This window comes from Rhodococcus sp. NPDC059179, from assembly GCF_042754885.1.
In the GTDB taxonomy this organism is placed as follows: domain Bacteria; phylum Actinomycetota; class Actinomycetes; order Mycobacteriales; family Mycobacteriaceae; genus Rhodococcus_G.
The window spans coordinates 52,094-108,796 of sequence record NZ_JBHZBV010000006.1 but is presented as its reverse complement, the minus strand read 5'-3'; the positions used below and the strand labels follow the sequence as shown (position 1 = coordinate 108,796).

Here is a 56,703-nt window from a genome sequence, read left to right as displayed (position 1 = left end):
GTCCCGGTCCGCCGGCCCGGGCGACACCCTGGCCGCCTCCACCCCGATCACGGACGGCAGCGAGCGCCACGCCGCGCGCGAGAGCCGCACCCGGCACGGGTAGCGCAGCAGCGACCGGTCGAATTCGGCGGCCGACTCGGCCCACCACGCGGCCAGGTCGAAGTCGTCGGGCCGCTCGGCCGGGTCGCGCAGCTCCTCGACGGCGACGATCCGCGACACCCGGAAGGACAGCGTCGCCCCGCGGTGCCGGGCGACCAGATACCAGACCCCGGCCTTGGCTACCAGGCCGAGCGGATCCACCGTGCGCGCCGCCTCTCGGCCGCCCCTGCGGTAGCGAAACCACAGCCGTCGGCCGTCAAGCACGGCCCGCGCCACGGTCGCCAGATGCGGGGTCTCCGTCTCCGCCCCGAACCACCCCGGCGCGTCCACATGCAGACGCCGACGCCAGAGCTCGGCACCCGCTCGCAGCGGAAGCGGCATGGCACCAAGGAGTTTGGCCTCCGCGGCGGCGGTCTGCTCGCCCAATCCCAGATCGTCGGCGAGCCCGGGGATTCCGAGCAGCATCAGCGCGGACGTCTCGATCTCCGTCATGCCGCTGAGCTTGGACTGCCAGCCGTCGAGCAGCCGGATGCCGCCGCCGGGCCCGCTCTCGGTGTACAGCGGCACCCCGGCCGCCTGCAGCGCCGCGACGTCCCGATACACGGTGCGGACCGACACGCCGAGCTGCTCGGCCAGCCGGTCCGCGGTGCTGCCTGGACCGCCCTGCAGGCGCAGCATGAGGTCGAGCAGTCGACTGGAACGCACGGGACGAGTCTACGAACAATTCCTGACAGGAGATGTCAGGAATGGGGGCGCACACTGGTCGACATGACGACCTGGCAGCAGTTCACCGACGAGGCCCCGACCCTGGCAGCGGCAGTCGAGGCCCGACTGACCGCGCACAAGCACCACATTCTCGCGACCCTCCGCGCGGACGGCTCACCGCGGGTCAGCGGCACCGAGGTGGAGATCTACGAGGGCCTGCTGCTCCTCGGCTCGATGCCCGGCGCGCGCAAGGTCCGTGACCTGCAACGCGATCCGCGCTTCGCACTGCACTCCAACCCCGGCCACCACACGATGGACGGCGGCGACGCCAAGCTCACCGGCCGAGTCCGACAACTGACCGGAGACGAACTGGCGCGGGTGATCGCGCACTATCCCGAGCAGGTCCGCGACGCGGAGGTGTTCGAACTCGACCTCGAGGAGGCGGTGCTGACGACGGTGGCCGACGACAAGTTGCACGTCGACCTGTGGCGACCAGGAGCGGAGGTCACCCGCGTCACCAGGTGATGTTCTCCTGGCAGTGACTGCCCTCGGCGCCGGACTCGACCTGCACGGTCGCGTGGCCGAGCCCGTACGCGTCGAGCACCGTCTTCGCGGCGCCGAGCACCTGCCTCGAATCCGCCTCGGTGGTCAGGTGCACGGTCGCGACGTCCATGCCCGTGGTCAGCGTCCACACATGCAGATCGTGCACGTCGGAAACCCCGGGCAGCGCAAGCAGATCCGCCTCGACTGCGTCGATGTCGATGTGCGCGGGCGAGGCCTGGGTGAGAATGCGCAGCGCGGCGCCCGCGAGCTTGACGGCGCGGGGTACCACCCACAGCGAGATCAGGACGCCCACCACGATGTCGGCGTACGGCCAGTTGAAGACCAGCACGACGGCACCGGCGATCAGGACGCCGACGCTGCCGACGGCGTCCGCGAGCACCTCGAGGTAGGCGCCGCGGACCGCGATGGAACCCTTGGCGTCGGCGCGCAGCATCAGCATGACCACGATGTTGGCGGCGAGCCCGGCGGCCGCGGTCAGCATCAGCGGCAGGCCGGGGACCTCGGGGGCGTCTCCGATCCGCCCGATCGCCTCGTACATCACCCAGATCGCGACGGCGAGCAGCAGCACCGCGTTCGCCATCGCGGTCAGCACCTCGGCGCGGTGCCAGCCGAAGGTGCGCGCGGCCGCCTTGGAGCCCTGCCTGGCGAGCAGCAGCGCCACCAGCCCCATCGACATGCCGACCACGTCGGTGAGCATGTGTCCGGCGTCCGCGAGCAGGGCGAGCGAGTTGATCGCCAGGCCGACCGCGACCTCGAGCCCGAGGAACGCGAGCAGGATGACGAGCGCGATCACCATCCTGCGGATGCGCCCCGACGACGGCCCTGCTGCGGTCGGCTCAGCTCCGTGGCTGTGCCCGTGCCCAACTCCCATGACGCTCCCCTTCGTGCGGTTCGCGTCCATCATATGCATATATACGCATATGTGGCTACGCCGCCTGTGCGCGCTTTTGGTAGCGCCAACTACCAAAAGGGCGCACGGGCGCGCAGCGCCTACTGCTCCGGCGGGTAGAAGGGACGTTCGACGGTCGGCGGCAGCGTGGCGATGGCCGAAATCCTCTTCAACCCCGCCACCTGCAGCAGGTCGACGGTCAGCGAGCGGATCTGCGCGAAGACCACGGTCGCGGACAGCCCCGCGTTCTCCACCAGTTCGGCCTTCGCCCCGTACGCCACCGAGCGCAGGACCCGCGCCGCGTCCGCCCGATCGGGCTTCTGCCCTGGATCGGCGAGCATCATCCGGCGCAGCACATCCAGCGCCTGAGCGAGCTTCTCCACCTCGTCCACGAGCCGCGGATCGAGGATCTCGTCGTCGCGGACCAGTGTCAGCGAGCGCCGCGCGAGCACCCGGATGTTTCGCATCGCGTTGTCGATCGGATCCGCGGTGGCGCTCAGCCGCTCGAGCCGCTCGCGAGAGTTCCAATACAGCGGCGACACCCGGCTGATCTCCCGGCCACCGACCAGGCTGGACCGGAGCCCGTCGATCGCGGACTGGGTGTCGCGGGCCTTGTGGAGCGCCTTGAGGATCGGTTCCGGGTCGTTCGCGATCAGCCCGTCCGCCACCAGCTGCAGCACCTCCCCCGCGGTGCCGAGGATCGCGGCGGCGTTCTGTCGGGCCCGCAACACCGGGTGGGTCGGCACGAACGCGACGACGAGGATCCCGACCATTCCGCCGATGAGGGCGTCGATCATCCGGTCGGGCCCGCCGCCGCGTTCGGGCGGGATGAGCGTGGCGACGAGGACCGCGGAGGTGGCTGCCTGCATGGAGATGATCGGCCCGCCGTCGAGGAAGATCGCCGTCGACATCGCCAGCATCACCACGAGGACGATCTGCCATGCCCCGGTGCCGATCTGCGAGATCAACAGGTCGCCGATCCCGATGCCGACCGTGACGCCCGCGAGCAGCTCGATCGACCGGCGCAGCCGCGCCCCGAGGGAGAGCCCCAACGAGACGACGGCCGCGATGGGCGCGAAGAACGGATCCGGGTGGTGGATCAGGTCATTGGCGATCCACCAGGCGAGTCCGGCCGCCAGCGCACACTGCAGGACGGGAAGGGCGGACCCGCGCAGCCGTGTGACCGAGGCCTTCAGTCGCGCGCGGCCTCGGTCGGCGGTGAAGAGATGAGTGCTAGCCGAGGCCAAGTGCTTCGGCGGCCCTGGGGTCGCAATCCTCGAGCAGGTCCAGGCAGCGGGCGTGCTCGTCGGATTCGCCGATGGCCTTGGCGGCCTTGGCCAGTACCGCGACGCAGCGCAGGAACCCGCGGTTCGGCTCGTGGCTGAACGGCACCGGGCCGAAGCCCTTCCAGCCGTTGCGGCGCAGCTGATCGAGGCCTCGGTGGTAGCCGGTGCGCGCGTACGCGTAGGCGGTGATCGTCTGGTCGTCGGCCAGTGCGGCCTCGGCCAGGTAGGCCCACGCGATGGACGCCGTCGGATGGTCGGCCGCAACCTTCTTGGGGTCCGCCTTGTTCAGGAGTTCGGACTCCGCGTCCTCGTCTCCTGGCAGCAGGGTGGGCTGGGGGCCGAGCAGGTCACCGAAAGAGGTCATGGCGACCATTGTGCCCCGACCCCCGGTCGGTCGATAGGCTGCCCACAGTCACGATCAGGAATGACGAACGAGAGGGCGGACGTGTCGGACCCCAAGAACCCGGACCCCAAGGACTCTGCCGCCCAGAGCGCGGATCCCGACAGCGACCGATCAACGACCGGGACGGACGCGACGGACGACGGAAAAGCGGCGGCGACGACCGAGGATGCGGCGAAGGCCGCGGCACCGGAGTCCGCCGAGCCCGAGGCGTCCGCCACCGAGCCCGACACCGATGTCGAGCAGGACGAGGAGCGCGAGGCCGGCGAGGACACCGCCGTCGACGCGTCCGACACCGCGACGCCGGACACCGTCGCAGCCGAGTCGGCAGACGATGCCGCTGAGACCGACGAGACCGACGAGGCCGAGGAGACCGGCGAGGCCGAGGAGACGACTGCGGAGGCGGAGACGCCGACAGAGGCCGAGGCCCTAGTCGAGGCGGAGGCGGAGGCGGAGGCAGAGGTCGAGGCCGACACCGAGACCGACACCGACCCCGTCGACCCCGACGCGGCCACCGTCGCGCTGGTCAGGGACGAGCCCGATGCGGCCACCGTCGCCTTGGTCAGGGAGGAACCCCACGCGGCCACGGTCCCGGCGAACGGCTCGGGCACGGGGTGGAAGCCGCAGGCTCCGACGGCCGCGCCGCGAAAGGTGGTGCCCGCAGGCGCCGCACCCGCGACTCCGGACGACGCCACGGTCGCCTTCCCGAAGGTCACGCCCAACCCGCCCCAGCAGACGGCCGAGGACGCGACCGTCGCCCTCCCGAGGGTCACGCCGCCACCCGCGCGGCCCGCAGCCGTGGTGCCGCCGACCCAGGTCTCGCGACCGAAGGCCGCGCCCGCCAAGGTCGGTCCCGGCCGGCCCGCGCCGACCGCTCGGCCCGCGGGAACTGCGCACGCTCCCGCGTCGCCGCGACCGGCCCCTCCGGTCGCGGCTCCCGCGAAGATCCCCGCCTCCGATGCCGCCGCAACGGGCAAGAAGCGGTGGCCGATCGTCGTCGCCGTTGGCGCCGTGCTCGCCGTCGCGGCGGGCGGGGCCTACCTGTTCACCTCGAAGGTCAGCGGGAACTCGTCGGAAGATCAGGTGAAGTCCGCGATCAACACCTTCGTCGACGCGATCGAAAGCGGCGACCTGCCGACCCTGCGCACCATCTCGTGCGGCGAGCTGGCGGCCTACTACGCGCAGATCCCCGATGCCGAGTTCGCCGATGTGTACCGCGTGGCCGTCGACCAGAGGTCGATCCCGGTCGTCGAGAGCATCGACACGGTCTCCATCACCGACGACGCGGCGATCGCCCAGGCGACCGTCCACACCGGAGCGAACCCGAACGAGAGCTCGGCCCGCTCGTTCAACCTGCAGCGCGACGGCGACTCCTGGAAGGTCTGCTGACACAGGAACCCCCGAAACCAGAAGACACCCCGCCGCGGCGAACCCGTGGCGGGGTGTTTCTGTTGCTGACTGGGGTCAGCCGATTGCGGCAATCAACCGATCCGGCAATCCATTTCAGCCCAGGTTGGCGCGCAGCTTCGCACCGAGTTCGGCATCCACGTTGGCCCAATACGCGATGGCGCGTTCCTTGATCCCGGCGTTCGTGACGCCGCCAACCGCGCCGGTGATGGTGTCCAGCAGCCGCGCCTTGGCGTCGTCGTCATACACGTCGCGGTACAGCGAGCCGGCCTGGACGAAGTCGCCGTCCTCGGAGTGCAGCGAGTGGGCGGCGAGCGTCAGCTCACCGTCGTTCTCCCAGCCGCCTCCGGCGACTGCCGGCAGGGCCGCAGCCGGGCCGCCGAAGGAGTTGGGCGCGTACACCGGCACCGACGGATCGTTGAAGCGGAGCCGTCCCGCGCCGTCCTGGCTGTAGTTGTCGACCCGGTTCCTGGGCAGGTTCACCGGGAGCTGAGCATGGTTGGTGCCCACGCGGTAACGGTGCGCGTCCGCATAGGAGAAGATGCGGGCCTGCAGCATCTTGTCCGGGGAGGCGGCGATGCCAGGCACGAAGTTCGACGGCGCAAAGGTCGCCTGTTCGATCTGCGCGAAATAGTTCTCCGGGTTCTTGTTCAGCTCCATCGTGCCCACCTTGATCAGCGGGTAGTCGGCATGGGGCCACACCTTGGTCAGGTCGAACGGATTGAAGCGGTAGGTCTTGGCGTCCTCATAGGGCATCACCTGGACGTGCAGGTCCCAGGATGGGAAGTTGCCTGCGGCGATGTTCTCCTGCAGGTCGCGGATGTAGAAGTCCGCATCCGAACCGGCCAGTTCCTCGGCCTGGTCCCCGGACATGTTCTTGACGCCCTGGTTCGAGCGGAAGTGGTACTTGACCCAGAAGCGCTCGCCCTCGGCATTGATCCACTGGTACGTGTGCGAGCCGTAGCCCTGCATTTCCCGCCAGGAAGCGGGCAGGCCGCGGTCGCCCATGAGCCAGGTGACCTGGTGCGCGGACTCCGGGGACAGGGTCCAGAAGTCCCACTGCATGTCGGCATCACGCAGGTGGGTGCCCGGGAGACGCTTCTGCGAGTGGATGAAGTCCGGGAACTTGATGCCGTCGCGGATGAAGAACACCGGCGTGTTGTTGCCCACGAGGTCGTAGTTGCCCTCGGAGGTGTAGAACTTCACGGCGAAGCCGCGGGGATCGCGCCACGTGTCCGGGGACCCGTTCTCGCCTGCCACCGAGGAGAAACGGATGAGCAGGTCCGTCTCGGTTCCCGGCTGGAACAGGGCCGCCTTGGTGTACCCGGAGACGTCCTCGGAGGTGGTGAAGGTGCCGAAGGCGCCGCCGCCCTTGGCGTGCACGACCCGCTCCGGGACACGCTCGCGGTTGAACTGGGCGAGCTTTTCCACCAGGTAGTGGTCCGTGAGGACGATGGCGCCGTCGGCACCGACGGCCTGCGAGTGTGCGTCGGATGCGACGGGGGCACCCGACTGCGTGGTCGAGATCGGCACGGAACTGTTCACGGTCATCTTTCTCCTCATTCGTTGACTACTCGGTCAGTCGCGTTCGGTCGGAAGGTCTCGGACCCGCTGACACTCCTGGCAGATGCCCTGGTACATCACCTCGGCGATCACGATCGCCATGGGCCGGGAGTTCTCATCCCAGCGCGGGGTGAGGCACGGCGCGGATCCGATCGCGCAATCGATGTCCTCCACCCGCCCGCAATCGCTGCAGACGGCGTGGTGGTGGTTGTCTCCCACCCGCGTTTCGTACAGGGCCGGAGAGTGCGGGGGCTCGAACCTGCGCAGCATCTGCAGATCGGCGAGATCGCCGAGCACCACATAGACCGATTGCGCGGTCAGCTCGGGAAGTTCGTCCCTCGCCGCGGCAAGGATGCTCTCGGCCGCGGAATGCGGATGACGTTCGACGGCGGCCAGAACGGCCAGCCGCTGCTTGGTCACCCTCCGGCCGTGCGCACGCAGCGCGGCAGCCCACGCCTCCCGGGTGTCCGATTGCTCCGCCATGCCACCAGACTAACAGTTATTCTGAGTCACTCAAAATAAGGCTCGGGGCTGCAAACGACGAACGGGCGGTTACCGGGGCAACGACCGAGAGGCCGACCCGATAACCGCCCGTTCGCGGTGAAAGAACTAGCTGCCGGAGACGGACCGTCCGGCGGACTTGAGGTCGTTGCAGGCCTCGACGACGCGGGCGGTCATGCCGGCCTCCGCCTTCTTCAGGTAGCTGCGCGGGTCGTAGACCTTCTTGTTGCCGACCTCGCCGTCGATCTTGAGGACGCCGTCGTAGTTGGCGAACAGGTGACCGGCGATCGGCCGGGTGAACGCGTACTGGGTGTCGGTGTCGACGTTCATCTTGACGACGCCGAAGTTCAGCGAGTCCTCGATCTCCGACTTCAGCGAGCCCGAGCCGCCATGGAAGACGAAGTCGAACGGCTGCGAGCCTGCGGCCAGGCCGAGCTTCGCGGCCGCGACCTTCTGGCCCTCCTCCAGCACGGCGGGCTTGAGCTTGACGTTGCCCGGCTTGTAGACGCCGTGCACGTTGCCGAAGGTGGCGGCCAGCAGGTACTTGCCGTTCTCGCCGACGCCGAGCGCGTCGACGGTCTTCTCGAAGTCCTCGCTGGAGGTGTACAGCTTGTCGTTGATCTCGGCCTCGACGCCGTCCTCTTCGCCGCCGACGACGCCGATCTCCACCTCGAGGATGATGTTCGCGGCCTTGCAGAGCTTGAGCAGATCCTGCGCAATGGCCAGGTTCTCGTCGATCGCGATGGCCGAGCCGTCCCACATGTGCGACTGGAACAGCGGGTTCTGACCGGCGTTGACGCGCTCCTGGGAAATGGCGAGCAGCGGGCGGACGAAGCCGTCCAGCTTGTCCTTGGGGCAGTGATCCGTGTGCAGCGCGATGGTCACGTCGTACTTCGCGGCGATGACGTGCGCGAACTCGGCGAGGGCGACGGAGCCGGTGACCATGTCCTTGATGCCGAGACCGGAGCCGAACTCCGCGCCGCCGGTCGAGAACTGGATGATGCCGTCACTGCCTGCGTCCGCGAAGCCCTTGATGGCCGCGTTGATGGTCTCGGAGGAGGTGCAGTTGATGGCGGGGAAGGCAAAGGAGTGTTCCTTGGCCCGACCGAGCATCTCGGCGTAGACCTCGGGAGTTGCGATCGGCACGGAACTGACCTCCATTGAAAGAGTCGAGGGGGCGCGTCCACTTCTGACGGAGCGCCGGGTTGATACATGCAGTATGGCAAACGCCGCCGCAGGTCCCCGCACTTCCGACCCTCACGATTGCGACCGCCGCGCCGGGCGTCCACTCGGTCCGCACCCAGCCGCGGGGCGCGGGCGGGCAGGCGCACCCTGATCGCCGGTACTCTGGTCCGAGTGATTGTGCAGGCAGCCTCGGAGTCCGTGACCAATTTGGCGTTGTTGCCGGGCTTCCTGGACCCGGTCAACCTATTGAACTCCTTCGGGACGTGGATGCTCGTCGGTCTGCTGCTGGTGGTGTTCATCGAGTCCGGCCTTCTCTTTCCCCTGCTGCCCGGCGATTCACTGCTCTTCACCGCGGGCCTGATCGCGGCCTCGAAGTCGACCGAGGTGGAGCCGTTCGCTCCGCTGTGGGTGCTGATGGTGACCATCCCGATCGCCGCGATCCTCGGCGACCAGGTCGGCTACCTCATCGGTGCGAAGGGCGGCTCGGCACTGTTCAAGTCGAACGACGCCAAGTTCTTCAAGAAGAGCTACATCGACGAGTCGCACGCCTTCTTCGAGAAGCACGGTCCGATCACGATCTTCCTGGCTCGATTCGTTCCGATCGTGCGCACCTTCGCCCCCCTCGTCGCCGGCGCATCGAAGATGAAGTACTCGGTGTTCATCACCTACAACATCGTCGGCGGCATCGTCTGGGGCGCAGGCGTGACACTGCTCGGCTACCTGCTCGGGCAGATCGCGTTCATCCGCGACAACGTCGACCTGATCTTCCTGCTGATCGTGTTCGTGTCGGTGGTCCCGATCATCGTCGAGATCGGCAAGCGTGTCCTGGCCTCGCGTCGCAACCCCGTGCCGGTGGCGGAGGCCCCCGTGACCCAAGACGACCCGACGCCGTAGGCCGATGACGCTCGCCGCCGGCAGTTTTGCGCCACTTGAAACCGCCGGGCCGGCGGTGGTGTGGCTGATCGTCCTGACCTTCGTCTTCCTCGAGTGCGCCGTCATCATCGGGCTGTTCCTGCCCGGCGACTCGCTGCTCATCACCGCCGGCATCGTGCTGGCGGGCCATTCGTCCGGGTCCGCCCATGTGTGGGCGCTGTCCGCAGGCGCCGCCGTCGCCGCCATCGCCGGTAATCAGGTCGGCTACCGGATCGGCAGCCGGACCGGTCACCACCTGGTGGCGCGCCGCGGCGGCCGCTACGTGACGGCCGCGAACCTGCACAAGGTGAACGTCCTGCTGGACCGGCACGGCTTCCTCTCGGTGCTGGTGGCGCGCTGGATTCCCTTCGTGCGCACCCTGTGCCCGCTGGTCGCGGGCGCGGCCTCCATGAACCACCGCTCGTACACCGTGGCCAGCAGCCTCGGCGCCCTCGCCTGGGCGCCGGTGCTGCTGCTGATCGGCTTCTACGCGGGCGAGTTCCTCGAGCGCGTGCCGTGGCTGATGCCCGTGGTGCTCGGGGTCATGGTGGTGGCCCTGGTCGTCGGCACCGTGCTCGGCGTCCGGCACTACCGGCAGGAGATGGCGAAACCGCCCGAGGACTACACCGTCGATTAGCGCTACGCGCCCGTGCGCGATTTGCACCGGTTGGGGTACAAATCGCGCACGGGCGGCGCAGCCGCGCGTTATCTTCACAGGACAGGCGCTCTACCGGGCGACGCGAAGGACGGCCGTCATGTCCGAATTTCCTCCTATCGCCGACTATGCCTTCCTGTCCGACTGTCAGACGTCGGCCCTGGTCGCACCGAACGGCGCTGTGGAGTGGCTGTGTGTCCCCCGACCCGACTCACCGAGCGTGTTCGGCGCGCTTCTGGACCGGTCGGCGGGGTTCTTCCAGCTGGGTCCGACGCACTCCCAGGTGCCCTCCCAGCGTCGCTACTTGCCGGGATCGATGGTCCTCGAGACGACCTGGTGCCTGCCGACCGGCTGGTTGGTGGTGCGCGACGCGCTGGTGATGGGTCCGTGGCACGGGACCGCACGGCCGGCCGAGTATCGCCGTCCGCCCGCGGATTTCGTGGCCCAGGACATGCTGGTGCGGACCGCCACGTGCATCGAGGGCAGCGTCGAGATCACCGTCAACTGCATCCCGCTCTTCGATTACGGGCAGACCACCGGCGCGTGGTCCTACACCGGCGACGGCTACCAGAGCGCCACCTGCGCCGCGGGCGACCTCGCGCTGACGCTGACGGGCAACGTCCGGTTCACCTTCGGAGCGTCGCGGGCAGGCGCGAGGACCGAACTACAGGCCGGCGACACCGCTTTCGTCGCGCTCGGCTGGAACGGGCAATCCGTCGCGAGCCTCGAGGAGGCCGTCGGACACATCGACGGCACCGACCAGATGTGGCGCGACTGGCTCCGCAAGGCGACTCTCCCCGACCACCGCTGGCGTCCGTACGTCGAGCGCAGCGCCCTGACGCTCAAGGGCCTGACCTACGCCCCCACCGGGGCCCTGCTCGCGGCCGCGACCACCTCGCTGCCGGAAACGCCGGGGGGCGAACGCAACTGGGACTACCGCTACACCTGGGTGCGGGACTCCGCCTTCATGCTCCGAGCCCTGTTCGAGCTCGGCTACGACTGGGTGGCGTTCGAGTACTTCGCGTTCCTCATCGACGCGGTCGCGGGCGGCCCGCTGCAGATCATGTACGGCATCGACGGCGAACGTGATCTCACCGAGCACACCCTCGACCATCTGTCCGGCTACGACGGTGCCCGCCCCGTCCGGGTCGGCAACGGCGCCTGGGATCAACGCCAGCACGACATGTGGGGAATGCTCATCGAGTCGGTCGCGACGCATGTCCGCTATGCCAGCCAACTCGGGCCGCCGGCGTGGGCGCTGGTCACCGGCCTGGTCGACAGCGCGGTCGACGTCTACCACGAGCCCGACCGGGGCATCTGGGAGATCCGCGGCGAACCCCGGCACTTCACCGCGTCGAAGGTCATGTGCTGGGTGGCCGCCGACCGCGGCGCCACCATGGCCGCGGACCGCGGGGCGGACGAGCTCGCGGACAAGTGGCGGAAGGCCGCGGACGAGATCCACGCCGATGTCTGCGCGAACGGGGTCGACGACCGCGGGGTGTTCGTCCAGCACTACGGGACGACCGCGCTCGACGCCGCGGCGCTGCTGATCCCGATCATGGGTTTCCTTCCCCCAGACGACGATCGGGTTCGCGCGACGGTACTGGCGATCGCCGACGAACTGACCGCCGACGGGCTCGTGCTGCGCTACCGGACCGAGGAGACCGACGACGGACTGTCGGGCGAGGAGGGCACCTTCACGATCTGCTCGTTCTGGCTGGTGTCCGCCCTCGCGCTGATCGGCGAGGTGGACCGGGCGACGATGCTGTGCGAGAAGCTGCTCTCGTTCGCCAGCCCGCTCGACCTCTACGCCGAGGAGATCGAGGCCTCCAGCGGCAGGCACCTGGGCAACTTCCCCCAGGCGTTCACCCATCTCGCGCTCATCGACGCCGTCACCACCGTGATCAGGGCCGGGGGCTGACCGCGACCGCGCCGTGGCTAGATCGCGCCCGCCGCGACGTACGCGGCCTCCATCAGCATCCAGCCACCGAGTTGCACCGAGAAATCCCGCTCGGCGATGTCGGACGACCGCACGGTGCCGCCGGTGAAGGTGGCGATCCCGTCGCCGAGTCCTGGCAGGTGAGCCGGGCTGGTCCAGTCCCGCCCGAACAGCGGCAGCCCCTCGACCTGGAGACGGTTCTCCCACGCGACCTCCGCGGAGTCCAGCACGATCTGCGCCGCCGTCCGGCGGGCCCGCACGTCCGCCGCGCGATCCCCCGGCAGCTCCGCCGCGACCATCGCCAGGTAGCGCGCGAGGATCCCGTTGAACAGTCCGCCGTCGCCACCCCCGCCGCCGACGATCAGGCCGTCCTCGGCGAGCCGCTTGTCGATCGCCTCGACCAGCGCGTGCACCCGGTGCCGGTGCCGGGGCGCCCCGAGCCGAACCGCCAGTTCGGTCTCCGTCCCCAGCGCGACGCCCTGGCAGTAGCTGTAGATCTCGCGGTCGAGTACGCCGGGCGAGTCCGCGCCGTCGGCCCGGATGCCGTCGAACATCAGACCGGTGAACGGGTCCCGGAGCTTTTCGTCCATCCAATCCGCGATGGCCTGTGCCCGCCACAGCCGACCGGTGCGGGCGAGCATGATCGCCGCGGGCCCGTTCGCGGGCGTGTTGTAGAAGTCGGACCTCTTGCACCACGGGATGCCGCCGCCCTCGGCGGGCGCCCACGCGTCGAAGAGCTCGGATTCGAGGTCCTGGATGGCATTCCGGTAGTCGAGGTGCTGCAGTCGCTGCGCGCGCTCGAGCGCGATGCCGAGCCAGGCCATGTCGTCGTAGTAGTTGTTCGTCCATCCGGTGATGTTTCGAACACGATGTGCCCGCGCAATTTTCGTGATGCGACGGCGACGCTTGGCGGTCGGGTCACGCTGGGCCGCATCCACGGCGCAGTCGAGGAGGTGCGCCTGCCACCAGTAGTGCCAGCTGAAGAAGACTCGTTCGCGGCGCACCGGCGGCCAGGCCACCACGCCGAGCGCCGTGCCGGGCAGGGCCCACAGCCGACGCACGTGCCGGGCGACCATCGCTCCCTCGGCCGCGTCGGCGCGCTCCGCCCACTGTTGCTGCATAACAAACGATCTTGCCTATGTTTGTGACGAATCGCTACCAGGCACGCCCCAGATCGGCGTGCTGGCGTATCCATGCGTGCATCGCGATCCCCGCCGCCACCCCCGCATTGATGCTCCGGGTGGACCCGAATTGGGCGATCGACACGGTCATCTCCGCGGACCGTTTCGCGTGGTCCGTGACGCCCGGCCCCTCCTGCCCGAACAGCAGGATGCACTCACGCGGCAGGCTCGCCGTCTCCAGCGGCACCGAGCCGGGCGTGTTGTCCACGGCCACCACGGCCAGGTTGCCCCTGGCGGCGTATTCGAGCAGCGTCTCCACATCCGGATGGTGGACGATGTGCTGATAGCGGTCGGTCACCATGGCGCCGCGTCGATTCCAGCGCCGCCTGCCGACGATGTGCACCGACGCCGCGGCGAAGGCGTTGGCTGTGCGGACCACGGTGCCGATGTTCGAGTCGTGCCCGAAGTTCTCGATCGCGACGTGGAACGGGTGCCGCCTGCCGTCGATGTCCGCGACGATCGCCTCCCGAGTCCAGTACCGGTACGCGTCCACCACGTTGCGCCGATCACCGAGCGCGAGCAACTCGGGGTCGTAGCGGGGATCGGCCGGCGGCGGGCCGTCGTGCTCGGTCTCCCACGGTCCCACCCCGTTGGGGTGCTCGCCCCACTCGGTGGGGCCGGATTCGTCGTCGGTCATCGCCGTGTCCGCATCTGTCAGAACGTGTCGTTGGAGTCGGTCGCGATCCGGAACCCGTGCCCGGTGGCGTCCTTGACGCAGGTGACGCCGGTCGCCTCGGATTTGCAGGTGAAGCCGAACGAGCTCACCTTGTCCCCGACCGGGAGCACGGAGTCAGCCGCCGAGACGCCGGAGGTGTAGACGGGCCCGCCGGAGCACAGGAACTCCCCGGGGTCGTTGCCCGTCACCCTGATCCCGTTACCCCAGTTCACCATGCAGTTGTCGGGCCTGGCCGGAATCGGGCTGGTGGTGCCCTGGCAGCCGGCCTCGGTCCGGGTGGGCAGCGAGATGATGCCGCACTCGAAGCCACCCGTCGGCGAGCTGAAGTAGACCGCCTCGTTGCGCGCGTACTGGGCGGCGGTCGTCGACGGCGGCGGCGCGGTGGTCGTCGTCGTGGGCGGGACGGTCGTGGTGGTCGGTGCGAGGCTGGCGGTGGTGGTGGTGGTGGGTGCGGACGCCGTGGTCGTGGGTGCGGCGACGCTGGTCAGCGGCGCCTGCTCGGCCTCCGAGGTACCGCAGGCGGCCACCCCTAACATCACTCCGACGCCGAACACCGCTGTCACAACCCGACCTGAACGCACACGCACACCCTTCCTCGACGGTCGCCACAGAACTCTAGTGTCCGGCCGACCGAGGCTGTGACCCGCTAGAGCGCAGACGCTGCGCCTACCCTGGTGGTTGGAGGATTCGATGTTTCATGAGCGCATCGTCCGCACGGTGCTGACCATCACCGTCGGCTACCTGATCGTCTTGGCGATCTGGCTGGGCTGGCTGGTCCAGCACACCCCGCCGGGCACGGTCCCGTTCCAGATCGGCGGACTCCTGGCCGCCTTCGGTTCGGCGCTCGGCCTCGGGATGATGTGGGCGGACCGGCCGAAGAGGGCGGACCGGAAGCTCGAGAGGCGAGGCCTGGAGGGCTGGGCCAGGATCGAGAGCGCACAGCGGCTGGCCGAGACCGCCGACCACGGCCAACTGACCGAGCTACGGCTTCAGCTCACCGTTCCCGGCGAGGAGTCCTACTCAGGTCGGGTGGTCTACGAGGTACCCGAGTCGATGCGCGAGCGCTTCGAGCCAGGCGAGACGGTGCCGATCCGGGTGGATCCCCACAATCGCGACCGAATCGTGCTCTGTCCCTAATCTTTCTTCCGGGCCAGCGCCAGCATGCCCTCGACCAGCAGGAGCTGCGCGGCCGCATAACTCGCGAGGATCGCACCCTCGGCGGCCCGACGGCCCGACTCCTTGCGAATGAACAGGCGCCGCACCACGATCAGGCCGTCCGAGCCGGTGAACAGCAGCCCGCCGAGTCCGAGCCAGCTCCGCCGGTCCGGGTTTGGCAGCGCCAGACCCGCGGTGGTCGCGGCGCCCGGGGCCAGCGCCGGGTCGGCCGACAGCGTGGACGTCGTGCCGAGGGCAACGCCGTACCCGGTGAGCGGCGTGGAGACGGTGCGCGCCTTGGCCCGCAGCAGTCCGGCCGCGCCGAGCCAGCCGACCAGCCGCGGCACCAGGGCGGGCGCGGTCGGGCGGGCCCCGCGCCGCAGCAACAGGGTCGAGTAACTGGCCTGCATCACGGCGAACGACGAGGCACCGCGCACCAGCCGGGAATCGTCGTCGGGGTCGATCATGAAGACGTCACCGACGGTGGCGGCCGCGAGCCCGGTGACGAGCAGGGCGACGTCGGCGGGGTCGGTGTCGGCGCGTGCTCGCAGGACCCGGGCCGCGAGAGAGGGCGCGATCAGCGGCTTGGCAACCTGCTGCAGCCGTTCGTTTCCGGTGACCGCACCGAGCACGGTGGCTCCGGTCGCGCCGAGGAACACCGCGTGCTCGAGCCGCATCTCTACCTCTTTCGGGACGGGATGGTGTGTGGCCCGAGCGTATCGGGTGCGTTCTCTGGTTTCTGTCGGCGGGTACCGGTAGACTCGTACACATGTTCGATAACGGGTCGACATCGGGACTACTCGACAACGTGCCGGATCTTGAACAACCGGCAACGCTGCAACAGCACCACGCCCACATCGCCCGCGAACAATTCCGCGAAATACATGCCGTCACCGCCCTCTACCTCGCCCACTGCGAGCAAGACGCCCGACGCGGCAAGAACGAGGCCCGCCAGGGCGAGTTCGCGCACGTCGAAATCGCCGCGATCCTGCACATCACCGAACGCGCCGCCGCCGCCATGATCGACCTCGGCTGCGACCTACGCTGGCGACTGCACCGCACCAGCGCCGCGTTCGCCGCAGGAACCATCGACCTCACCCAAACCCGCGCCATCTCCGACGCCCTGGCCAACGTCTCCGACGACAAACTCGACGCCATCGAACAACGCCTCCTCGACGGCGCCGACCACCACTGCTCCACCAAACTCAAGCAACGCGCCCGCCGCCTGATCGCCCGCCACGACCCCGACGGGGCGCGCAAGCGACGCGAACGCGCCGAAGCCGACCGCGACGTCCGCACCCACGCCTCCGACGACGGCATGTCCACCCTGGAAGGACTGCTCCCCACCGTCGGCGCCCAACGCCTGTCCATGCGACTACGCCAAATGTCGTTGCAGGTCTGTGCCGACGACCCCCGCACCCTCGCCCAACGACGCGCCGACGCCCTCATCGCCCTGACCGATGGCGCCGATCACCTGCCCTGCCAGTGCGGACACCAACACTGCCCCGCCACCGGCGCGGCGGGCCGTGAACCGAAGCCGACGGCAACCATTCACGTAGGCATCTCCGCCAGCACCCTGCTCGGCCTCGACGACCTCCCCGGATACCTCTACGGCTACGGCGCCATCGATGCCGCTTTGGCCCGCGACCTCGCCGCCGACGGCACCTGGAAACAAGTCCTCCTTCTGCCCGACAAGGACCGGCAAACCCTCATCGAATCCCTCCTGGGCGAACTCCGGAACGCCTCACCCGAACTGTTCACCGACACAACGGAAACGAGCGATGACACCGGCAGCGCCCGCACTACGGGCACTTCCGGCACTACGGGCGGAAGCAACGCCACAGGCACCAACCCTGACGCGCCCACCGGCACCGACGAACCCTGGGTCTCCGGTCGGCGCATCACCACCAACCCGCACGGACCGATCCTCGGCGTCGGCACAGCCCTCAAGGCCGCAGGCATCACGCCATCTGATGTCGCGAACCGCACCAAGGCCTCGCGGGAGGCCCTCACCTACAAGCCCAGCGCCCGGCTCGCCGAGATCATCCGGACCCGAGACGGCACCTGCCGATTCCCCAACTGCACCGCGCGAGCACAGGATTGCGACCTCGACCACACGGTCCCGTTCAACCACGCCAACCCCGCACTCGGTGGGCTGACCATCGAACAGAATCTGGCCTGCCTCTGCCGAAAGCACCACCGCCTCAAGACCGAGGGCTACTGGACCGTCAAGCAGATCGGCTCCGGCCGACTCCAATGGACCGACCGACACGGCACCACCACCATCACCGAACCCACCGGACCATTCACCGACCCCGACGACGATCACAGCAGCGGGCACGACCCAGACGAGCGCGTTGCCGACACACACAACAGCAAGAGCGACGACTCCCGCCCCAATCACGAACCCGCCGGCGGTCTCGCGACGGCGAGCAACGAGAACAGCGGCGACACCGCACGGGCGGATGCCGGCAGCGCTCCGCGCATGAAGGAACGCGACACCGACACCGACACCGACACCGACACCGACACCGACCGCATCCTCCGCGACATCGCGGACCGCAACCGAGGCTGCACCGTCGAGGACGACCTCGCCTACCTCCTCGACACGCTGTCACCCGACTGGCGCCACCCCAAACCCCGCAAACCGCTCCGCCCGATCCTCGTCATCGACCTCGACGAACCACCACCCTTCTGAGCGCCGGTCCCAGTCCCCCGGACCAGCCCCTATCCTCGAGTGAACGAAAACCCGGAGGACCGACGATCTCAATGACATTCATCAAGATGTGTGGCCTGCGCGATGAGGCGACCGTGGACCTTGCCGTGCGACTCGGCGTCGATGCCGTGGGATTCGTCCTCGCCAGGAGCCCGCGCCAGGTGACCCCGGAAGCGGCCGCACAGCTCAGGCAGCGGGTCCCCGCCGACGTCCTCGCGATCGGAGTGTTCACCGGAATCGGGATCGCCGACATCATCTCGGCTGCGACCACCGCGGGCATCGACATCGTGCAGGTGCACGACCTGCGGTCTGTCGACGAGGTCGCGGCCCTGCACGACGCCGGGCTCCGCGTTGTCCGGGCACTGAACACCGGAACCTCGGGCGACCCCGCGGCCGGCTTCGGCGAGGATCTCCTGCTCGTCGACGGTGCCGTCGCGGGCGCAGGCGTCACCTGGGACTGGCAGGACCGGTCGCTGCTGCCAAGCGGTCAGTGGATCCTCGCAGGCGGCCTCACCCCCGACAATGTCGCGCACGCCCTGGACGCCAGCGGCGCCTGGGGCGTCGATGTCTCCAGCGGCATCGAGTCCAGCCGCGGCGTCAAGGACCCGGACCTGATGGCGGCCTTCATGACTGCGGTGCGCGGCCGCGAATAGGGAACCGCCCGCCCAACCCCGAACGCCTCAACCGACCGCGGCGCGCCTGGGCCGACGTTGTTCCGAACTGCGATCGTCCCGCTGAGTCCGTCGGTAGCGCCGACGCCGCCCGACCCGTGCGGCACCGATCGCCGCGGCCACCCCTGCCAGCACCCCGAGCACCGCGCACACGACCAACGTGGTGACGGTGGGCTGACGACCCAGCAGCACCCAGACCGCGCCGACGACGGACACCGCGAGCACTCCCGTGCTCAGCGGGAGACCGACACTCCCGGAGATCCGTCGACGCCCCCGACGGAGCGAGCGGACGAACGATTCCACGTACGCGATCGCGAACAGGAACAACGCCGCGACACCGACGGCGACGACCGTCGTCACCGCCGATTGCTCGGTGCGCACGGGGAACTGCCACGTCTGCGTCACCTGCCCCGCCTGCAGGAACGACAACTCCCCGGTGAGCTCACCCGCGACGAGGTACTGACCGCCGAGCGACGGCAGGGTCGCCGCGACCCCGCCTTCCCCAGGCACCAGCGGCGCGGTCTGCACCTTCTTCACCGGCCGCCCGAGCGCCTTCAGCGTCATGCTCACGGCGTCGGCCGGCACGGGACCGGTCGCGGACACCGGCACCGGCTGCAGCAGGTCGACGGCGACCGGATCGACGACGCCGGGGTCCACGCCCGCGACGCTCACGGCCCCCGGCGGCGGGGACTGTCCGCTGACCGCCGATCCGAGCCCGAGCAGCGCCACCGCCACCGCCAGCACCGCGAGCGCGGCCGCGATGAGGTACGGCACGCGCGGCGGCGGAATATCCACCACTGACCGCACCGGCACCAGATCCGCCTCCGCCATATCGATCAGTCGAACGCCCTGCGCGTGCACGGCGCTCGACGGTCGCACTCGCGGCGACGGGGTTGGGTCGGGCGACGCCGCGTACGACGGCACCGACGGGGGTGGCCCTGTCGGTGGCAGGGCCCCGCCCGGTAGCGGAACCGTCTGAGCCGGACTGGACTCCGTCGCCGTCGACTCGCCCGTCAAGTCGACGGTCCGCTCCCCCTGCTCGGTGATCGGCGGCGCGTAGCGCGCCCCCGCCGTCGAGGTCCCTGCCACCGGCCTGGCCAGCGGCCGCGTCACCGGCAGCGGCGGATGCTCACCGTCGGCCAGTGTCGGCGGCGGCGCGACACCCATTCCCGCTGCGGTCACGATCGTGTCCGCACCCATCACCGGAATCCCCTCGGTGGCAAGCCAACCCGGACCCCACCGACCGGTCGATGCCGCGGCGAGCGCAACCCCGAACTCCTCGGCCGTCGCGAAGCGCTGCAGCGGATCCGTGGCCAACCCTCGCATCACCACCTCGGCGATCTGTTCAGGGATGGTCGGCGCTGCCTCCCTCAGCGGCGTGGGCTGGTCGAAGGCATGCATGAACAGGGTCGCCATCGGCTCCTCCGACGGCGGAAACGGCAGCGACCCGGACAGCAGCTCGTAGAGCATCGTCGACATCGCGTAGACGTCCGTCGCCGGCGTCAGTTCTCCGCCGCGAGCCTGCTCGGGCGCGATGTACGACGGGGTGCCGAGGACGTCGCCCGCCCGCGTCGCGAGCGTCTCGTCTCCGCCGACGACCTTCGCGATCCCGAAGTCCGTCACCTTCACCGCCCCCGACGCGGCGAACATGAGGTTCTCGGGCTTCACGTCCCGGTGCAGGATCCCCCGCTCGTGTGCGGCCTTGAGACCGGCCGCGCAGGCGAGCACGACGGCGACGGCCGAGTGCGCGTTCAACCCGGCGCCGGTGAACCGATTCCACACCGTCCCGCCGGGCAGCAGCTCCATCACCAGCAGGCACAGTCCGTCGCGTTCGACGTAGTCGTACACCGGCACGACGTGCGGATGATCCAACGATGCGAGCAAGCGACCCTCGGCCGTGAACCGGTGCCGGACAGCCGGATCGGACGCGAACGCGGGCGGTAGCTGTTTGATGGCCACCGGCCGCCCGAGTGCGCGATGACGCCCCGACAGCACGACTCCCCAGCCGCCCCGCCCGAGTTCCGCGCCGATGTCGTAGGCGGGAAGGGATTCGCTGACCAGGTCGGTGTCGATTGCCATGGGTCCGACTCACTTCCTGTCGGTGTCGCGGAGGGTGGGCTGCGCCGACTGCGTGGGCAGTGTGGGCGCGGCGGGCGCCGTGGGCTGGGCGGGCACCGTTTGCTGGGCGGGCACTGTTTGCTGAGCGGGCTCGACGTCGTTACGCCACCCGCCTTCGGCCAACTCGTCCTCGTCCAACTCGCCTTCGTAGTCTTCCTCGTCCTCGTCCAACTCGTCCTCATCGAGGGGAGTCGGTGTGAGATAGCCGAGGAAGAAGAACCCCACTGCGAAGGCGGCCGCGACGACCAGCCAGCGCTCGGTCGTCGGCACCCACACCCGCAGCGCGGACAGGGTGAACACGAGCACCAGTCCGATGCCGATCCCGGGAGTGAGGAAGCGGAGTCCTCGCCGCCAACGGTTCTGCGGCATCCGATTTCGGGCGATCGCCAGCACCGTGTCGAGCAGCGCGAGAACGGTGAGGAGAGCCAGGGCGAGCCCGAACAGGCCGTAGACGGACATCAGCGAACCGCGCACATCGGTGACCGTCGAAAGGTCCGCGACGACCTCGCCGCCGTCGATCAGCGCCAGCCTGCCGTTGATGAGGCCGGTGGCCTGACCTTCCAGACCGGACAGTTCGAGTGGATACTCGATGGCCTGAGTCTCCCCCGGCCCAACTGTCAGCGAGACCGAGGTGCGATAGGCGAAGAAGCTCAGCCCGAGCACATGGCCGGTGAGGTCGACGGCGCTGAGGTTCACGGGCTCCGCCGAGTCGTTGGTGACCATGATCGCGATGTCGGCCATCCCTCCTGGGTCGAGCCGAACCGGATGGTCCTGGTCCGCGGTGGCGACATCCTGACCGTTGATGGTTGCCGACATTCGCACGCCATCCACCGCCGCGCCCGCGGGTGCCGCCGAGAGTCCGACAATGGCAAGAATCGCGACAAGCACCGCAATCAGCGAGGTCTTCATCAGTACTCCTCAACTTCAGTTGGATACGGGGAGCAGTCGTCGCCGGTAGATCAGCAGCCCCATCGCCAGGAAGAACACGACGATGACCGCGGTGGAGGTGGAGCCGCCAGCCTGGCTGACGAGCACCACATCGAGCGGTGCGGTCAACACCGGTCCGCAGTTCGCGGCCACCTGGTAGCGCCCGACTGCGGTCGGGCCAACCGACAACGGAGCCTCGAACCCACCCGCACCGTCCGCGACAACCGTGCCTGCCGAGGCACCACCAACGGACATCGCGACCGCGGTACCGGGCGGGCATCCCTCCCCGACCGCGGTCAGGCTCTCGCCGGGGGCCACGACGGGGGCGCTGAGCTGCAGCCCCTGCGGGGTCTGCGACTCGGGTTCACCGGCCGCGATGGGCACCGGAGTCGACGTGAGGCTTCCCGGCTTTGGTGTCGGCTGTCCCGGCGCGGGAGTTTGCGGTCCAGGAACGGGGCGTTGTGGATCAACCGGGGCATCCCGCACCGGCGTGCATCTCGGATCCGGCGGCTGACAAATCTCCGGCGGCGGAGGGGGCGGCGGAGGCTCACACCCTGGCGCCAACGGGCACCCGGGCCCCGGCGGAGGGGGCGGCGGCGGAGGAGGAGGCGGCTCACACCCCGGCGCCAATGGGCACCCCGGCCCCGGCGGAGGAGGAGGGCACAGTGAGGGCACCTCCGGACACGTCTGTGGGGGCGGCGGCGGGCACAGTGAGGGCACCTCCGGACACGTCTGCGGCGGCGGCGGGCACGCTGCGGGATTCACCGGGCACGGGCACAGCGAGAGATCCGTTTCACACGATGGCTCCGGCAACGTCTGCTGACAATGCGACGCCGACGGGTCCGTGAAGCAATCCGGCAGCTCCGGAAGCTTGCAGTAGTTGTTCTCCGGACCACACTGCGGCTCGAATTCCTGCTGATACTGCTGCCCCGGCGGAGTCTCGATCGGCGGCACCTCGAAGGGCCCCGGCCCGAATTCCTGCTGATACTGCTGCCCCGGCGGAGGAGGCGGCGGCACCTCGATGGGCCCCGGCCCGATCTGACCCGGCGCGATCCCACCCGGGCCGATCGGCCCGGGCGGGATCGGGAACTGCACCGGTGCGGGGGCCGATGCAGCGGCAACCATCTGCCCCGCGACTTGTGCGACTGCGCCCGGCGCCGTCAGGCCGAACAACCCAACCCATCCGACCGCGATCAACAGGTTCAGGACAGCGAATATCGCCCGACGTTTGCGTGTTGGTCGGGGCATCCGGACCACTTCCTCAGCTCCACGCTCGACTCATCCAGTCTCCCCTCACTGCGAGGGCGGGACAATAGATCCCGCTGGGATCCCCCCCATTCTTGCTGGTAGATCGGCATAAACCAGCCCCCCTAGGGTGGAACGCTCTCACTCCTTCGGCCCACCAGCCACCGATCGGAACTAGAATGGTCAAGCCAAGGGCATTTCGCCAGTGCCCACCGAGGCGCGCATTGGGGTGGCAGTGAGCCAACTGGATGGGCCCCGTCTGAGTTACACCGATGATGACGGGAATCAACGCGAGTTCGCGCTGGTCGAGGACTCTCCGCGGGTCACCGTGGGGCGATCTCGGCAGGCCGACGTCGCCCTGGCGTCGGACCACAACGTCTCACGCCTGCACGCCGCGATCGAGTGGATGGGCACCCACTGGACCATCGTCGACGACGGACTCTCCCGCAACGGCACCTACGTCAACGGCGAACGGCTGACCGGGCGCAGGCGCCTGCAATCGGGCGACAGCATCCGGATCGGATCGTCCGTGCTGACCTTCCACTACGCGCCGGCCAGCGGCGATCTGACGGGGGTAGCCGACTCCATGCCCACCCGCGCCGCGTTGACGCCAGCCCAGCAGGCAATCGTCGTGGAACTCTGCCGGCCCTTCAAGCACAAGGCCGCGTTCGCGAATCCCGCCTCCAATCAGCAGATCGCGGACAAGCTGTTCGTCAGCGTCGAAACGGTGAAAACCCATCTGCGGACGCTGTTCTCGAAGTTCGGCGTCGAGGATCTGCCGCAGAATCAGAAGCGCGCCCAGCTCGCCAAGCGCGCGATGCAGAGCGGCGTCGTCACCGACAAGGACCTCTGACCGGGCACTGCCCACGGACCGCTCGGTTGGTTTCGATACCCTCAAGTGTGAGAGCATGTTCGGCGGCCGACCCGTGACACTTCGGTGCCCGCGTCGCTGCCGGGGGACCTACACATCACACATCGGGGGATTCACAATGAGTATTCGTAGCTTTGCCGTGCGCACGATCGGCGCCGGCACCGTCGCCGCAGCCGCACTCGTCGGCCTGGCAGGCCCGGCCGCAGCCGCGCCCGCACCGGCGCCCATTCTGCACCTGGGCTTCAACGGACCGGCTATGCCGGTACTCGGGCAGAACGCCTTCTGCAACGGTGTCATCGACACCTTCGTCGAGACCGATCCGGCCCGCCCGGGGCTCGCCACCGTGGTGTTCACCTCGCGCGGCATGCACGGGGTCGGCCCGGAGTGGGCCGCCAACCCGGTCTGCCGCATCAAGGCCGACGTCGTGTGGGGCTTCGGCGTACTGGCGAACCAGGTCAAGACCGTCGAGCTCAACTTCGGGGAACGCCCCGGCGAGTCGGTCCGGACCGAGATCAACCCCGGTCCCGGCGTGTCCGGACTGACCATCCAGGCCAGCTACGTGAACCCGTACCTCAACGAGCTCCGGCCGCAGATATCGATGCCGATTTCGGCGTACGCGATCATTCCCTGATCCGCGGCGCTCACCGAGCACCCACCGAGCGGGGGTTCGGCGGCCAGGTTTCGCGTAAAACCTGGCCGCCGGGCCCCCGTTCAGTGCATCAGGGCGACGAGACGGGCCGGGCCCGCGCAGGCGTTCAGGAGCAGGAAGCGCGGTTCGGTCAGGCCGCGGGACCGGGCGGCTCCCCGCACCTCCGCCGCCACGCGCTCCTCCTCACCGGCGTCGATCAGCGCGATCGCCGAGCCACCGAAGCCGCCGCCGGTCATTCGCGCGCCGTACGCCCCGGCCGCGAGCGCCGCGTCCACCGCGCAGTCCAGCTCCGCGCAGGACACCTCATAGTCGTCGCGCAGCGAGGCGTGCGACACCGTCAGCAACGGCCCGAGGTCCCGGTAGCGGCCGGAGTCCATGAGCGACAACACCTCCCGCACCCGTCCGATCTCGGTGACCACGTGCCCAGCACGACGGCGCAACACCGGGTCGGTCAGCGCAGCAACGTCGTCCACGTCACGCAGCGACGATCCCAGCGTGGCCGCCGCCTCCTCCACCGACTTCCGCCGCTGCGCGTACTGGCCGTCGACCAGCCGGTGCGGGGCGCGGGTGTCGATCACCAGCAGCGCCAGCCCCTCCCCCACCAGGTCGAACAGCACCGGGGCGACGCCGCCGTCCCTCGAGTCGACCAGCAGGGCGTGACCGTCCTTGGCGCGCAACGAGACCGCCTGGTCCATGCCGCCGGTCGGAGCCAGCGCGATGTCGTTCTCCGCCCGGACACAGCTACCGGCCAGCGCGGCGCGACCGGCGTCGTCGGACGGCAGCCCGACCAGGTCCGCAAGGGCAAGGGCCAGCGCACATTCGAGCGCCGCAGAGCTCGACAGCCCCGCACCGATCGGTACCGACGACTCGACCGCGACATCGACGCCGCCGAATCCACCGCCCAACAGCCCTTCTCGCTGCATGGCCCACACCACGCCCGCGAGGTAGGCCGCCCAGCCCGACGGGTTGCCCGGCGCGATCTCCTCGATCCGGCCGGCCCACGTGCCCTCACCCGCGCCGGACCGGCACCGCAGCACCCCGTCCCGACGTCGGCCGACCGCGACAACGGTGCTGTGCGGCAACGCGATCGGCAGCGACAGTCCCTGCGCGTAGTCGACGTGCTCACCGATGAGGTTGACCCGCCCCGGAGCCGCCCACACTCCCTCCGGCTCCGCACCGAAATTTCTGCGAAACCGGTCGATGGCATCGGTGGCCAACGCCGAATCCAACATCGGCTCCACCCATTCGCTCACGGCGCGATCTCCCGAAAGCGCGCCGCGATCCGCTCCGGCGTGGTGTCGCTGATCCAGGCCCCCATCCCGGACTCCGACCCGGCGAGGAATTTCATCCGGTGCGGGGACCGCATCAGCGAGAACACCTGCAGGTGCAGCCGGCCCAGCCCGCGGCGCTCCCCCGTCGGCGCCTGATGCCAGCCCGCGATGTACGGAAGCCGCTGCACCCCATCGAAGAATCGGTCGAGGCGGCCCAGGATATCGAGGTAGACGCGCGCCAGCTCGTCCAGCTCGGGCCCCTCCAGCGCGGCGAGGTCGGGGACGTCCCGGTGCGGCGCCAGGTGCAGCTCCACCGGCCACCGTGCGGCGGCAGGCACGTACGCCGTCCAGTGCTCGGCCTCGAGCACGATCCGGCTCCCCGCGCGCCGCTCCGCGTCGAGCACGTCGCGCAGCAACGATCGCCCGGTCCGCTGCAGGTGCCGCTCGGACTGCCGGAGCTGGGCGCGGGCGTGGGCGGGCAGCATCGGGTAGGCGTAGATCTGACCGTGCGGGTGCGCCAGCGTCACGCCGATCTCCTCGCCCCGGTTCTCGAAGCAGTAGACCTGCTCGATGCCCGGCAGCGCCGACAGCGCCCTGGTCCGGTCGGCCAGCGCACCGAGCACCGTGCGCACCCGGCGGACCGGCAGCTCCGCGAAGCTGCGGCCGTGGTCGCTGGTGAAACAGACGACCTCGCAACGCCCGGACGCGGCTCGCTGCGGCCAGAGCTCCTCGCCGTCGACGTGGTCGGTCGGCGGCGCCGACGCACCGGTCGCCAGCGAGGGGAATCGGTTCTCGAAGACGGCGACGTCGTAGTCGTCGGCCGGGATCTCCGTCGGGGCCCGCCCGGGTCCGGTCGGGCACAGGGGGCAGGCGTCGGCTGCGGGCAGGAAGGTGCGGTCCATCCGATGCGAGGCCATCGTCACCCACTCACCGGAGAGCACGTCGTACCGCATGGTCGACTCCACCCGAATCGGCGTCAGCTCCCGGGAGTCGCGCAGTTGCCGGGTCGCCGCTCCGCTGAGGTACGGCTCCGAATCGTCGAAGTAGATCAGCTCTCGGCCGTCGGCGAGCGTCGTCGCAGTCTTCCGGATATCCATCGGATCTCGTCCCGCCCTCACCTGTGTTGGCCGCCGAGCAGATTGTGCCCCACGACGCTGAACACCAGGGCACTGAACACATTCGCGCCCACGGCACGGTGCGACGGCATTAGCATCGGCGGGTACGCGAACACCACGGAAGCCGAGGTGCACGATGCGTCCACACCGCCCGCTGCTGCGCGCCGGACTGATCATCGCGTGCGCGACACTGACGATGGCAGGCGGCACCCGGGCCCCGGCCGACGGACCCACCACCGTCGACGCGGGCACCTTCGACGGCCCGACGGTGCGGATGGGTGACGGCACCGCCCGCGCCTTCGTCACCCTCGACGCCGCTGGCAACCCCACCGAGGTGGGCATGCGGCTGTCAGAGGCGGCGATCAACGGCCTGCCGACGAGCCACGACGGCGTGACGACCTTCGAACTCGACCTTCCCGAGCAGGCGTCCGCGACGGTCTTCGACCACACCACCCTCGACTGGAACGACCACGGGCACGGTCCGAGCGGCATGTTCGACAAGCCGCATTTCGACATGCATTTCTACCTCGCCGACAGGGCCGAGGTGGCCGAGATCGACCCGGCGAGACCGGATTTCGAGGCCAAGGGTGCGCGGCTGCCGGACCCGAGACATCTCCCGCCTGACTACATTCCGCTGCTCGGACCGAAGCTCGTTCCGCAGGCCTCCCCCGCGATGGGGGTGCATTGGATCGACGTGACCGACGGGCTGATCCCGGGCCCCTACCAATTCACCCAGGCCTTCCTCAACGGGACCTGGGACGGCGAGTACACCTTCATGGAACCGATGGTGACCCGCGAGTGGCTGCTGACAAAGCCGAGCACCGTACGGAACATCAAGCAGCCGCAGGCCTATCAGCGCGGCGGCTACCACCCCACCACCTTCGCGGTCTCCTTCGACGACACCGTCGACGAGTACGTCATCACGATGGGCGGCATGGTGGCGCGCCAGCCGTCGTGAGGCCCATCCCTAGAAGCCCAGGTCCTACAGGCCCAGGTCCTCGAGGCCGAGCAGGGACCGGTACTCCACGCCCTCCGCGGCGATGATGGCGTCGGCGCCGGTCGCGCGGTCCACCACGGTCGCAACGCCGACAACGATCGCGCCTGCCTCGCGCAGCGCGCGCACCGCGGTCAGCGGGGAGTTTCCGGTGGTGGTGGTGTCCTCGACGACCAGCACGCGCTTGCCCACGACGTCGGGGCCCTCGATCTGACGCTGCATGCCGTGCGCCTTGGCCGCCTTGCGCACCACGAAGGCGTCGATCGGCCGGCCCTCGGCGTGCATGACCGCCATGGCCACGGGGTCGGCACCCATGGTCAGGCCGCCGACGGAATCGAAGTCCCAGTCCGCGACGAGCTCACGGAGCAGCTTCCCGATCAGCGGTGCGGCCCTGTGGTGCAGCGTCGCGCGGCGCAGGTCCACGTAGTAGTCGGCTTCCTTGCCCGAGGACAGGGTCACCTTCCCGTGCACCACAGCCAGCTCGCGTACGAGCCCTGCGAGCTCCGCCTTCTCCGTCATCTTTCCGCTCCTCTTCGCGTCCACGTTCGACGCCCTAGCGTAGTCGGCTACAAGAGTGCGCCGGGAACACCGGCATCCCGGTCCGCCGGGGCGAGCGCGTCGACCGGACCGACCGGCAGCTCGACCACCGTCGCCTCGAACAGCGGCACCTCGCACCCACCCACCAGCCGCGTGACGAACCCGGACGGGATCGAGCGCACCAGCCGGTTCACCGCGGCGGCGCTGTCGTTGTAGACCCGGGCAGCCCCGATGATCCGCTGCTCGGTCACCTTGAGTTCGAGGGCGGGACGCTGAATCGCCCAGTCATGCTTCACATTCGGGCTGCACTCCACCTCGAACATGAGCCGGTGCAACGCCACCGACAGAGCATTTTCGGACCCCGCCTGCTCGCCGAGGCTCATGCCCTGCTCGCGCAGCGCGACGGCCAGTGATCGAGCGCCGACCAACGGGGACAGGATCTCGGACGGCACCGCCGCGGCCCTGGCCGCCGCGATCAGCTCGGGTGCCTGATCGCACCGTCGTTTGAGTTCCACGTCGAGGAGAGCCCGGCTCGCGGTGAGGTTTCCTTCGAATCGACGTAGACGTCGAGCCACGGACACCGCCCACGCAAGGAGAAGAACAACAGCAACGACCGCCACAACCGTCACAAGAGTCACAGGCGTGCAATCTACTCACACGCCGAGTTGCCCGCGCACCGGGTCCACCCTCGGAGCGCGTGCCGCCCTCGAATCAGCCGCGCGGGTCGTCCTCGGTGTCGTACTCGTGCGGGTACGGGCGTCCGGGATCGTGATTTACGGTGCGCGCCAGCGGAACAACGTTGGGCGCCTCGAACTCGTCGTCGTCCTGCGGCGGATACGGCGAACGCTCCCAATCCGGCACCTCGCGGGCGACCGGCGGCGCTTCGGGTGTCGAATCGAGGACCGGTGGCAGTACGTGCAGGATGCCGGAGAGCCGGGCAACGGCGTCGATCGCGGCGTCCCACTCGCGGCCGTTACTGGTGACGGGCAGCGAACCGAGCGTCCACTCCCCCTCGCTCCACAACATCTGGACATGCGGCGGAACCGACTCCGTGAAGTGCACCATCCGCTGATCGCAAACCCGTCGGGCGATCTCCAGGTCGGTGGCGAACACCACCCGCGGACCGATCGAGCCGAGCAGGTTCATGTCCGCATCCTTCGGCGGCGGCGTCGACCGGAGCCGGAGATCGATGTCCACGTCGGACCCGACGGTGCGCCGGACCGCGACGATCGTCGTCGTCTCCTCGAGGTCGAACAGCACGAAGTTCTCGCCGCGCCGGATGCCGTGCACCACGTCGACGGCACCGAGGTACTCCTGCTTGGCCAGCGCGGCCCGGTGCCAAGTCGACGGCAGCTGCTCATCCGACTCGTTGTAGGTGTAGCCCTGCGCCTTCGCCCAGATCTGCCGGACGCGACCGAACTGGTCGCGCCTGCTGCGATCGATGGACAGGAGCGCGATCGCGCCCACGAGCGCGATCGCTGAGAGTCCGAACCAGATAAGCGTCATCGCCAGTCACAATATCGACTGAACGGTCCCCGCGCGGCACTCGGCTCGCACGGGGACCGATTCATTTGCCGAAACCCGCCGTCAGTTTCCGAAGTTGCCGAGGTCTGGGATCGTCGTGTTCACGATCAGCTTTGCCGTGACGGACCCGTCCTGCGCCTTCTCACCCTGCACGACGACGGTGTCGCCGGCCTTGAGGTCGCCGACCTTCGCGCCGCTGAGCGAGATCACCTTGGTGGACTCGTTGGTGACGACCGTGACCGCGGAGCCGCCGATTCCATCGAGGATCAGCGTGGATCCGTCGTTGGAGGCGATCGTCCCGACCGCGGCGCCCGCCGCGCCGATGACCTCCCCGACACCGCCCGGGATCTGCGACAGGTCCGGGCCGGTGGTCGCAGGCGGTTCGGTGGTGCGCGGCGGCGTGTTGGTCGGCCGGGGCAGGGTCCGGGTGCTGGTCGCAGGCCCGGAGGCGCTGCTCGGCGAGTCCGGGCCGCCGCCGATCAGCATCACGCCGAGACCGACGACCGCCGCGAGCAGCAGTCCCGCCACGACCAGGGCGACCGCGAGCACCCCCTTGCCGGGACCCTTCTTCTGGCCCCCGTCAAGGTAGGGCGACGCGCCTGCGGGCGGCTGTGCCGGCGGCTGGTTCGGGTCGTACCCCTGATACGTCGGATACGCCTGCGTCGCGTTCGGCGGCTGATTCGGGTCGTACCCCTGATACGTCGGATACGCCTGCGTCGCGTTCGGCGGCTGATTCGGGTCGTACCCCTGATAGGTCGGATACGCCTGCGTCGCGTTCGGCGGGACCTGGCCATACGCCTGATACGGATCCGCGGTGTATTGCGGCGCCGACGGTTCGACCGGCCTGTCGAACTGCTGCGTGGGCTGATCGGCGCTGCGGGCCCAGACCTCGGTCGGCTGGTCCGCCGCGGCGCCCTCCGCCGTCGGCGCCCACGCCGCAGTCGGGTCCGGTCCTGCCTCGAACGGCTCGGTGCCGTCGGGGGTGCGCTCCTGCGGTGTTCGCGGGTCGTCCGGATTGCTCATGTCTCGGGCCTGCTCTCTGCACGGGCGATCCTGGTGATCGAAGCCACTGGTCAATTCAGTCCGACCCGCCAGGATAGAGGCGGAACCTGAGACCGCGCTGAAGGCAGCTGTGGCTACCGCATCACATTCCAGGCGATGGGTCGCGACAGTTCGGAGGGAAAGTTCTTTCGCAGGTAGGACGTCCATTGCGCGGCGTGCGCGCGCATCGCCTCCTCCGCCGCGTCCGGATCACCGTCCGCGATCGCCGTGAGAATCGCGGCGTCCGCCTCGAGCACCCTGCCCCGCAGGCGCCGCGGATATGCCACCCCCAGCCCGGCCCCGACGAAGACTCCATCCATCGCATCGATGAGATAGCCGAACAGCGCGTTGCCCGACGCCCACGCGATGGTGTTGTGAAAGCGGCGGTTCGCAGCCAGGAACGCCTCGAGATCGTCGAGGTGCTCCTCCATCGCGCGGACCGATTCCGCCAGGTCGAGACGGTGCTCCTCAGTTCGGTTCTGGGCGGCCATCCGCGCCATCAACGGCTCGAGGCCGACCCGCGCCTCGACGACCGTGCCGAAGGGCGATTCCTCGAACTGCAGCAACAGGCCCAGACCGGTCATCAGGTGGGAGCCATCGGGCTTCTGCACGGTCGGCCCCCCGCCGGGCCCTGGCTTGATCGAGAGGGCGCCGGACAGCTCCAGGTATCGGAGGGATTCGCGCAGCGTGCCCCTGCCGACCTGGTACTGCTCGAGCATCACCCGCTCGGGCGGCAGCCGGTCGCCGGGCCGAAGGCCCTCTCGCTCGATGTCCGCAATAATCCTCCTGGCGATGATCATCGCCGTCTTCTGCGGACGATCCGTCCTGTCCATCACCATCACTCTGCCCCCTGCACGACCAGCCCCTCCCGTGTACATCCCGGGCCGCCGAATCTTACAGATGATTCGCAGGATTGGTGCCCCAATCTGGGCAGATGCCTTGGGTCGCTTCGAATCCCGGTCAGTGAGACCTTTGAGTGTGAGATGAGTCTCATTTCTACCCTTGTGTGGTCCATTGCATTCAATCGAATGATGCGGATAGTTTCTTGCCCAGCGTCCGGAAGCCAGGCTCACGATCCTGACCGGACCATCATGCGATGGCACACCCGCCGACCACCTCTCGAGGGGAACGAATGAGCAAGATCCGCAAGTCAGGCCTGCGCACCAGCACACACCGCGTCCGCGCAACATGTTTCAGCGCCGGCGTCGGCGCTGCTGTCGTGGCGATCGGCCTGATGTCGACCGGTGCGGCTCACGCCGACACCTTCGTGCCGCTGCCCGACGGGCAGAAGGCCGGACCGGGCGCGGTCGTCTCCCGCACCGGCGAGAGCGCGCTGATCTCGCCGTCGCTCGCCGCCAACGGCGCCGGACGCGTGGCGTGGGTCTCGGGCACCGTCACCGCGGACGTCAAGGGCATCACCAAGGAAGGCGAGGCAGGCCCGTTCAACGCCGCGGCGAACACCCCCGGCACCAACAACTCCTCCACGCACGGGGTCTCCCGGATCAGCACCGGCTACATCGTCGGCTGCCAGGTCGACATCACCGGCCTCGGCGGCTCCATCGGCGGCGGCATCAGCCTGGACGGTCCGTCGATCTCGGGTTCGCTGACCGTCCCGCTCTCGGCGGGTCAGGTCAAGTTCGTGAACGTCGCGGGCAAGGACATGAAGAAGAACGGCAAGTACTCCGTCCAGTACCAGGACACCCAGATCGAGATCCAGAACTGCGGCGGGTTCGCCCAGGCCCGCTCCTACACGGTGGTCGAGATCGTCGGCAACGACTACTCCAAGACCACCCTGTACGGCCAGCCCTTCAGCATCGGCTAGCGAGGCGGCTGCGCCGCCCGTGCGCGAATTTCACCCCCACTGGGTACAAATCGCGCACAGTCCACACCTTGAACTTGAAACCTGAACCCTCAAAGGGGAATTCATGAACGCCAGCAAGACCGGCCTGCGCCGCGGGCTGCAGACCGCCGCCGTCGGCGCCACCGCCGCCATCGCTCTCGGCTTCTTCTCCGCAGGTGCGGCCAGCGCCGACACCTTCGTACCGCTGCCCGACGGCTCGATCACCGAGACCCTCGTCGACGGCACCGTCGTCAAGCTCACCCGCACCGGCGAGTCCGCGAACATCTCGCCGTCGATGGGCTCGACCCCGTTGCACCGCAACGTGTGGGTCTCCGGCTCCACCAAGGTCGAGGTCTCCGGCGGCGGCAGCGGCACCATCCAGCCCGGCTACATCGTCGCCTGCCAGCTCACCCTCGGCGGAAAGGCCGGCGGTGGCGCCGGTCTGAAGGCCGATATGGCGAAGGAAACGATCAAGCCGTCCGCCGAGACCACGGGCAGTGTGACCATCGGCCCGGGCCAGGCCGTGGACTACAAGATCCTCGACCTCGAGGTCGCCGACATGTTCGGCGCCGAGCAGCACCGGGCGGCCAACCCCTACAAGGGCAGCGGCAGCGTCACCTGGGCCGACTCCACCCTCGGGGTGAGCGGCTGCGCCGGCTACGCCCAGGCCCGCTCGTACGTCAAGGTCACCGTCAACACCGCCAACGTGACCAGCAACGTCACCCTGTGGGGACAGCCCTTCAGCATCGGCTGATTCCACCCGGATCACACCTGGCCATCCGGTCGCGCCCCTCACGCGGCCGAATCCAGGTGGTGCCGCGTCGTCGGTGCCGCGGTTCGTGGTCTGCCCCCCGGCCCACGAATCACGGCACTCACGACCGGCAACAACGCAACTGTGCGCGAGGTTCTCTTCGAACCTCGCGCACAGTTGTGTGTCACGCGCCTATCCCAGTACCAGCGAATCGCCGTCGACCGAGACGTTCACCGGCACGGCGTCGCCGTCGTGGATCTCCCCGGCCAGCAACAGCTTCGCGAGCTGATCGCCGATCGCCTGCTGGATCAGCCTGCGCAGCGGCCGCGCACCGTACAGCGGGTCGTATCCGCGATGCGCCAGCCACTCCTTCGCGGGTCCCGACACCTCGAGGCTCAGCCTGCGGGCCGCGAGCCGCTTCGCCAACTGCCCGAGTTGGATGTCCACGATCGATTCCAGTTGTAGCTCCGAGAGCGGGTCGAAGATCACCACGTCATCGAGCCGGTTGATGAACTCCGGCTTGAACGAACGGCGCACCGCCTCCATCACCTGCTCCCGCGAGCCACCAGCCCCCAGGTTCGAGGTGAGGATCAGGATGGTGTTGCGGAAGTCGACCGTTCGGCCCTGGCCGTCCGTCAGGCGACCCTCGTCGAGCACCGCCAGCAGGATGTCGAACACATCCGGGTGCGCCTTCTCGACCTCGTCGAACAGCACCACCGTGTACGGCCGCCTCCGGACCGCCTCGGTGAGCTGACCACCCTGGTCGTAGCCGACGTATCCCGGCGGCGCACCGACCAGCCGCGCCACCGCGTGCTTCTCGCTGTACTCGCTCATGTCGATCCGGACCATCGCCCGCTCGTCGTCGAACAGGAAGTCCGCCAACGCCTTCGCCAACTCGGTCTTGCCGACGCCGGTGGGGCCGAGGAACAGGAACGAGCCGGTCGGCCGGTTCGGGTCGGCGACCCCGGCCCGCGCCCGGCGCACCGCGTCGGACACCGCCACAACGGCCTCCTGCTGCCCGACGACCCGCTTGCCCAGCTCCGACTCCATCCGGAGCAGCTTGGCGGTCTCGCCCTCCATCATCCGGCCCGCCGGGATGCCGGTCCACGCCGCGACCACGTCCGCGACGTCGTCCGGCCCTACCTCCTCCTTGAGCATCACATCGCCGTCGCTGGCGCCGCCGGACGCGTCGACCGCGGCCTCGAGCTTGCGCTCCAGCTCGGGGATCCGGCCGTACCGCAGCTCGGCTGCCTTGCCCAGGTCGCCGTCCCGCTCGGCCCGATCCGACTCGCCGCGAAGCGATTCGAGCTGTTCCTTGATCTCGCGGACCGAGTCGATGGCCTGCTTCTCGTTCTGCCACCTGGTGCTGAGCTGGCCCAGCTTCTCGCGGTCGTCGGCCAGTTCCTGGCGCAGCTTGACCAGCCTGGCCTTTGACCCCTCGTCGGTCTCCTTCTCGAGCGCCATCTCCTCGATCTCCAGCCGCCGCACCGTGCGCTCGACCTCGTCGATCTCGACCGGGCGGGAGTCGATCTCCATGCGCAGCCGCGACGCGGCCTCGTCGACCAGGTCGATCGCCTTGTCCGGCAGGAACCGGGAGGTGATGTAGCGGTCCGAGAGTGTCGCGGCCGCAACGAGAGCCGAATCGGTGATGCGGACACCGTGATGCACCTCGTAGCGCTCCTTGAGGCCACGCAGGATGCCGACGGTGTCCTCCACCGACGGTTCCCCGACGAGCACCTGCTGGAAGCGTCGCTCCAGGGCGGCGTCCTTCTCGATGTACTTGCGGTACTCCTCGAGGGTGGTGGCGCCGACCATCCGCAGCTCGCCGCGGGCGAGCATCGGCTTGATCATGTTGCCCGCGTCCATGGCGGACTCGCCGGTCGCGCCCGCGCCGACGATCGTGTGCAGCTCGTCGATGAAGGTGATCACCTGGCCGGCCGAGTTCTTGATGTCGTCGAGGACCGCCTTGAGCCGCTCCTCGAACTCGCCGCGGAACTTGGCGCCCGCGACCATCGAACCGAGGTCGAGGGAGACAACCGTCTTGCCACGCAACGATTCCGGAACGTCGCCCGCGACGATCCGCTGGGCGAGGCCCTCGACGATGGCCGTCTTGCCGACGCCGGGCTCGCCGATGAGCACCGGGTTGTTCTTGGTGCGCCTGCTGAGAACCTGCACGACGCGGCGGATCTCGGTGTCGCGGCCGATGACGGGGTCGAGCTTGCCCGCCCTGGCCGCCGCGGTGAGATCGGTGCTGTACTTCTCCAGCGCCTGGTAGGTGCCCTCGGGGTCTGGGCTGGTCACCCTCGCGCTGCCACGCACCGCGGTGAACGCGTCCCGCAGCGCCTGCGGGGTGGCACCGTGCCCGACAAGGAGTTTCGCGACGTCCGAATCGTTCGACGCCAACCCGACCAGCACGTGCTCGGTGGAGACGTACTCGTCGTCGAGCTCCGTGGCCAGGTGCTGGGCGGCGGTGAGCGCGGCGAGCGCCTCACGGCCGAGTTGCGGCGTCGTGGTGGCGCCCGTCGTCTGCGGCAGCCGGTCCACCATCGCCTGCGCCTCGCGGTGCACGACGGTCGGGTCGACGCCCACGGCCTTGAGCAGCGGTGCGGCGATGCCGTCGGTCTGGTCGAGCAGTGCGGCGAGCAGGTGTGCCGGGCGGATGTCCGGGTTGCCCGCGGCGGAAGCAGACTGCAGCGCTGCGGTCAGCGCCGCCTGAGTCTTGGTGGTCGGAGAGAACGAGTCCACTGAGTCACTCCTTCGGAAGACGTCGGTCGTTGCCGTCGAGCCTAGGTTCGGCACGGGGCGTTGTCATACGGACCAACACACGAAGGGTTGAGTCTGTTCCACTCAACTCTGGGGATTTCGACACCCTGGTCCTACGCCCTCGTAATCGTGGTCGGGTCGGGTCGGGACCGGCGACGAGGCAATTTGACCGCCTAGCACGCCCATCCGTAACTTCATGAGCGCACACAGTTATGTCGGGGCGAATCTCGCCCTAGTCATTGGGTTCGAGCATCGGCGGTGTCGGCGGGACGGCGATGCACCGCTTCGGCGTGTCTCGACCAGGAGAACTGTGTTGCTCGAAACCACTCCATCCGACACCACCCCGTCATCCGCGGGCGGATCCTTCACCCACCTCTACCGACAGGCCGGTCCGGCGTTCTTCCCGATCGGGGTCCTGGCCCGGCTACCGTTCGCGATGCTCACCCTCGGCATCAGCAGTTACGTTGCGTTCGTTCGTGATTCCTACGCCCAGGGTGGGTTGGCCGCTGGCAGCTACGCGCTCGGCGCGGCGGTGGGTGCCGCGCTCGCGGGGGCCTGCGCGGACCGCTACGGCCAGCGTCGCGTGATTCCGCCTCTCGTGGTGGCCAACTCGGTGCTGATCGCGGCGGTCCTCTTCGCCGCACACGGCGCCCTGCCGTTGCTGCTCGTGGTGTCCGCGTTGTGCGGCCTCACCATCCCGCCGGTCGGCCCCTTCTCCCGCGTGCGGTGGGCGGCCCTCGTGCACGCCGGGGTTCCCCGTGCCGCACGAGACCGGGTGCAGGGCGCAGCCTTCGGCTACGAGACGCTTGCCGACGAGATGACCTTCGTCTTCGGGCCGGCGATCGTCGGCCTGCTCGCCCAGACCGGTGCCGACACCCCGCTGATCGCATGCACGGCGATCACCCTCGTGTTCGGTCTGATGTTCGCGCGGCACCGGACGTCCGGCGCGGTGTGGGATCCGGCGTCCGTGACGTCGGCGGGCGCGGCCCCGCTCCGGGCGTTCCTGCGGACCGATCGCACGACTCTCGTCGCCACCATGTTGCTGGTCGGGGCGCTGCTCGGCGCGCTGATGAACACCGTGGTCGCCTTCGCCGGTGAACACGGCAGCCTCTCCGATGCCGGCCTGATCTACGCCGGGTTCGGCATCGGGTCGGGCGCGGCATCGATCGCGGTGGGGTGGATGCGCGGGCGGACGGGGCCACACCTGCGCATGGTCCTTGCCGCGATCTGGGCGGTCGCGGTGTGTGCGGCGCTGCCCTGGATTCAGGACGGCCGACTGGTCGCCGGTGCGCTCACGCTGGTGGGGTTGGGCATCGGCCCGATCATTGTGACGGTGTACGAGCTCGCGGCGGCGCACACGCCGGCGGGCCGCCTGACGTTGCACATGACGATGCTGTCCAGCGCGCTGATCGCGGGCACCGCGCTTGGCGCGCCGATGGCCGGCGCCCTCGCCGAGTCGAGCGGCGCGGCAACGGGATTCCGCGGCGTTCTGGCGGTCTCGGCGCTGGTGATGGCCCTCGCGGTCGCCTCACACGTCGCGGCGCGCGGGGTCGCCGCCCGTGCCCCGCAGGAGACACCCGACGATTGCCTCGTCGACTGAGGCCCTGTGCGCCTTTCTGGTAGCGCGCGCTACCAGAAAGGCGCACGGGTGCGGAGCGCCTACACCGCGCGCGCCGCACCCTCCCAGTAGCGCGCCCGCAGCGTCTTCTTGTCCAGCTTGCCCAGCGGGGTCAGCGGCAGCGCGTCGACGAAATCGATCGACTTCGGCGCGTGCACCGCGCCCTTCGCGGCCTTCACCCGCTCTACCAGCTCGGCGACCTCCACCGTCGCGCCCTCGCGCAGCACCACGCAGGCCTTGACGGCCTCGCCCCACTTCTCGTCCGGCACACCGACAACCGCGACCGACGCGACCGCGGGGTGACCGGAGATGACGTCCTCGATCTCCCGGGGGAAGACGTTGAAGCCGCCGGTGATGATCATGTCCTTCTTGCGATCGACGATGAACAGGAAGCCGTCCTTGTCCGCACGGGCGATGTCGCCGGTGTGCAACCAGCCGCCGCGCAGCGCCTCCGCCGTCTCGGCAGGCTTCTTCCAGTAGCCCTGCATCACCAGCGGACCGCGGACGCAGATCTCACCGAGCTCGCCCCGCGGCACCTCGTTCAGGTCCTCGTCGAGCAGTCGCACGTCGAGCCACGGCACCGGACGCCCGCACGACGCCAGGCGCTCCAGGTCGTCGGTCAGGTGCTCCTCCTTGCGCAGCACCGAGATCGTCATCCCGCACTCACTCTGGCCGAAGTACTGAAAGAAGATCGGGCCGAGCTTCTCGATGCCCTCGACCAGCCGCGCGGGCGACATGGCGGCCGCGCCGTAGTACAGCGTCTGCAGGCTGGAGAGGTCCCGCTTGGCCAGGTCCGGGTGGTCGAGCAGCATGTAGATCATCGTGGGAACGAGCATCGTCACGGTGATCTTGTGCTTCTCGATCGCCTCGAGGACGGCGCCCGGCTCGAAAGCGGGCAGCACCACCAGCGAGCCGCCTCGCATCAGCGTCGGCACGAAGAACGCCATGCCCGCGTGCGAGAGCGGGGTGCAGGCGAGGAAGCGCATCTCGTCCGGCCACTGCCACTCGGCCATCTGGATCTGCGGCAGCGTCACGCCCGACTGGAAGGTGTTGATCACGCCCTTGGGCTTGCCGGTGGTACCGCCGGTGTAGACGATGCTGCTCGCGTCGGTGCCGGACACTCTCGCGGCGACCAACCGCTCGGGGACGAAGTCCCCCACCAGTGCCAGCAGGTCGACGCCGACCTCCGACGGACCGAGCGAGAACAGGTTCTTCAGCGAGGGCAGCGACGCCTTGAGCTCCGCCGCGCGCCCCTCGAACGCGGTGGGATCGAAGATCAGCGTCTCGATCTCGGAGTCCTCGAGGATGTAGCGGTGATCGTCGAGCGATCCCATCGGTGCCAGCGCGGTGTTGCGGCAGCCGAGGATCATCGTGGACCCGACGCTGATGAGCACCTCGGGACGGTTCTTCGAGAGCATCGCGACCGTGGAGCCCGTACCGATTCCGAGAGACTGCAGCGCCTGCACGAAGCAGCTGATCTGGTCGCGCATCTGTCCGCCGGTGAGCACCACGTCGCCGAGGTAGAGGGCGGGCCGGTCCGCGTTGCGCTCCAGCGCGGTGATCAGCAGGTCCGCCGTGTACTGCGGGCGGTGCAGGTCGGCGAGCTCATCGGTGGTCATTTCTTCTCCGCTCTGACTGGGGGTCACGGCTGGCGGGCCGCGGCCGTGCACGTGGCACGCCTCACATTAGAACGCAAACTGACACATGTTCTAGTGGCAATTGCATTTGTGCAGGTGCCAACCCCGTCGCGATACCCTCTGAGCATGCAGAACCAGGGCGTCGAACAGCAGGTGTGGACCGCGACGGTGGTGGAGCACCACCGGCTGCGCACCGATCTCGCGGTGGTGCGACTGGAGGGCGAGTTCGTCCCCTTCGCCGCGGGACAGTCGGTGTCGGTGACCGTGCCGCAGAACCCGCGGGTGTCGCGGCGCTACTCGCCGGCCCTCCCGCCCTCGCTCGACGGCAAGCTCGAGTTCCACGTCAGGACGGTCCCCGCCGGCTGGATCAGCGGCGCGATCGTCGGCGACACCGCCCCGGGGGACCAGTGGCAGATCAGCGAGCCGAGCGGCCGCCTGACGGTGGACGATTCCGGTCGGGACGTGGTGATGGTCGCGGGCGGCACCGGGCTGGCGCCGTTCCGCTCGATCCTGCTGGAGCTCGCACGACGCCCGCAGCCGCCGCGGGTGTACCTGTTCATCGGCGGCCGTCATCCCCGCGACCTCTACGGCTCCGACATGCTGTGGATCCTGGCGCAGCAACTTGACTGGCTGACCGTGGTCCCGGTCGTCGAGAACGTGCAGGACCCCGAGTGGGCCGACGAGTGGTACGACCGCACCCGGGTCGACATCGGCTACGGACCCGACGACATCATCGCGGGCACGCTGGCCGAGGTCGTCAGCTCGTACGGCGCCTACACCGACCACCAGGTGCTGGTCTGCGGCTCGCCCGCCATGGTGCGCTTCACCCTGCGTGCACTCATCGACAGCGGAACCCCGGCCGGCGCAATCCAGTTCGAATAGGCGCTTCGCACCCGTGCGCGGTTAGCGGGTCCAGGGACCCCTCAACCGCGCACGGGTGCGTCAGCGCATTGTGCTGCCCGCGTCCACGGGGAGGGACACCGCGGTGATGTAGCGGGCCTCGTCGGACGCCAGGAACAGCGCGGCGTTCGCCACGTCCACCGGCTCCACCCACGGGATCGCGAGCATGTTCATGGTCACCGCCGAATCGGCGAACTCCTCGCGCGTCGGCGGACGGTCCAGGTCGGGGCGGAACTTCGCGCGCACCGCGTCGTTCTGGATCATCGGGGTGTCCACGTTGGTGGGGTGCACGGTGTTGACCCGAACCCCGTGCGGCGCCAATTCCTTTGCCATCGACCGCATCAGCCCGACGACGCCGTGCTTGGCGGCCGTGTAGTGCGCGACGCCGACCAGTCCGCGCAGCCCGGCGATCGAGCTGGTCAGGATCATCGCCCCGCCGCCCCGCTCGATCAGGTGCGGCGCGGACACCGCGCAGGTCTGCCACACCCCGGTGAGGTTGACGTCGAGCATGGTGTTCCAGGCCTGCTCGGTGAGCTCGAGCGCGGGGGCGGCGCTGGTGATACCGGCTGTCGCGCACACGATGTCGAGGCCGCCGAACGTCGCGACGCCCGCGTCCACCGCCGCCCCCAGTGCCGCCCGGTCGCGCACATCGATCTCGAAAGTCTCTATTCGCCTGCCGGTTTCGCGGACCAGTGCCTCGGTCTCGGCGAGGTCGGCCGCACTCGACGGCGGGGTGACCACGGACTCGACGGGGCCGCACAGGTCGACGGCGATCACGTCCGCGCCCTCCTGTGCGAACCGCAGCGCCTGAGCGCGTCCGATTCCCCGTGCCGCGCCGGTGACCAGCGCAACCTTGCCTGCTACCCGTCCGCTCATCGTCATACCTTCTGCGTCAGGCCGGCGTCGACCACCAGCTGGGTTCCGGTGATGTACCGGGCGTCGTCGGACACCAGGAACAGCAGGGCGTTGCTCACATCCTCGGACTCCACCCACGGCACCGGCAGCAGGTGGTTGCGCGCGAGCACCTTCATCACGTCCTCGGCGGTGGGGTTCTCCAGGTCCGGCCGCAACCGGGCGAACGTCGCGGGGTTCAGCGTCATCGCGGTACCGACCGCGCCCGGCAGCAGGGCATTGACGCGAATCGACCTCGGCCCCAGCTCGTTTGCCAGGGTGCGCATGAGCCCGATCACCGCATGCTTGCTCGCCGAGTAGTGCGCGGCCCCGGCCACGGCCTTGATGCCTGCCGTCGAGCTGACGATGACGACCGACCCGCCGTCCGCGCCGATCGACGGCACCGCGGCCTTCACCGTGTGCCACACCCCGGTGAGGTTGACGTCGAGCGAACGACGCCACACCGGCTCGTCGATGGTCCAGGCCGGCCCAGGGTTGTCGCACACGCCTGCGTTCGCGACCACGACATCGAGCCGGCCCAGCTCCGCCACGCCCAGGTCCACACCCGCCTGCACGGCGGCGAGGTCGCGCACGTCCGCGCCCGCGACCACCACACGGCGACCGAGTTCGCCCACCAGGCGGGCGGTTTCGGCCAGCTCGGCAGCCGCGCCCGGCAGGTCGAGCGCGATGATGTCCGCGCCCTCCGCGGCCAGTCGCACGGCGTGGGCACGGCCCATGCCGTTCGCAGCACCGGTGATGACCGCGACCTTGCCCGCCATACGACGCATGCTCACCCGTTCGCCTCGAGGAGCTCGAACCCCTTGTAGCCGGCCGCCGCGACCTCGGCGATGATCTCGCCGTAGACGCCGAAGCCGCCGACGAACGGCATGAAGACCCGCGGCTTGCCGGGGATGTTGGCGCCCAGGTACCAGGAGTTCGCCGTCGTCATGAGCGTCGACGCGGCGCGATCCGTGCACTCACGACCCCAGGCGGCGACGGCGTCGGCGCTCGCCTCGATGGCGATCGCGCCGTGCTCGTCGAGATGCGCGATGGCGTCGGCGACCCAGTTCACGTGCAGCTCCGAGTGCAGCACCATGTTCGCGAGCACCGACGGGCTGCCAGGGCCGGTCAGGTTGAACAGGTTGGGGAATCCGTCGGTGCCGAGGCCGAGGTAGGTCCTGGGACCCTCGGCCCACGCCTGGTTCAATGTCTGGCCGCCGCGTCCGACGATGTTCACCTTCTCGAGCGAACCGGTCATCGCATCGAAGCCGGTGGCCAGGACCAGGGCGTCGAGTTCGTAGCGCTCGCCGGACGTGGAGACGCCGGTCGCATCGATGCTCTCGATCGGGGTGGCCCGCAGGTTCACCAGGTTCACGTTGGCGCGGTTGTAGGTCTGGTAGTAGTTGGCGTCGGTGCAGATCCGCTTGGTGCCGATCGCGTGGTCCTTGGGGATCAGCAGCTCCGCGACCTCGGGGTCGTCGATGACCGCGCGCACCTTGCCCTCCCAGAACTCGCGGGCGGTGTCGTTGGCTTCCAGGTTGAGGACCTGATCGGGAAACGTCTTGCTGAACAGCACCCCGCCGAGCTGCCAACGCTTCTCGTAGGCCTCGCGGCGCTCGTCCGCGGAGACCTCCATGGCCGGCTTCGGATGCGCCTGGTGCGGCGAGCCGCCGCCGCTGAGGAAGGACAGCCGGCGCCGCTCGGCGTAGTCCGCCTTCTGCGCGCGCCTGGTCTCCCCGTCGAGCGGCACGTTGCCCGCGGGCACGCTGTAGTTCGCGCTGCGCTGGAACACGTGCAGCTGCTCTGCCTGCTCCGCGATGAACGGAATCGTCTGGATGCCAGAGGATCCCGTCCCGATCACGCCGACGGTCTTGCCCGTGAAGTCGACGCCCTCGTGCGGCCAGTGCGCGGTGTGATAGATCCCGCCGTTGAACTCGTCGAGGCCATCGATGGCGGGGATGTTCGCGTTCGACAGCGGCCCGACGGCGAAGATGACGAACCGCGCGGAGATCGCCTCGCCCGCGTCGGTGCGAACCTCCCACCGCAGCGTCCGCTCGTCCAGCACCGAGTCGGTCACCCTGGTCCCGAACGTGATGTCGCGGCGCAGGTCGAAGCGGTCCGCCACGTGGTTGACGTAGCGCAGGATCTCAGGCTGGGTGGCGTACTTCTCGCTCCAGTCCCAATCCTGCTGCAGCTCTTCGGAAAACGAGTACGAATAGTCGACGCTCTCGACGTCGCAGCGCGCGCCGGGATACCCGTTCCAGTACCAGACGCCGCCGACCCCGTCGCCCGCCTCGAACACCCGCACCGTCAGTCCGGCACCGCGAAGCCGGTGCAGCGCGTAGAGCCCGGCGAAGCCCGCCCCGACGACGACGACATCGACAGTGGTGGGGACGGTCCCTGCGGACAATGGTGATGGGGCGTTCACGGTGGCTGCCTTTCGCTGGAGACTCTCTCTCCAGCGACGCTATGGCGGTGGCCTCACCGTGGCCTACAACCTCTCCCGCTGACCGGGCGGCGCGTTCAGGCGCCGATCAGTACAGCGGGTCGTGCCGCACGTTCTCGGCCGGGACGCCCCTGGCCTGCAGACGGAACTTGGTGGTGTTGATCGTCGAGGCGGACCCGACGATCTGGACGTCGTGGTTCGACCAGTCGCCGAAGTCGGCGGCGACGGCGCTGACCTTGCCGGTGATCCGCTTGTACATCCCGGCGGGCGGCGACGGGATCGGGTCGAGGTGCCACCAGGGGTTGGTGTCCTCCTCGGAGACCGGGACCACCGTGAGCCACGGGTTGGTCAGCGACAGCTGCCACAGCGTCTCGATGTCGTACAGGTCGCACGGGTAGTTGCCGCCGACAAACACGTGCACGTTCGGGTTGTTGGCGCGCATCGCCATCTCCATCAGCTGCGCGCGCAGCGGGGCGATGCCCGTTCCCGACCCGATCATCAGCATGTCGCGGTTCTGGGTGCGGTCGACGCCGAGCGCGCCGAGCGGGGAACCCATCACCCAGGTGTCGCCGAGGTTGGTCTGGCCGACCATCGCCGGGCTCACCCAGCCGCTGGAGACGCGCCGGACGTGGAACTCGATCTGTCCCTCGGGGTTGGCCGGGATCGCGGGAGAGAGGTAGCGCCACATCCGGGGGCGGCCGGGGACGGTCACGCTCACGTACTGGCCCGCGCCGTAATCCATCGGGCGGTCCAGCTGCAGCCGGACCACCGCGACGTCCTGGAGCACCTGCTTGTGCTCGACGACGGTGCCGGTCCAGGTCGCAGGCCCGGTCTCGGCGTTCGCGGCCTCCATCATCACCGAGGCGATCAGGGCGATGGCCTCGCGCCAGGCGTTGTCGACCTCGTCGGTCCAGATCTCGTTGCCCGCGAAGTTCTTCAGCGCGAAGATCAGCGCGTTGCCGACCGCCGTGTAGTGCGCGTCGACCACGCCGTACTTGCGGTGGTCGCGGCCGAGCTGGGCGAGGAAGACGAGAACCGGCTCGGGATCGTCGAGCTGGTCGATGACGTACGCGATCGCGTGGACCAGTCGCTCTCGCTGGGCCTCCATCGCGGCGGGGAAGAACTCGCGGACCTCCGGGTTGTTCGCGAACAACACCGAGTAGAAGGACCGGGTCAGTTGCGCCGGTCCGTCGTCGATCGCCGCAACGGCCTTGAAGGTCGTCCGGACAAGCGAAATTGCCGTTGAATCCACTGCAGAGTCCCCGTTCCGCATACAAACGCGGCCTGCGGTGTCCTCTGCAGGTCGCGTGGCCCCTCTCGGCGGGTTGCCGTTGGGTTTGGGGAAGTCTAGCGAGGAATCGCCGCAACCGAAACACGTATCAGAATTACAACAATGTGAGTTTTTCGACCGGGACCGTCGCCACCACGCGGGTGCCCTCGCCCGGGGCAGAGATCAGTTCCAGCGTGCCGCCCAGATTCTCGATCCGGAGAAACTGTGAGGCCAGGCCGATGTGCCCCTCGGCAACGCGCGCGGGCAGCTCCATCGGGTCGAATCCGGCACCGTCGTCGGCCACCTCGAGGGTGATCGCCGCGGCGGTCCGGGCCAACCGGAGCTCGACGCGGTGAGCGCCCGCGTGCCTTTCGACGTTGCCGAGCGCCTCCCTGGCCAGCCGGTACAGCAGGGACTGGCAGTCCGGCATGCCCACCTCCGCCAACTGCACCCGCATCTCGTAGCCGCCGCGCCGGCCGAACCCGTCGGCCAGCTCACGCAACGCCGCCGTCAGGCCCAGCTGTTCGAGCACCTGCGGGTGCAGCGTGGTGACCGTCGAGCGGAGCTGGGTGGCGGTCTCGCGCAGCGCGGCCTCCGCCGCCACCAGCGCGGGGTCGCCGTGGTGCTCGATCGCCTCCTCGAGGTCCATCCTCGCCGCGAGAACGTTCTGCAGGGGGCCGTCGTGCAGGTGCTCGGCCAACCGTCTGCGCTCGCGTTCCTCCGCCCCCATCGACTCGGCGACCAGCCGGCGGCGGACGTCGAGCAGCGAGATCACCGTCCCCGAGCGTCGGACCAGGACGATCGACAGCGCGGTGGTCGCGGCGGTGAGCCAGAGCAGGAATCCGAAGTAGAGGAACACCACGCCGGGCAGGTCGACGAGATCGTCGCGAACCGCGTAGAGGATCCACACCAGCAGGTAGCCGACCGCGGTGCAGGTGCCGAGGGTCGCGGTGAGCGCGGGACGGTACTGGAACGCCACCGCCACCGGCAGCAGGAAGAACACCGGCAGCAGCGATGACGTCGCGCCGCCGGACGCCAGGCAGAGCGCGAGCAGCGCCGCGATGTCGACGAGGGTCGACGCCCAGCCCGCCCACGGCCGCACCTGCCTTCGCATCACCACCGCCAGCCACACCACGGCGCCGACGGCGTACCCGAGCAGGATCAGCCGGAACACGGTCGGCATCCAGTGCTCGATGCTGACGACGGGTCCCAGCAGCGCGATCAGCGCGATCAGCGGCAGCCGCAGGAAGGCGGTGACCCGCACCGCCTCGGTGGCGTACCGCTCGACGACGCGGTCCCGGTCGCGGCCCGCCACGTCACTCCAGCAATCCCCGGCGCATGGCCTCGGCCACCGCCGCCGCGCGGTCGCTCACCCCCAGCTTCTCGTACAGCCGCTGCACATGGGTCTTGACGGTGGACGGCGCCAGGAACAGCTCACCCGCGATGGCCGGGATGGTCAGCCCCCGGGCGATGGCCGCCAGCACCTCGCGCTCGCGGGCGCTCAGCGCCGGGCCTGCGGGTTCGGCGTGGCGACGGACCTCGCCGATCAGCCCCGCGGCCAGACCGGCGGGGAGCACGTCATGCCCCTTCGCACACTCGAGGACCGCGGCCACGATCTCGGCCCGCGTCGACTCCTTGGGCAGGAACCCGGCGGCGCCCTCCTGCAGCGCGTGATAGACGATCGCGGACTCGTCGTGCGCGGAGAGCAGCAGCACCCGGGTGCCCAGTTCGTCGCGGCGCACGGCGGCCGCGACCTGGCTCCCGTCGAGCTGCGGCATCCGGTAGTCCAGCAGCGCGACCTGTGGCCGGTGTTCCCTGATCAGCGCCAGTGCGGCGGCCCCGTCGTCGGCCTCCCCCACCACCTCGACGTCGCCGCTCCCGACGAGCGCCCGGACGACGCCGTCACGAAAGAGCGGATGGTCGTCGGCAACCACGACGCGCACCTTCTCGACCATCGCTCACCACGACCCGAGACCGGCCATGGCTCACTGTCTCACGAGTGCGCGGGCCCGGGTGGGCGGATGCCGGACCCCGAAATGTCCGAATGTCACATTCATTCACCTGAGGCGAACGAATGTGACATTCGGACAGTGGGTCGTGGGGCGCGTTCGATCAGCGTTCGTGCCTGGGCTTCCAGACCACCAGCGCGTTGTTACGCGGGATCGGCACCAGGTCACGCCGATAGCTGGCGTGCACCTTGGCGATCTCGGCGGCCATCTCGGTGACCCGGCGTTGCAACGCCTCCACCTGATTGGTCAGCTCGATGATCCGCTTGATGCCCGCGAGGTTGACGCCCTCGTCCTGAGACAGCCGCTGCACCTCGCGCAGCAGTGCCACGTCCCGCGGCGAGTACCTGCGTCCCCCACCGGTGGCGCGGTGCGGTGTCACCAATCCGAGCCGGTCGTAGGTCCGCAGCGTCTGCGCGTGCATGCCCGCCAGTTCCGCTGCCACCGAGATCACGAAGATCTGGGCGTCCGGGTCCGCGTGCGCGTCAGCCGCGCTCTGGCCGGGCACCCCGGGCGCGGTCATCAGGCACCCGCCCAGCCCGCACGCGGATCGAATCCGCTGGCCTTCTCGGCCGACAGATAGGTCTGCAGCGCCTCGGTGGCGGTCTCGTCGAGATCCTGCGGCACCGCGACCTTGACGGTCACGAGCAGGTCGCCCGCACCGCCGCTGCGCTTGGGAACCCCGCGACCGCGAACCCGGAGGATCCGGCCGTCCACGGTGCCCGCCGGGATCTTGACGCCGACCCGGCCCTCGAGAGTGGGGACGGAGACCGTGGTGCCGAGCACCAGTTCGCCGTAGCTGACCGGCACCGTGACGGTCAGGTCGTCGCCGTTGCGACCGAACACCTTGTCCGGCTTGACGTGCACGGTGACGTACAGGTCGCCCGACGGCGCGCCGCGCAGACCCGCCTCACCCTGCCCGGCCAGCCTGATCCGCTGACCGTCGCTCACGCCCTTCGGAATCCGGACGGTGAGGCTGCGGGTGCGGTTCTGCACGCCGGTACCGCGGCAGTCGTCGCACGGGTCGTCGATGATCGAACCGGTGCCGCGGCAGTCGTCGCACGGCTCGCTGAACCCGAACGCGCCCTGGTTCCGGCTGACGATTCCGCTTCCGTTGCAGCGCGGGCACACCCGCGGGCTGGTGCCCGGCTTCGCACCGCTGCCGTGGCAGGTGATGCAGGAGGCCGGGCTGGTCAGCCGCAGCGGCACCGTCACGCCCGTCGCGGCCTCGCGGAACGGCAGGGTGGTCTCGGCCTCGACGTCGCTGCCCCGCTGCGGGCGGGTGCCCGCGCCGGTCCGGGTGCCCGCTCCGCCGCCACGCCCGCCGCCGAACAGGCCGCCGAAGATGTCGCCGATGCCGCCGTCACCGCCGGAGGTGTAGCTGGTGCCGCCGCCGAACAGGTCGCCGATGTTGAACTCGCCGCCGCCGAAACCGCCGCCAGCCGTGCTGTACTCGGCGCCGGGGCGGAAACCGCCGCGACCGAAGCCGCCGCTGGCGAACAGCCGGCGGGCCTCGTCGTACTCCTTGCGCTTGGCCGCATCCGAGAGCACGGCGTTCGCCTCGCTCACGGCCTTGAACCGCTCCTCGGCCGCCGTGTCACCGGGGTTGGCGTCGGGATGCAGGTCCCGTGCCAGCTTCCGGTAGGCCTTCTTGATCTCGTCGGCCGAAGCATCAGAGGAGACGCCCAGCTCCTTGTAGAAGTCCTTCTCGATCCACTCCCGCTCACTCACCGGGCGTCTCCTCCTCTCGTTGCTTCCTGTGTAACTACTCCGGGGCCTCGTCCGGCGCAGGCGCGCCGTCCGTGACCGTCACCATCGCCGTCCGCAGGATCCGGTCGCCGAGGCGGTAGCCCTTGCGCAGCACCGTCCCGAGCACCGGATGGTCGCCGTCGCCCTCGACCTGCACGGCCTCGTGCAGGTCGGGCGCGAAGGGGTCACCCTCGTCGCCGAACGCCGCGAGCCCGAGCCCGTCCAGCACCCCGGCGAGCTTGTCGGACAACGCCTTCAGCGGACCCGTCTCCAGATCACCGTGGGCGCGCGCCCGGTCGAGGTCGTCGACGACATCGAGGAACTTACCGACCACCGACGCCCGCTCGGCCGCGACGGCCTGGTCGATCCGGACGAGCGAGTTCCGGCGGATGTTCGCGATCTCCGCCTTCGCGTAGCCCAGTTCCGTGCTGGCCTTGTCGAGCTCCGAGGTCAGCTTGAGCAGCTCATCGACTTCGGCGTCGTCCGCGACCCCGGCCGCCGCATCAGCGGCGGCCGGGATCTCGGCGTCGACGACCGGTTCGCGGTCGGCGTCCTGCTCGGTCACTTCTTGTCCTGATCAGCGGGCTCGTCCACGACCTCGGCGTCGACGACGTCGTCGCCCTGGCTCGGGCCTGCACCGTCGGTACCGGCCTCGTCGGCCTGTGCCTTGTAGATCGCCTCACCCAGGGCCTGGGACTCGGTGGCGAGCTTCTCCACCGCGGACTTGACCGCGGAGATGTCGCTGCCGGCGAGGGCGGTGTTGGCCTCCGCGATGGCGGCCTCGACCTTCTCCTTGACGTCCGCGGGCACCTTGTCCTCGTTGTCCTTGATGAACTTCTCGGTCTGGTGCACCAGCGACTCGGCCTGGTTGCGGACCTCGGCCTCCTCGCGGCGGGCCTTGTCCTCCTCGGCGTGCGCCTCGGCGTCCTTGACCATCCGCTCGATCTCTTCCTTGGACAGGCCGGAACCGTCCTGGATCTTGATCGTGTTCTCCTTGCCGGTGCCCTTGTCCTTCGCGGTCACGTGCACGATGCCGTTGGCATCGATGTCGAAGGTGACCTCGATCTGCGGCACGCCGCGGGGGGCCGGCGGGATGCCCGCGAGCTCGAAGGAGCCCAGGAGCTTGTTGTGCGAGGCGATCTCGCGCTCACCCTGGAACACCTGGATCTGCACCGACGGCTGGTTGTCGTCGGCCGTGGTGAAGGTCTCGGAACGCTTGGTCGGGATGGTGGTGTTGCGCTCGATGAGCTTGGTCATCACGCCACCCTTGGTCTCGATGCCGAGGGAGAGCGGGGTGACGTCGAGGAGCAGCACGTCCTTGACCTCGCCCTTGAGGACGCCGGCCTGCAGGGCGGCGCCGATGGCGACGACCTCGTCCGGGTTCACGCCCTTGTTGGGCTCACGGCCACCGGTCAGCTCGCGGACCAGGTCCGAGACGGCGGGCATACGGGTGGAGCCACCGACGAGCACGACGTTGTCGATGTCCTTGACCGCGATGCCGCTGTCCTTGATCACGGCCTGGAACGGCGCACGGGTGCGGTCGAGCAGGTCGGAGGTGATCTTCTGGAACTCGGCGCGGGTGAGCTGCTCGTCGAGGAACAGCGGGTTCTTGTCCGCGTCCACGGTGATGTACGGCAGGTTGATCGAGGTGCTCTGCGAGGAGGACAGCTCGATCTTCGCCTTCTCGGCGGCCTCGCGCAGACGCTGCAGGGCCATCTTGTCCTTGGTCAGGTCGATGCCGCTGGACGCCTTGAACTTGTCGACGAGCCAGGACACGACGCGCTCGTCCCAGTCGTCGCCGCCGAGGTGGTTGTCGCCGGAGGTCGCGCGGACCTCGACGACGCCGTCGCCGATCTCGAGCAGGGACACGTCGAAGGTGCCGCCGCCGAGGTCGAAGACCAGGATGGTCTGTTCCTTCTCGCCCTTGTCCAGGCCGTACGCCAGCGCGGCCGCGGTGGGCTCGTTGACGATGCGCAGCACGTTGAGGCCGGCGATCTGGCCGGCTTCCTTGGTGGCCTGGCGCTGCGCGTCCTCGAAGTACGCGGGCACAGTGATGACGGCGTCGGTGATCTCCTCACCGAGGTACGCCTCCGCGTCGCGCTTGAGCTTCATGAGCGTGCGCGCGCTGATCTCCTGCGACGTGTACTTCTTGCCGTCGATCTCGACGTTCCAGTCGGTGCCGACGTGGCGCTTGACCGAGCGGATGGTGCGGTCGACGTTCGTGACCGCCTGGTTCTTCGCGGGCTGGCCGACCAGCACCTCACCGTTCTTGGCGAAGGCGACGATCGACGGGGTGGTACGTGAGCCCTCGGAGTTGGCGACCACTACGGGCTCGCCGCCTTCGAGCACAGACACGACCGAGTTGGTGGTCCCGAGGTCGATTCCGACCGCACGAGCCATAGTGTTCCTCCTACTTGTCGCAGCACCCCCGGCGATGTGTCGGGGCTGGTTGTGCTGGTGATTTCTTGCAATCTCACCCTAAGTGAGTGCTACACGCTCAAGTTTGCAACCCATAGGACTGGGAGTCAAGCTCGAACTTGAGTCACATGCACTCAAGGCTGTCGAAGTGGTCAACGGGGGCGGTTCGCGATTTGTTCCCGGGTGCGGATGACCGCTTCCACCCCTTGTGGTGATGGCGCGCCGCCGAGACCGGGCCATAGCGTTGACGGCATCCAGCGTGCCTCGGCCGCAACCCCACCACCGAAGATGGTCTAACACCATGTCCAGCAACCGAATCGCCACCGTCGTCCGCACCGCCGCCGTCACCGCACTGATCGGGCTGCCCGCGCTCGGGTTCGCGGGCACCGCCGCCGCCATGCACCCGGACGAGCACCCGCCGGCCGTCGAGCCCCTCGTCGGGTCGGAGGGCGGGCAGTGCTCGACCAACCGGGTCGGTGTCGACGCGGACACCGGCGAACAGCTCATCTGTGTCGGCGGCGGGGTCTGGTCCGGCACCAACGGGGGCATCGATACCGTCCACGACTACATGTCGGCGTGCGACCCTGCGATCGATCCGTTCATGTCACAGTCGCCGGAGGGCCAGGTGATCACCTGCAATCCCCAGAAGCACGTGTGGGACTACGGCCGCTAGACGTTCAGTGCCGGGCCCCGCGCAGTGGACGTTGGAATTCGGTGGAGCCGACCTGAGCTCCGGCGGGCAACGCCTACGATCCCAAGCATGGACAACGCAGGCGAGCACGAGTTCGGAGTCCCCCAGGCCGCGCCTGCGCAGCCGCCGCAACGCCCGCAGCCGCCGCGACCGGAATTCGCCGCCGCCCCGTTGCGTCCCGCGCCGACCGACGACGCGCCGCGCGCGCTCACCGTCGCCAGGTCCGCCTGGATCGGCTCGTTCGCCGTCCTGGTCGGCATCGCCGCCGCCACCGCGCTCAAGCTGTCCGCGGTCCGCGACGCCCTCGAGTCCGCGCTGTCCGCCGAGCGTCCCGGCGCCTCGCAGCGCGACATCGCCGATACCGTCTCGCTCACCCTGCTGGGTTGCGCGTCGGCCGCCGCGGTGCTGCTGGTCGCCGCGCTGATCTGCCTGCAACTGCTCGGCAGGCGGAATTCCGCCGCCCGCATGGCCCTCGCGGTGGTCGGGGTCGTGTCGGTCGCCGCCGCCGTCGTGTTCTGGTCGCTGATGGTCGAGGCGGGCGAGGCCACCGGCGGCGTGCTGGAGTGGGCACCGCTCGTCTACGCCGGACTGGTTGCCGTCGGCGTCGCGGCGCTGTTCGCGCCCGGCGTCAGCGGGTGGCTGCGGCGCTGACCGCCGCCTCCGCGAGTCCCCCACGGGCACACACTTTTTGCCGACGGCGCACACGTTCTGGGCGCCCAAAACCGTTGTGCTGCCGACAAAAAGCGTGTACAGGCCCCGAGGTGCGCGACGGCCGCCACGTGCGCAGCGCCGTCGTCGGCTAGCCGGCCAGCTCCGCCAGCACACCCTCGGCGCTGCGCGCGGCCACCCCGCAGGCGCGCGCGGTGAACTGGTCCAGCAGCGGATGCTCGGCCCAGGTCCGCCACTTGCGTACCGCCGCAAGGGCCGCGGCCCGCTCCGCGGCGACGCCCTCGTCGGGATCGAGCCCGAGCCGCTCGCTGCGGCCGATCCCGAACCCGCCGATCAGCCGCTGCAGCTGCGCGACGTCCTCGTCGGACAGGTTCGGCCGCGTCGAGCGCAGCCGGCCGAGCAGGCGCAGCTCCTGGAAGCCGTGCACGTCGGCGAGCAGCCGCTGCGCCGCGGCGAGGATCGGGTCGGACTCCGCACCAGGGTGGGCCGACAGCACCCGGGTGAGCGCGAGCAGGGCCGAGTGTGTCTTGAGCTGATCGGCCCGCTGACCGAATTGCACGTCGATCACCTGCCGCAGCTCGTCGAGGCCGCTGCGCTCGACGAGTTGCGCTGCGAGACTGGGCGAATCGGGCGTGCCGAGCTTGATCAGCGTGACCGCCAACCGGATTCCGAACAGCCCGAAGCGGTGCGCCAACTGAGCGCGGGTGTGCGCGTCCACCGGCAGCGGGCTGTCCGGGCGGGCGAACCGGTCCGCGGACAGCATCGCCAGTTGCAGGTCCTCCGGCGGCACGTCGGCCAGCGCACGGAAGGCCGCGTACTCGCTCTGCCGCAGGGTCCGCGCCCCCAGCGCCAGCAGGCCCGCGACAGGGACGACCGCCTGACACAGCCCGGTCAGCTCCAGTTCGGTGGCGAAGCGGGACGCGACCTCCTTGGCCGACATCATCGCGTCGAGGCGGCCCGCTCCCACCTCGTCCGCACGCGAGACCACGCCGACCACGCCGAGCGGGCCGGACTCGCCGCCGACGTGCGAGCCGATCTGCCCGAGGAACGCGACGTCGGTGGCGGCCAGAGTGCGCAGCAGGTACACCACCGCATCGGCGCCGGAGGCCGAGTCCTCCGGGGTGAGCATCTCCAGCGTGCGCGCCGAGACGTCGCGCGAGAGGGAGGAGGTGCCGGGCGTGTCGATGATGGTGGTGTTCGTGAGCGCCCTGGCCGGCCACTCCACGTCCAGCCGGTCCACCTCCGCGGCCGTCATCGCACCGAGGTCGAAGGTGAGACTGCTGCCCTCGCGCCGCTGCACGGGCACATTGAACGACCGGTCGCCGTGGTGCCAGGCTGTGACGGTGGGCGTCGGGCCCCGGCGGTACCAGGTGACGACGCGGGTGCACTCGGTGGCGTCGGTCGGCGCGATGTCCTGCCCCACAAGCGCATTGAGCAGCGTCGACTTGCCGGCCTTAAGCGATCCGGCGAGGGCGACGCGGAGCGGCTGATCGATCCGCTCGGCGCACTCGTCGAGTTGCCGTCGCACCGCGGGATCGCCGGCATACACCCCTCGCGCGGCATCGATCAGCGCACGCGCCTGGGCCAGCGCGCCGCCGCTCACCGCTGCGTCCCGGCCGGAAGAATCTGTGCCGCAATCTCCTTGAGCTCATTCAGTGCGCGCATGTCCTGCTCGATCTGCGCGGTCCGCTTGGTGCGTTCGCTGGTGGCCAGGTTGGCGGCCTCCTGCGCGGCGCGAAGCGAGTCGTTGAGCGAGCGCAGGGTCTGCTCGGCGATGGCGGTGAAGTGGTCGCGCAGCAGGCGCTGGATCAACCGGAGCCGGTCCTTCGACTCCTTGTTCACCTGGAAGCTGACGTCGTCGACGAACCGTCGGATCGCGGCCTTCGCCTCGCTGCGACGCTTGAGGATCCGCTGCTCCCGGTCCTCCCGATAGGCCTTGGTGCCCAGCACCAGCCCCGCCCCCACCGAGATCGGGTTCACCAGGGCCATCCCCATCAGCGTGGTGATCAGCCCGAACATCAGCACGCCGCCGTACGAGCCGCGCATCCCGACGAGCATCTTCTGGGTGATGCCGATGCGGCCCGATTCGAGGTCGGCGAGCGAACTGACCGGCTCGAGGACCCCGCCCAGGTCCGCGACGTCGAGGTGCGGCAGGTCCACCGCCCCGGACTCGGCGAAGTGCCCGGCCACCACCTCGGCCAGCCAGATCGCGCGGTCGTGCGCCCAGACGAAGTTGTCGCCGATCGAGGTCGCGACCTGCTGCTCGAGCCACTCGCCGAGCTCCGCCCAGTCCTTACCTGGGTCGCCCTCGTCGACGGACTCCTCGGCCTGCCGGGTGACGCGGCGCAGCCGGTCGCGCAGGTCGTGGTCGATGTCGGCGGCCAGGTCGGTGACGCCGTCGGACAGCGTCTGCTGCCACAGCGAGGTGCGCTTGTGCAGCTCCTCGGCCGCGACCTTGGCCTTCTGCAGCTCCGCGACGGCCGCCGCACCCTTCGCCGGGTCGCGCAGCGCGGCGAGCTCGCTGCCGAGCCCAAGGGTCAGATGCTCGGTGACCGAATGCACGTCGAGCGCCACCGCCCGGCGGGTGGTGACGTCTCCCCTGGCCACCACCTGCTCGCGCAGGAACGCGTACAGGTCGGCGAACCCCGACTCGACGTTCAGCTCCTCGTCCTGCAACCGCACCGCGTGCGAGCGCAACGCAGACGACACCGGGATCAGCGGCACGCTCAGCCCGGCGCGCCCGAGGTGCCCGCGGTCCGCCTCGACGATCTCCCGCCAGTGCGGGTACAGGTCGGTCTTGCTGATCAGGCACGCAACCGCCGGGCACAGGCCGACCACCTGCCGCAGGAACGCGACCTCCGGCTCGGTGAACTCCTGACTGGCATCCGAGAGCACCAGGACCGCGTCCGCCGCGGGAAGCAGGCCGAGAGTGCTTGCCGCATGAGGGTTTCCGTGCCCGCCGACGCCGGGGGTGTCGACCAGCACCAGACCGTCTGCGAGCAGCGGGCTCGGCACGTTCACCTCGACCCGCAACACCTCCCGCCCGCCCGCGAGCGGGGTCGACGGCGTGACGGCGCTCAGTTCCTCCAGCGGCAGCGGCACCCGGACCGCGTCGGCCCCGGGTTCGGCGAGCACCAATTCCGCGCTCGCGGTCTCCGCGTTCTGCACGACCGTCGGCACCGCGGTGGTCTCGTCGTCCCCGACCGTGCACACGGTCAGGCCCAGCAGCGAGTTCACCAACTGACTCTTGCCCTGCTTGAGCGGGCCGACCACGACGATCCGCATCCGCGGGTCCAGCACCCGGTTCCTGGCAAGCTCCAGGCGGTCCACCAGATCGGCCCGACCGGCCGCCCGGGCGATGCCGCCGGTCCGCTCCAGCAGCGCGACCATGTCCGCGGCCGTTGCCTGCGCCGCGGCGGTGCGTTCGACTGCCGAAGCAGATGCGTTGTCCATGAACCCGACCCACAATTCCCTCTGCGCCACCCGCGTCGTACTGACGCGTGTGGCGAGCGATTTCACTGATCCAGCACGGAGCCGGCCCCACACGCAATAACGCGTCCGGGGCCGGCTCCGTTACAGATCGATCAGGGCAGCAGCGGGTCCGCGTGCGCGGACGCCTCCCCGCCGACCTCGGCCGCACCGGTCGCGTCCGCGTCGCCGAACAGGCTGCCGCCGACGCCGCTGAGCCCGCTGCCGAACAACCCGCCGTCCGTCTCGTGGGTCGTGGCGACCTCGCTGCCGAAGGCGTTCGAGGCGTCCAGCGACGACCACGCGTTCCCGGTGGCGGAGGTGGCGCCGCTCAGCCCGGAGCTGATCCCGCCGACCAGGTCGGACGTGCCGCCGAACTCGCCGCCTGCGGAGGCACCGCCGCTCGCACCTGCCGACGCACCCGCGCCGAGTCCGGCGTCGGCGGCGCCGGTGACCGCGCCACCGAGGTCCGCGACGCCGCCCAGGCCAAGGTCCGCGCCCGCGTTCGCCGCACCGTCCAGCGCGCCGGTCAGGCCGCCGCCGAGCTCAGCACCCGTGTTCACCGCACCCGACAGCGCGCCGCCCAGGTCCGCACCGGCGTTGGCCGCGCCGTCCAGCGCGCCGGTCAGGCCGCCACCGAGCTCAGCACCCGCATTCGCCGCACCGTCCAGCGCACCGGTCAGGCCGCCACCCAGCTCAGCACCCGCATTCGCCGCACCGTCCAGCGCACCGGTCAGGCCGCCACCCAGCTCAGCACCCGCATTCGCCGCGCCGTCCAGCGCACCGGTCA

General features: G+C 69.5%; 52 protein-coding genes and 1 pseudogene (1 of these 53 running past the window's edge). 17 read left to right on the top strand and 36 right to left on the bottom strand.

Annotated features, from left to right (window positions below):
• Positions 1–804 carry the 5' portion of a helix-turn-helix transcriptional regulator gene (locus tag ACFXMV_RS14485; RefSeq protein WP_378501062.1) on the bottom strand. 192 nt of this gene lie to the left of the window's left edge, so 804 of the gene's 996 nt are visible here — the first part of the coding sequence; its start codon is at positions 802–804; its stop codon lies off the left edge, out of view.
• Between the two features lie 63 nt (positions 805–867).
• Between ACFXMV_RS14485 and ACFXMV_RS14480 the strand changes: the two genes are divergently transcribed.
• Positions 868–1,329 (top strand): pyridoxamine 5'-phosphate oxidase family protein, encoded by a 462-nt coding sequence (locus ACFXMV_RS14480; protein WP_378501061.1) that lies wholly within the window; start codon positions 868–870, stop codon positions 1,327–1,329.
• Here the strand turns inward: ACFXMV_RS14480 and ACFXMV_RS14475 are convergent.
• The 3 genes from ACFXMV_RS14475 to ACFXMV_RS14465 all read right to left on the bottom strand — a co-directional run bounded on the left by ACFXMV_RS14475 (position 1,319) and on the right by ACFXMV_RS14465 (position 3,907).
• The gene (locus ACFXMV_RS14475) at positions 1,319–2,239 is read right to left on the bottom strand and encodes a cation diffusion facilitator family transporter (RefSeq protein ID WP_378501060.1); all 921 of its coding nucleotides are present in this window, start codon (positions 2,237–2,239) and stop codon (positions 1,319–1,321) included. The genes ACFXMV_RS14480 and ACFXMV_RS14475 overlap by 11 nt on opposite strands.
• Before the next feature lie 119 nt (positions 2,240–2,358).
• Positions 2,359–3,453: an aromatic acid exporter family protein gene (locus ACFXMV_RS14470; protein WP_378501064.1), complete on the bottom strand. Its 1,095-nt coding sequence runs from the start codon at positions 3,451–3,453 to the stop codon at positions 2,359–2,361.
• Between the two features lie 37 nt (positions 3,454–3,490).
• Positions 3,491–3,907 (bottom strand): DUF3151 domain-containing protein, encoded by a 417-nt coding sequence (locus tag ACFXMV_RS14465; protein ID WP_378501059.1) that lies wholly within the window; start codon positions 3,905–3,907, stop codon positions 3,491–3,493.
• Between the two features lie 60 nt (positions 3,908–3,967).
• On the opposite strand from ACFXMV_RS14465, the gene ACFXMV_RS14460 reads away from it, so the two are divergent.
• Positions 3,968–5,332: a hypothetical protein gene (locus ACFXMV_RS14460; RefSeq protein ID WP_378503373.1), complete on the top strand. Its 1,365-nt coding sequence runs from the start codon at positions 3,968–3,970 to the stop codon at positions 5,330–5,332.
• Between the two features lie 114 nt (positions 5,333–5,446).
• On the opposite strand, the gene ACFXMV_RS14455 is transcribed toward ACFXMV_RS14460, so the two are convergent.
• The 3 genes from ACFXMV_RS14455 to fbaA all read right to left on the bottom strand — a co-directional run bounded on the left by ACFXMV_RS14455 (position 5,447) and on the right by fbaA (position 8,560).
• Positions 5,447–6,901 (bottom strand): catalase, encoded by a 1,455-nt coding sequence (locus ACFXMV_RS14455; RefSeq protein ID WP_378502207.1) that lies wholly within the window; start codon positions 6,899–6,901, stop codon positions 5,447–5,449.
• 27 nt (positions 6,902–6,928) lie between these two features.
• Positions 6,929–7,396, bottom strand: a complete 468-nt coding sequence (locus ACFXMV_RS14450) for a Fur family transcriptional regulator (RefSeq protein ID WP_378503372.1) — start codon at positions 7,394–7,396, stop codon at positions 6,929–6,931.
• A 126-nt stretch (positions 7,397–7,522) separates the two neighbouring features.
• A complete protein-coding gene (fbaA, locus tag ACFXMV_RS14445) occupies positions 7,523–8,560 on the bottom strand; it encodes a class II fructose-bisphosphate aldolase (protein WP_378503371.1) in 1,038 nt (345 codons plus the stop codon).
• Between the two features lie 210 nt (positions 8,561–8,770).
• Here fbaA and ACFXMV_RS14440 point away from each other — a divergent pair, with 210 nt between their 5' ends.
• From ACFXMV_RS14440 to ACFXMV_RS14430, 3 genes are all read left to right on the top strand, one after another.
• Positions 8,771–9,493 (top strand): VTT domain-containing protein, encoded by a 723-nt coding sequence (locus ACFXMV_RS14440; protein WP_378503370.1) that lies wholly within the window; start codon positions 8,771–8,773, stop codon positions 9,491–9,493.
• Positions 9,494–9,497: 4 nt separating this feature from the next.
• Positions 9,498–10,148 carry a DedA family protein gene (locus tag ACFXMV_RS14435; RefSeq protein ID WP_378500184.1) on the top strand — a complete coding sequence of 217 codons (651 nt, stop codon included), beginning with the start codon at positions 9,498–9,500 and terminating at the stop codon, positions 10,146–10,148.
• Positions 10,149–10,266: 118 nt separating this feature from the next.
• On the top strand, positions 10,267–12,087 hold the full coding sequence (locus ACFXMV_RS14430; protein WP_378500183.1) for a glycoside hydrolase family 15 protein: 1,821 nt from the start codon (positions 10,267–10,269) through the stop codon (positions 12,085–12,087).
• Between the two features lie 17 nt (positions 12,088–12,104).
• Here the strand turns inward: ACFXMV_RS14430 and ACFXMV_RS14425 are convergent, their stop codons facing one another.
• The 3 genes from ACFXMV_RS14425 to ACFXMV_RS14415 are packed head-to-tail and all read right to left on the bottom strand — an operon-like array spanning position 12,105 to position 14,498.
• The gene (locus tag ACFXMV_RS14425) at positions 12,105–13,226 is read right to left on the bottom strand and encodes a glycoside hydrolase family 76 protein (protein ID WP_378500182.1); all 1,122 of its coding nucleotides are present in this window, start codon (positions 13,224–13,226) and stop codon (positions 12,105–12,107) included.
• 34 nt (positions 13,227–13,260) lie between these two features.
• Positions 13,261–13,923, bottom strand: coding sequence for a TrmH family RNA methyltransferase (locus ACFXMV_RS14420; RefSeq protein WP_378500181.1), 663 nt, complete (start codon positions 13,921–13,923; stop codon positions 13,261–13,263).
• 17 nt (positions 13,924–13,940) lie between these two features.
• Positions 13,941–14,498, bottom strand: a complete 558-nt coding sequence (locus ACFXMV_RS14415) for a DUF6636 domain-containing protein (RefSeq protein ID WP_378500187.1) — start codon at positions 14,496–14,498, stop codon at positions 13,941–13,943.
• A 154-nt stretch (positions 14,499–14,652) separates the two neighbouring features.
• Here ACFXMV_RS14415 and ACFXMV_RS14410 point away from each other — a divergent pair, with 154 nt between their 5' ends.
• Positions 14,653–15,099, top strand: a complete 447-nt coding sequence (locus ACFXMV_RS14410; protein ID WP_378500180.1) for a hypothetical protein — start codon at positions 14,653–14,655, stop codon at positions 15,097–15,099.
• On the opposite strand, the gene ACFXMV_RS14405 is transcribed toward ACFXMV_RS14410, so the two are convergent.
• A complete protein-coding gene (locus tag ACFXMV_RS14405; protein WP_378500179.1) occupies positions 15,096–15,794 on the bottom strand; it encodes a lysoplasmalogenase in 699 nt (232 codons plus the stop codon). The genes ACFXMV_RS14410 and ACFXMV_RS14405 overlap by 4 nt on opposite strands.
• Positions 15,795–15,886: 92 nt before the next feature.
• Between ACFXMV_RS14405 and ACFXMV_RS14400 the strand changes: the two genes are divergently transcribed.
• Together ACFXMV_RS14400 and ACFXMV_RS14395 are read left to right on the top strand one after the other, a co-directional pair.
• Positions 15,887–17,815, top strand: coding sequence for a DUF222 domain-containing protein (locus ACFXMV_RS14400; RefSeq protein WP_378503369.1), 1,929 nt, complete (start codon positions 15,887–15,889; stop codon positions 17,813–17,815).
• Between the two features lie 71 nt (positions 17,816–17,886).
• On the top strand, positions 17,887–18,486 hold the full coding sequence (locus ACFXMV_RS14395) for a phosphoribosylanthranilate isomerase (protein ID WP_378499350.1): 600 nt from the start codon (positions 17,887–17,889) through the stop codon (positions 18,484–18,486).
• A 27-nt stretch (positions 18,487–18,513) separates the two neighbouring features.
• Here the strand turns inward: ACFXMV_RS14395 and ACFXMV_RS14390 are convergent, their stop codons facing one another.
• Genes ACFXMV_RS14390 through ACFXMV_RS14380 form a run of 3 tightly spaced genes read right to left on the bottom strand, consistent with a single transcriptional unit; the run spans position 18,514 to position 21,933 of the window.
• The gene (locus ACFXMV_RS14390) at positions 18,514–20,583 is read right to left on the bottom strand and encodes a serine/threonine-protein kinase (RefSeq protein ID WP_378499351.1); all 2,070 of its coding nucleotides are present in this window, start codon (positions 20,581–20,583) and stop codon (positions 18,514–18,516) included.
• 9 nt (positions 20,584–20,592) lie between these two features.
• On the bottom strand, positions 20,593–21,531 hold the full coding sequence (locus ACFXMV_RS14385) for a hypothetical protein (protein ID WP_378499352.1): 939 nt from the start codon (positions 21,529–21,531) through the stop codon (positions 20,593–20,595).
• A gap of 15 nt (positions 21,532–21,546) precedes the next feature.
• Positions 21,547–21,933, bottom strand: coding sequence for a hypothetical protein (locus ACFXMV_RS14380; protein ID WP_378499353.1), 387 nt, complete (start codon positions 21,931–21,933; stop codon positions 21,547–21,549).
• A 1,096-nt stretch (positions 21,934–23,029) separates the two neighbouring features.
• Between ACFXMV_RS14380 and ACFXMV_RS14375 the strand changes: the two genes are divergently transcribed.
• Together ACFXMV_RS14375 and ACFXMV_RS14370 are read left to right on the top strand one after the other, a co-directional pair.
• Positions 23,030–23,647: an FHA domain-containing protein gene (locus ACFXMV_RS14375; protein WP_378499354.1), complete on the top strand. Its 618-nt coding sequence runs from the start codon at positions 23,030–23,032 to the stop codon at positions 23,645–23,647.
• A 136-nt stretch (positions 23,648–23,783) separates the two neighbouring features.
• Positions 23,784–24,296: a hypothetical protein gene (locus ACFXMV_RS14370; RefSeq protein WP_378499355.1), complete on the top strand. Its 513-nt coding sequence runs from the start codon at positions 23,784–23,786 to the stop codon at positions 24,294–24,296.
• Positions 24,297–24,376: 80 nt separating this feature from the next.
• Here the strand turns inward: ACFXMV_RS14370 and galK are convergent, their stop codons facing one another.
• Positions 24,377–25,546: a galactokinase gene (gene galK / locus ACFXMV_RS14365; RefSeq protein WP_378499360.1), complete on the bottom strand. Its 1,170-nt coding sequence runs from the start codon at positions 25,544–25,546 to the stop codon at positions 24,377–24,379.
• 17 nt (positions 25,547–25,563) lie between these two features.
• Positions 25,564–26,682, bottom strand: a complete 1,119-nt coding sequence (gene galT, locus ACFXMV_RS14360; protein ID WP_378499356.1) for a galactose-1-phosphate uridylyltransferase — start codon at positions 26,680–26,682, stop codon at positions 25,564–25,566.
• Positions 26,683–26,836: 154 nt separating this feature from the next.
• Here galT and ACFXMV_RS14355 point away from each other — a divergent pair, with 154 nt between their 5' ends.
• On the top strand, positions 26,837–27,658 hold the full coding sequence (locus tag ACFXMV_RS14355) for a DUF5602 domain-containing protein (protein ID WP_378499357.1): 822 nt from the start codon (positions 26,837–26,839) through the stop codon (positions 27,656–27,658).
• A 24-nt stretch (positions 27,659–27,682) separates the two neighbouring features.
• On the opposite strand, the gene pyrE is transcribed toward ACFXMV_RS14355, so the two are convergent.
• The 5 genes from pyrE to ACFXMV_RS14330 all read right to left on the bottom strand — a co-directional run bounded on the left by pyrE (position 27,683) and on the right by ACFXMV_RS14330 (position 31,629).
• Positions 27,683–28,213, bottom strand: coding sequence for an orotate phosphoribosyltransferase (gene pyrE, locus ACFXMV_RS14350; protein WP_378499358.1), 531 nt, complete (start codon positions 28,211–28,213; stop codon positions 27,683–27,685).
• A 47-nt stretch (positions 28,214–28,260) separates the two neighbouring features.
• Complete coding sequence (locus ACFXMV_RS14345; protein ID WP_378499359.1) at positions 28,261–28,746, bottom strand: LemA family protein; 486 nt, start codon at positions 28,744–28,746, stop codon at positions 28,261–28,263.
• A 196-nt stretch (positions 28,747–28,942) separates the two neighbouring features.
• Complete coding sequence (locus tag ACFXMV_RS14340; protein ID WP_378503368.1) at positions 28,943–29,737, bottom strand: hypothetical protein; 795 nt, start codon at positions 29,735–29,737, stop codon at positions 28,943–28,945.
• Between the two features lie 81 nt (positions 29,738–29,818).
• The gene (locus tag ACFXMV_RS14335) at positions 29,819–30,778 is read right to left on the bottom strand and encodes a DUF5666 domain-containing protein (protein WP_378503367.1); all 960 of its coding nucleotides are present in this window, start codon (positions 30,776–30,778) and stop codon (positions 29,819–29,821) included.
• 113 nt (positions 30,779–30,891) lie between these two features.
• Complete coding sequence (locus tag ACFXMV_RS14330) at positions 30,892–31,629, bottom strand: FadR/GntR family transcriptional regulator (RefSeq protein WP_378502031.1); 738 nt, start codon at positions 31,627–31,629, stop codon at positions 30,892–30,894.
• Positions 31,630–31,928: 299 nt separating this feature from the next.
• Here ACFXMV_RS14330 and ACFXMV_RS14325 point away from each other — a divergent pair, with 299 nt between their 5' ends.
• Both ACFXMV_RS14325 and ACFXMV_RS14320 read left to right on the top strand, forming a co-directional pair.
• Complete coding sequence (locus ACFXMV_RS14325; RefSeq protein ID WP_378503366.1) at positions 31,929–32,618, top strand: MspA family porin; 690 nt, start codon at positions 31,929–31,931, stop codon at positions 32,616–32,618.
• Positions 32,619–32,721: 103 nt separating this feature from the next.
• Positions 32,722–33,390 (top strand): MspA family porin, encoded by a 669-nt coding sequence (locus tag ACFXMV_RS14320; RefSeq protein WP_378503365.1) that lies wholly within the window; start codon positions 32,722–32,724, stop codon positions 33,388–33,390.
• Between the two features lie 189 nt (positions 33,391–33,579).
• On the opposite strand, the gene clpB is transcribed toward ACFXMV_RS14320, so the two are convergent.
• Positions 33,580–36,132 (bottom strand): ATP-dependent chaperone ClpB, encoded by a 2,553-nt coding sequence (clpB, locus tag ACFXMV_RS14315; RefSeq protein WP_378500746.1) that lies wholly within the window; start codon positions 36,130–36,132, stop codon positions 33,580–33,582.
• 331 nt (positions 36,133–36,463) lie between these two features.
• Here clpB and ACFXMV_RS14310 point away from each other — a divergent pair, with 331 nt between their 5' ends.
• Positions 36,464–37,750 carry an MFS transporter gene (locus ACFXMV_RS14310; RefSeq protein WP_378500747.1) on the top strand — a complete coding sequence of 429 codons (1,287 nt, stop codon included), beginning with the start codon at positions 36,464–36,466 and terminating at the stop codon, positions 37,748–37,750.
• A gap of 59 nt (positions 37,751–37,809) precedes the next feature.
• Here the strand turns inward: ACFXMV_RS14310 and ACFXMV_RS14305 are convergent, their stop codons facing one another.
• A complete protein-coding gene (locus tag ACFXMV_RS14305) occupies positions 37,810–39,387 on the bottom strand; it encodes an AMP-binding protein (RefSeq protein WP_378500748.1) in 1,578 nt (525 codons plus the stop codon).
• A 144-nt stretch (positions 39,388–39,531) separates the two neighbouring features.
• On the opposite strand from ACFXMV_RS14305, the gene ACFXMV_RS14300 reads away from it, so the two are divergent.
• Positions 39,532–40,287 (top strand): FAD-binding oxidoreductase, encoded by a 756-nt coding sequence (locus ACFXMV_RS14300; protein WP_378500749.1) that lies wholly within the window; start codon positions 39,532–39,534, stop codon positions 40,285–40,287.
• A gap of 60 nt (positions 40,288–40,347) precedes the next feature.
• Here ACFXMV_RS14300 and ACFXMV_RS14295 read toward each other — a convergent pair whose 3' ends face one another.
• The 10 genes from ACFXMV_RS14295 to dnaK form a co-directional block, all read right to left on the bottom strand.
• Positions 40,348–41,181 (bottom strand): mycofactocin-coupled SDR family oxidoreductase, encoded by an 834-nt coding sequence (locus ACFXMV_RS14295; protein WP_378500209.1) that lies wholly within the window; start codon positions 41,179–41,181, stop codon positions 40,348–40,350.
• Between the two features lie 2 nt (positions 41,182–41,183).
• A complete protein-coding gene (locus ACFXMV_RS14290) occupies positions 41,184–41,984 on the bottom strand; it encodes a mycofactocin-coupled SDR family oxidoreductase (protein WP_378500217.1) in 801 nt (266 codons plus the stop codon).
• Positions 41,985–41,986: 2 nt separating this feature from the next.
• The gene (locus tag ACFXMV_RS14285; RefSeq protein WP_378500210.1) at positions 41,987–43,624 is read right to left on the bottom strand and encodes a flavin-containing monooxygenase; all 1,638 of its coding nucleotides are present in this window, start codon (positions 43,622–43,624) and stop codon (positions 41,987–41,989) included.
• 106 nt (positions 43,625–43,730) lie between these two features.
• The gene (locus tag ACFXMV_RS14280) at positions 43,731–44,894 is read right to left on the bottom strand and encodes a globin domain-containing protein (RefSeq protein WP_378500211.1); all 1,164 of its coding nucleotides are present in this window, start codon (positions 44,892–44,894) and stop codon (positions 43,731–43,733) included.
• Positions 44,895–45,027: 133 nt separating this feature from the next.
• Positions 45,028–46,227, bottom strand: a complete 1,200-nt coding sequence (locus ACFXMV_RS14275; RefSeq protein WP_378500212.1) for a sensor histidine kinase — start codon at positions 46,225–46,227, stop codon at positions 45,028–45,030.
• 1 nt (position 46,228) lies between these two features.
• The gene (locus tag ACFXMV_RS14270; protein ID WP_378500213.1) at positions 46,229–46,867 is read right to left on the bottom strand and encodes a response regulator; all 639 of its coding nucleotides are present in this window, start codon (positions 46,865–46,867) and stop codon (positions 46,229–46,231) included.
• Positions 46,868–47,024: 157 nt separating this feature from the next.
• Positions 47,025–47,441, bottom strand: a complete 417-nt coding sequence (locus tag ACFXMV_RS14265) for a heat shock protein transcriptional repressor HspR (protein WP_378500214.1) — start codon at positions 47,439–47,441, stop codon at positions 47,025–47,027.
• Positions 47,441–48,649, bottom strand: a complete 1,209-nt coding sequence (gene dnaJ, locus ACFXMV_RS14260) for a molecular chaperone DnaJ (protein ID WP_378500215.1) — start codon at positions 48,647–48,649, stop codon at positions 47,441–47,443. Before dnaJ ends, ACFXMV_RS14265 begins: the two co-directional genes overlap by 1 nt.
• A gap of 34 nt (positions 48,650–48,683) precedes the next feature.
• Positions 48,684–49,232, bottom strand: a complete 549-nt coding sequence (grpE, locus tag ACFXMV_RS14255; protein ID WP_378503364.1) for a nucleotide exchange factor GrpE — start codon at positions 49,230–49,232, stop codon at positions 48,684–48,686.
• Positions 49,229–51,067 (bottom strand): molecular chaperone DnaK, encoded by a 1,839-nt coding sequence (dnaK, locus tag ACFXMV_RS14250; RefSeq protein ID WP_378498465.1) that lies wholly within the window; start codon positions 51,065–51,067, stop codon positions 49,229–49,231. The genes grpE and dnaK overlap by 4 nt, the downstream gene beginning before the upstream one ends.
• A gap of 319 nt (positions 51,068–51,386) precedes the next feature.
• On the opposite strand from dnaK, the gene ACFXMV_RS14245 reads away from it, so the two are divergent.
• Together ACFXMV_RS14245 and ACFXMV_RS14240 are read left to right on the top strand one after the other, a co-directional pair.
• Positions 51,387–51,758 (top strand): hypothetical protein, encoded by a 372-nt coding sequence (locus ACFXMV_RS14245; RefSeq protein ID WP_378498466.1) that lies wholly within the window; start codon positions 51,387–51,389, stop codon positions 51,756–51,758.
• Positions 51,759–51,845: 87 nt separating this feature from the next.
• Positions 51,846–52,427 (top strand): hypothetical protein, encoded by a 582-nt coding sequence (locus ACFXMV_RS14240; protein WP_378498467.1) that lies wholly within the window; start codon positions 51,846–51,848, stop codon positions 52,425–52,427.
• Between the two features lie 148 nt (positions 52,428–52,575).
• Here ACFXMV_RS14240 and ACFXMV_RS14235 read toward each other — a convergent pair whose 3' ends face one another.
• From ACFXMV_RS14235 to ACFXMV_RS14225, 3 genes and pseudogenes are all read right to left on the bottom strand, one after another.
• Positions 52,576–54,048, bottom strand: coding sequence for a dynamin family protein (locus ACFXMV_RS14235; protein ID WP_378498468.1), 1,473 nt, complete (start codon positions 54,046–54,048; stop codon positions 52,576–52,578).
• Positions 54,045–55,835, bottom strand: a complete 1,791-nt coding sequence (locus ACFXMV_RS14230; RefSeq protein WP_378498478.1) for a dynamin family protein — start codon at positions 55,833–55,835, stop codon at positions 54,045–54,047. Before ACFXMV_RS14230 ends, ACFXMV_RS14235 begins: the two co-directional genes overlap by 4 nt.
• 194 nt (positions 55,836–56,029) lie before the next feature.
• A pseudogene (locus ACFXMV_RS14225) lies at positions 56,030–56,703 on the bottom strand (hypothetical protein); the annotation flags it as partial.

Coding starts and splice junctions, on each gene's coding strand:
- ACFXMV_RS14390 (WP_378499351.1), bottom strand. CDS start 20,583: ATGGCAATCGACACCGACCTGGTCAGCGAATCCCTTCCCGCCTACGAC.
- ACFXMV_RS14455 (WP_378502207.1), bottom strand. CDS start 6,901: ATGACCGTGAACAGTTCCGTGCCGATCTCGACCACGCAGTCGGGTGCC.
- ACFXMV_RS14230 (WP_378498478.1), bottom strand. CDS start 55,835: ATGGTCGCGCTGCTGGAGCGGACCGGCGGCATCGCCCGGGCGGCCGGT.
- ACFXMV_RS14340 (WP_378503368.1), bottom strand. CDS start 29,737: ATGACGCTTATCTGGTTCGGACTCTCAGCGATCGCGCTCGTGGGCGCG.
- ACFXMV_RS14325 (WP_378503366.1), top strand. CDS start 31,929: ATGAGCAAGATCCGCAAGTCAGGCCTGCGCACCAGCACACACCGCGTC.
- ACFXMV_RS14300 (WP_378500749.1), top strand. CDS start 39,532: ATGCAGAACCAGGGCGTCGAACAGCAGGTGTGGACCGCGACGGTGGTG.
- ACFXMV_RS14405 (WP_378500179.1), bottom strand. CDS start 15,794: ATGCGGCTCGAGCACGCGGTGTTCCTCGGCGCGACCGGAGCCACCGTG.
- ACFXMV_RS14475 (WP_378501060.1), bottom strand. CDS start 2,239: ATGGGAGTTGGGCACGGGCACAGCCACGGAGCTGAGCCGACCGCAGCA.
- ACFXMV_RS14395 (WP_378499350.1), top strand. CDS start 17,887: ATGACATTCATCAAGATGTGTGGCCTGCGCGATGAGGCGACCGTGGAC.
- ACFXMV_RS14450 (WP_378503372.1), bottom strand. CDS start 7,396: ATGGCGGAGCAATCGGACACCCGGGAGGCGTGGGCTGCCGCGCTGCGT.
- ACFXMV_RS14465 (WP_378501059.1), bottom strand. CDS start 3,907: ATGACCTCTTTCGGTGACCTGCTCGGCCCCCAGCCCACCCTGCTGCCA.
- galT (WP_378499356.1), bottom strand. CDS start 26,682: ATGGATATCCGGAAGACTGCGACGACGCTCGCCGACGGCCGAGAGCTG.
- ACFXMV_RS14415 (WP_378500187.1), bottom strand. CDS start 14,498: ATGTTAGGGGTGGCCGCCTGCGGTACCTCGGAGGCCGAGCAGGCGCCG.
- ACFXMV_RS14480 (WP_378501061.1), top strand. CDS start 868: ATGACGACCTGGCAGCAGTTCACCGACGAGGCCCCGACCCTGGCAGCG.
- ACFXMV_RS14245 (WP_378498466.1), top strand. CDS start 51,387: ATGTCCAGCAACCGAATCGCCACCGTCGTCCGCACCGCCGCCGTCACC.
- ACFXMV_RS14305 (WP_378500748.1), bottom strand. CDS start 39,387: ATGACCACCGATGAGCTCGCCGACCTGCACCGCCCGCAGTACACGGCG.
- pyrE (WP_378499358.1), bottom strand. CDS start 28,213: ATGACGGAGAAGGCGGAGCTCGCAGGGCTCGTACGCGAGCTGGCTGTG.
- ACFXMV_RS14385 (WP_378499352.1), bottom strand. CDS start 21,531: ATGAAGACCTCGCTGATTGCGGTGCTTGTCGCGATTCTTGCCATTGTC.
- ACFXMV_RS14425 (WP_378500182.1), bottom strand. CDS start 13,226: ATGCAGCAACAGTGGGCGGAGCGCGCCGACGCGGCCGAGGGAGCGATG.
- ACFXMV_RS14330 (WP_378502031.1), bottom strand. CDS start 31,629: ATGGACAGGACGGATCGTCCGCAGAAGACGGCGATGATCATCGCCAGG.
- ACFXMV_RS14410 (WP_378500180.1), top strand. CDS start 14,653: ATGTTTCATGAGCGCATCGTCCGCACGGTGCTGACCATCACCGTCGGC.
- ACFXMV_RS14270 (WP_378500213.1), bottom strand. CDS start 46,867: ATGGTCGAGAAGGTGCGCGTCGTGGTTGCCGACGACCATCCGCTCTTT.
- ACFXMV_RS14430 (WP_378500183.1), top strand. CDS start 10,267: ATGTCCGAATTTCCTCCTATCGCCGACTATGCCTTCCTGTCCGACTGT.
- ACFXMV_RS14400 (WP_378503369.1), top strand. CDS start 15,887: ATGTTCGATAACGGGTCGACATCGGGACTACTCGACAACGTGCCGGAT.
- ACFXMV_RS14265 (WP_378500214.1), bottom strand. CDS start 47,441: ATGACCGCGCCCGGGGTGCCCGGCCAGAGCGCGGCTGACGCGCACGCG.
- ACFXMV_RS14335 (WP_378503367.1), bottom strand. CDS start 30,778: ATGAGCAATCCGGACGACCCGCGAACACCGCAGGAGCGCACCCCCGAC.
- galK (WP_378499360.1), bottom strand. CDS start 25,546: ATGTTGGATTCGGCGTTGGCCACCGATGCCATCGACCGGTTTCGCAGA.
- ACFXMV_RS14295 (WP_378500209.1), bottom strand. CDS start 41,181: ATGAGCGGACGGGTAGCAGGCAAGGTTGCGCTGGTCACCGGCGCGGCA.
- ACFXMV_RS14435 (WP_378500184.1), top strand. CDS start 9,498: ATGACGCTCGCCGCCGGCAGTTTTGCGCCACTTGAAACCGCCGGGCCG.
- ACFXMV_RS14355 (WP_378499357.1), top strand. CDS start 26,837: ATGCGTCCACACCGCCCGCTGCTGCGCGCCGGACTGATCATCGCGTGC.
- ACFXMV_RS14420 (WP_378500181.1), bottom strand. CDS start 13,923: ATGACCGACGACGAATCCGGCCCCACCGAGTGGGGCGAGCACCCCAAC.
- ACFXMV_RS14320 (WP_378503365.1), top strand. CDS start 32,722: ATGAACGCCAGCAAGACCGGCCTGCGCCGCGGGCTGCAGACCGCCGCC.
- ACFXMV_RS14240 (WP_378498467.1), top strand. CDS start 51,846: ATGGACAACGCAGGCGAGCACGAGTTCGGAGTCCCCCAGGCCGCGCCT.
- dnaK (WP_378498465.1), bottom strand. CDS start 51,067: ATGGCTCGTGCGGTCGGAATCGACCTCGGGACCACCAACTCGGTCGTG.
- ACFXMV_RS14290 (WP_378500217.1), bottom strand. CDS start 41,984: ATGCGTCGTATGGCGGGCAAGGTCGCGGTCATCACCGGTGCTGCGAAC.
- ACFXMV_RS14370 (WP_378499355.1), top strand. CDS start 23,784: ATGAGTATTCGTAGCTTTGCCGTGCGCACGATCGGCGCCGGCACCGTC.
- ACFXMV_RS14460 (WP_378503373.1), top strand. CDS start 3,968: ATGACGAACGAGAGGGCGGACGTGTCGGACCCCAAGAACCCGGACCCC.